The organism is Arthrobacter sp. TMT4-20 (assembly GCF_054510775.1).
In genome coordinates, this window is the sequence record NZ_JBTNDW010000010.1 from 1 (window position 1) to 57,414 (window position 57,414).

The 57,414-nt window shown below is 62.2% G+C and carries 50 protein-coding genes and 1 riboswitch (1 of these 51 only partly in view); of the genes, 21 read left to right on the forward strand and 29 right to left on the reverse strand.

Features of this window, described 5'->3' with window-relative positions; translation table 11 throughout:
• Positions 1–377: 377 nt before the first annotated feature.
• Complete coding sequence (locus ACX80Z_RS10780) at positions 378–1,118, forward strand: GntR family transcriptional regulator (RefSeq protein ID WP_459315883.1); 741 nt, start codon at positions 378–380, stop codon at positions 1,116–1,118.
• A gap of 11 nt (positions 1,119–1,129) precedes the next feature.
• Here ACX80Z_RS10780 and ACX80Z_RS10785 read toward each other — a convergent pair whose 3' ends face one another.
• The 5 genes from ACX80Z_RS10785 to ACX80Z_RS10805 all read right to left on the reverse strand — a co-directional run bounded on the left by ACX80Z_RS10785 (position 1,130) and on the right by ACX80Z_RS10805 (position 5,355).
• Positions 1,130–1,627, reverse strand: coding sequence for a hypothetical protein (locus ACX80Z_RS10785; protein WP_459315884.1), 498 nt, complete (start codon positions 1,625–1,627; stop codon positions 1,130–1,132).
• A complete protein-coding gene (locus tag ACX80Z_RS10790; RefSeq protein ID WP_459315885.1) occupies positions 1,624–2,502 on the reverse strand; it encodes a cytochrome c biogenesis CcdA family protein in 879 nt (292 codons plus the stop codon). Before ACX80Z_RS10790 ends, ACX80Z_RS10785 begins: the two co-directional genes overlap by 4 nt.
• The gene (locus ACX80Z_RS10795) at positions 2,502–3,242 is read right to left on the reverse strand and encodes a DsbA family protein (protein ID WP_459315886.1); all 741 of its coding nucleotides are present in this window, start codon (positions 3,240–3,242) and stop codon (positions 2,502–2,504) included. Before ACX80Z_RS10795 ends, ACX80Z_RS10790 begins: the two co-directional genes overlap by 1 nt.
• 161 nt (positions 3,243–3,403) lie before the next feature.
• On the reverse strand, positions 3,404–4,303 hold the full coding sequence (locus tag ACX80Z_RS10800; protein ID WP_459315887.1) for a LysM peptidoglycan-binding domain-containing protein: 900 nt from the start codon (positions 4,301–4,303) through the stop codon (positions 3,404–3,406).
• 2 nt (positions 4,304–4,305) lie between these two features.
• Positions 4,306–4,484: riboswitch (cyclic di-AMP (ydaO/yuaA leader) on the reverse strand.
• A gap of 142 nt (positions 4,485–4,626) precedes the next feature.
• Complete coding sequence (locus ACX80Z_RS10805) at positions 4,627–5,355, reverse strand: VIT1/CCC1 transporter family protein (RefSeq protein ID WP_024475551.1); 729 nt, start codon at positions 5,353–5,355, stop codon at positions 4,627–4,629.
• A 256-nt stretch (positions 5,356–5,611) separates the two neighbouring features.
• Between ACX80Z_RS10805 and ACX80Z_RS10810 the strand changes: the two genes are divergently transcribed.
• The gene (locus ACX80Z_RS10810) at positions 5,612–6,043 is read left to right on the forward strand and encodes a universal stress protein (protein ID WP_019482230.1); all 432 of its coding nucleotides are present in this window, start codon (positions 5,612–5,614) and stop codon (positions 6,041–6,043) included.
• A gap of 172 nt (positions 6,044–6,215) precedes the next feature.
• Positions 6,216–7,241 (forward strand): isopenicillin N synthase family dioxygenase, encoded by a 1,026-nt coding sequence (locus ACX80Z_RS10815; RefSeq protein WP_116778843.1) that lies wholly within the window; start codon positions 6,216–6,218, stop codon positions 7,239–7,241.
• Positions 7,242–7,299: 58 nt separating this feature from the next.
• Here the strand turns inward: ACX80Z_RS10815 and ACX80Z_RS10820 are convergent, their stop codons facing one another.
• Positions 7,300–7,788 (reverse strand): Lrp/AsnC family transcriptional regulator, encoded by a 489-nt coding sequence (locus tag ACX80Z_RS10820; protein WP_019482228.1) that lies wholly within the window; start codon positions 7,786–7,788, stop codon positions 7,300–7,302.
• 500 nt (positions 7,789–8,288) lie between these two features.
• Here ACX80Z_RS10820 and ACX80Z_RS10825 point away from each other — a divergent pair, with 500 nt between their 5' ends.
• On the forward strand, positions 8,289–9,155 hold the full coding sequence (locus tag ACX80Z_RS10825) for a serine hydrolase (RefSeq protein WP_237742062.1): 867 nt from the start codon (positions 8,289–8,291) through the stop codon (positions 9,153–9,155).
• 94 nt (positions 9,156–9,249) lie between these two features.
• On the opposite strand, the gene ACX80Z_RS10830 is transcribed toward ACX80Z_RS10825, so the two are convergent.
• Positions 9,250–9,507 carry a metal-sensitive transcriptional regulator gene (locus tag ACX80Z_RS10830; protein WP_019482226.1) on the reverse strand — a complete coding sequence of 86 codons (258 nt, stop codon included), beginning with the start codon at positions 9,505–9,507 and terminating at the stop codon, positions 9,250–9,252.
• 121 nt (positions 9,508–9,628) lie between these two features.
• On the opposite strand from ACX80Z_RS10830, the gene ACX80Z_RS10835 reads away from it, so the two are divergent.
• The 7 genes from ACX80Z_RS10835 (at position 9,629) to ACX80Z_RS10865 (ending at position 17,432) form a co-directional block, all read left to right on the forward strand.
• Positions 9,629–10,249, forward strand: a complete 621-nt coding sequence (locus tag ACX80Z_RS10835) for a rhodanese-like domain-containing protein (protein WP_019482225.1) — start codon at positions 9,629–9,631, stop codon at positions 10,247–10,249.
• Positions 10,246–11,148, forward strand: coding sequence for a sulfite exporter TauE/SafE family protein (locus tag ACX80Z_RS10840; protein ID WP_019482224.1), 903 nt, complete (start codon positions 10,246–10,248; stop codon positions 11,146–11,148). The genes ACX80Z_RS10835 and ACX80Z_RS10840 overlap by 4 nt, the downstream gene beginning before the upstream one ends.
• 108 nt (positions 11,149–11,256) lie before the next feature.
• Complete coding sequence (locus ACX80Z_RS10845; RefSeq protein ID WP_024475554.1) at positions 11,257–11,553, forward strand: rhodanese-like domain-containing protein; 297 nt, start codon at positions 11,257–11,259, stop codon at positions 11,551–11,553.
• Between the two features lie 131 nt (positions 11,554–11,684).
• Positions 11,685–13,091, forward strand: coding sequence for an MBL fold metallo-hydrolase (locus tag ACX80Z_RS10850; protein ID WP_459315888.1), 1,407 nt, complete (start codon positions 11,685–11,687; stop codon positions 13,089–13,091).
• 182 nt (positions 13,092–13,273) lie between these two features.
• Positions 13,274–14,479, forward strand: a complete 1,206-nt coding sequence (locus ACX80Z_RS10855) for an MFS transporter (protein WP_035746658.1) — start codon at positions 13,274–13,276, stop codon at positions 14,477–14,479.
• A gap of 270 nt (positions 14,480–14,749) precedes the next feature.
• Positions 14,750–16,720: a heavy metal translocating P-type ATPase gene (locus ACX80Z_RS10860; RefSeq protein WP_024475556.1), complete on the forward strand. Its 1,971-nt coding sequence runs from the start codon at positions 14,750–14,752 to the stop codon at positions 16,718–16,720.
• A gap of 82 nt (positions 16,721–16,802) precedes the next feature.
• Positions 16,803–17,432, forward strand: a complete 630-nt coding sequence (locus tag ACX80Z_RS10865) for a DUF305 domain-containing protein (RefSeq protein ID WP_459315889.1) — start codon at positions 16,803–16,805, stop codon at positions 17,430–17,432.
• A gap of 39 nt (positions 17,433–17,471) precedes the next feature.
• Here ACX80Z_RS10865 and ACX80Z_RS10870 read toward each other — a convergent pair whose 3' ends face one another.
• On the reverse strand, positions 17,472–17,831 hold the full coding sequence (locus ACX80Z_RS10870; RefSeq protein ID WP_459315890.1) for an ArsR/SmtB family transcription factor: 360 nt from the start codon (positions 17,829–17,831) through the stop codon (positions 17,472–17,474).
• A gap of 1 nt (position 17,832) precedes the next feature.
• On the reverse strand, positions 17,833–19,071 hold the full coding sequence (locus tag ACX80Z_RS10875) for an MFS transporter (protein ID WP_459315891.1): 1,239 nt from the start codon (positions 19,069–19,071) through the stop codon (positions 17,833–17,835).
• Positions 19,072–19,255: 184 nt separating this feature from the next.
• On the opposite strand from ACX80Z_RS10875, the gene ACX80Z_RS10880 reads away from it, so the two are divergent.
• Both ACX80Z_RS10880 and ACX80Z_RS10885 read left to right on the forward strand, forming a co-directional pair.
• Positions 19,256–20,446: an AI-2E family transporter gene (locus ACX80Z_RS10880; RefSeq protein ID WP_459315892.1), complete on the forward strand. Its 1,191-nt coding sequence runs from the start codon at positions 19,256–19,258 to the stop codon at positions 20,444–20,446.
• Positions 20,447–20,525: 79 nt separating this feature from the next.
• Positions 20,526–21,083, forward strand: coding sequence for a dihydrofolate reductase family protein (locus ACX80Z_RS10885; RefSeq protein WP_116778850.1), 558 nt, complete (start codon positions 20,526–20,528; stop codon positions 21,081–21,083).
• 22 nt (positions 21,084–21,105) lie between these two features.
• Here the strand turns inward: ACX80Z_RS10885 and ACX80Z_RS10890 are convergent, their stop codons facing one another.
• The 8 genes from ACX80Z_RS10890 to ACX80Z_RS10925 all read right to left on the reverse strand — a co-directional run bounded on the left by ACX80Z_RS10890 (position 21,106) and on the right by ACX80Z_RS10925 (position 29,657).
• Positions 21,106–22,179 (reverse strand): DNA polymerase IV, encoded by a 1,074-nt coding sequence (locus ACX80Z_RS10890; protein WP_459315893.1) that lies wholly within the window; start codon positions 22,177–22,179, stop codon positions 21,106–21,108.
• Positions 22,180–22,225: 46 nt separating this feature from the next.
• Positions 22,226–22,939, reverse strand: coding sequence for a GAF and ANTAR domain-containing protein (locus tag ACX80Z_RS10895; protein ID WP_459315894.1), 714 nt, complete (start codon positions 22,937–22,939; stop codon positions 22,226–22,228).
• Positions 22,940–22,971: 32 nt separating this feature from the next.
• Positions 22,972–23,646, reverse strand: a complete 675-nt coding sequence (locus ACX80Z_RS10900) for a GAF and ANTAR domain-containing protein (RefSeq protein ID WP_243400607.1) — start codon at positions 23,644–23,646, stop codon at positions 22,972–22,974.
• Positions 23,647–24,009: 363 nt separating this feature from the next.
• The gene (locus ACX80Z_RS10905) at positions 24,010–24,165 is read right to left on the reverse strand and encodes a hypothetical protein (RefSeq protein WP_459315895.1); all 156 of its coding nucleotides are present in this window, start codon (positions 24,163–24,165) and stop codon (positions 24,010–24,012) included.
• 113 nt (positions 24,166–24,278) lie between these two features.
• Positions 24,279–25,718 (reverse strand): APC family permease, encoded by a 1,440-nt coding sequence (locus tag ACX80Z_RS10910; protein WP_116778853.1) that lies wholly within the window; start codon positions 25,716–25,718, stop codon positions 24,279–24,281.
• Positions 25,719–26,351: 633 nt separating this feature from the next.
• Complete coding sequence (gene nhaA / locus ACX80Z_RS10915; RefSeq protein ID WP_459315896.1) at positions 26,352–27,782, reverse strand: Na+/H+ antiporter NhaA; 1,431 nt, start codon at positions 27,780–27,782, stop codon at positions 26,352–26,354.
• 133 nt (positions 27,783–27,915) lie between these two features.
• Positions 27,916–28,197: a hypothetical protein gene (locus ACX80Z_RS10920; protein WP_116778855.1), complete on the reverse strand. Its 282-nt coding sequence runs from the start codon at positions 28,195–28,197 to the stop codon at positions 27,916–27,918.
• Positions 28,198–28,253: 56 nt separating this feature from the next.
• Positions 28,254–29,657: a DUF4389 domain-containing protein gene (locus ACX80Z_RS10925; RefSeq protein ID WP_459315897.1), complete on the reverse strand. Its 1,404-nt coding sequence runs from the start codon at positions 29,655–29,657 to the stop codon at positions 28,254–28,256.
• Positions 29,658–29,849: 192 nt separating this feature from the next.
• Here ACX80Z_RS10925 and ACX80Z_RS10930 point away from each other — a divergent pair, with 192 nt between their 5' ends.
• From ACX80Z_RS10930 to ACX80Z_RS10940, 3 genes are all read left to right on the forward strand, one after another.
• A complete protein-coding gene (locus ACX80Z_RS10930) occupies positions 29,850–32,993 on the forward strand; it encodes a beta-phosphoglucomutase family hydrolase (RefSeq protein WP_459315898.1) in 3,144 nt (1,047 codons plus the stop codon).
• A gap of 80 nt (positions 32,994–33,073) precedes the next feature.
• Positions 33,074–33,565 (forward strand): pyridoxamine 5'-phosphate oxidase family protein, encoded by a 492-nt coding sequence (locus tag ACX80Z_RS10935; protein ID WP_459315899.1) that lies wholly within the window; start codon positions 33,074–33,076, stop codon positions 33,563–33,565.
• Positions 33,566–33,650: 85 nt separating this feature from the next.
• Positions 33,651–35,540, forward strand: a complete 1,890-nt coding sequence (locus ACX80Z_RS10940) for a heavy metal translocating P-type ATPase (RefSeq protein WP_459315900.1) — start codon at positions 33,651–33,653, stop codon at positions 35,538–35,540.
• Here ACX80Z_RS10940 and ACX80Z_RS10945 read toward each other — a convergent pair.
• The 3 genes from ACX80Z_RS10945 to ACX80Z_RS10955 form a co-directional block, all read right to left on the reverse strand.
• Entirely contained in the window at positions 35,485–35,907 is a 423-nt protein-coding gene (locus ACX80Z_RS10945; RefSeq protein ID WP_019481418.1) for a pyridoxamine 5'-phosphate oxidase family protein, read from the reverse strand. The genes ACX80Z_RS10940 and ACX80Z_RS10945 overlap by 56 nt on opposite strands.
• Entirely contained in the window at positions 35,897–36,385 is a 489-nt protein-coding gene (locus ACX80Z_RS10950) for a universal stress protein (RefSeq protein ID WP_116778859.1), read from the reverse strand. Before ACX80Z_RS10950 ends, ACX80Z_RS10945 begins: the two co-directional genes overlap by 11 nt.
• Positions 36,386–36,455: 70 nt before the next feature.
• On the reverse strand, positions 36,456–39,053 hold the full coding sequence (locus ACX80Z_RS10955) for a cation-translocating P-type ATPase (protein WP_459315901.1): 2,598 nt from the start codon (positions 39,051–39,053) through the stop codon (positions 36,456–36,458).
• A 195-nt stretch (positions 39,054–39,248) separates the two neighbouring features.
• Between ACX80Z_RS10955 and ACX80Z_RS10960 the strand changes: the two genes are divergently transcribed.
• The gene (locus ACX80Z_RS10960; protein ID WP_459315902.1) at positions 39,249–40,136 is read left to right on the forward strand and encodes a universal stress protein; all 888 of its coding nucleotides are present in this window, start codon (positions 39,249–39,251) and stop codon (positions 40,134–40,136) included.
• Positions 40,137–40,192: 56 nt separating this feature from the next.
• Entirely contained in the window at positions 40,193–40,762 is a 570-nt protein-coding gene (locus ACX80Z_RS10965) for a DUF2231 domain-containing protein (RefSeq protein ID WP_459315903.1), read from the forward strand.
• Here the strand turns inward: ACX80Z_RS10965 and ACX80Z_RS10970 are convergent.
• Both ACX80Z_RS10970 and ACX80Z_RS10975 read right to left on the reverse strand, forming a co-directional pair.
• On the reverse strand, positions 40,710–43,328 hold the full coding sequence (locus ACX80Z_RS10970) for a DUF4153 domain-containing protein (RefSeq protein ID WP_459315904.1): 2,619 nt from the start codon (positions 43,326–43,328) through the stop codon (positions 40,710–40,712). The genes ACX80Z_RS10965 and ACX80Z_RS10970 overlap by 53 nt on opposite strands.
• A gap of 2 nt (positions 43,329–43,330) precedes the next feature.
• Positions 43,331–44,026 (reverse strand): response regulator transcription factor, encoded by a 696-nt coding sequence (locus ACX80Z_RS10975; protein WP_024475574.1) that lies wholly within the window; start codon positions 44,024–44,026, stop codon positions 43,331–43,333.
• 199 nt (positions 44,027–44,225) lie between these two features.
• On the opposite strand from ACX80Z_RS10975, the gene ACX80Z_RS10980 reads away from it, so the two are divergent.
• Genes ACX80Z_RS10980 through cydD form a run of 3 tightly spaced genes read left to right on the forward strand, consistent with a single transcriptional unit; the run spans position 44,226 to position 50,325 of the window.
• Entirely contained in the window at positions 44,226–45,824 is a 1,599-nt protein-coding gene (locus tag ACX80Z_RS10980) for a cytochrome ubiquinol oxidase subunit I (RefSeq protein WP_459315905.1), read from the forward strand.
• A gap of 53 nt (positions 45,825–45,877) precedes the next feature.
• Positions 45,878–46,897, forward strand: a complete 1,020-nt coding sequence (gene cydB, locus ACX80Z_RS10985; RefSeq protein ID WP_019481425.1) for a cytochrome d ubiquinol oxidase subunit II — start codon at positions 45,878–45,880, stop codon at positions 46,895–46,897.
• Complete coding sequence (gene cydD / locus ACX80Z_RS10990) at positions 46,894–50,325, forward strand: thiol reductant ABC exporter subunit CydD (RefSeq protein ID WP_459315906.1); 3,432 nt, start codon at positions 46,894–46,896, stop codon at positions 50,323–50,325. Before cydB ends, cydD begins: the two co-directional genes overlap by 4 nt.
• A gap of 196 nt (positions 50,326–50,521) precedes the next feature.
• Here cydD and ACX80Z_RS10995 read toward each other — a convergent pair whose 3' ends face one another.
• From ACX80Z_RS10995 to ACX80Z_RS11025, 7 genes are all read right to left on the reverse strand, one after another.
• Positions 50,522–51,871, reverse strand: coding sequence for a Y-family DNA polymerase (locus tag ACX80Z_RS10995; RefSeq protein WP_459315907.1), 1,350 nt, complete (start codon positions 51,869–51,871; stop codon positions 50,522–50,524).
• Positions 51,872–51,880: 9 nt separating this feature from the next.
• Entirely contained in the window at positions 51,881–52,312 is a 432-nt protein-coding gene (locus ACX80Z_RS11000) for a LexA family protein (RefSeq protein WP_459315908.1), read from the reverse strand.
• Positions 52,313–52,683: 371 nt separating this feature from the next.
• Positions 52,684–54,204 carry a CYTH and CHAD domain-containing protein gene (locus ACX80Z_RS11005; protein ID WP_459315909.1) on the reverse strand — a complete coding sequence of 507 codons (1,521 nt, stop codon included), beginning with the start codon at positions 54,202–54,204 and terminating at the stop codon, positions 52,684–52,686.
• A gap of 7 nt (positions 54,205–54,211) precedes the next feature.
• Complete coding sequence (locus ACX80Z_RS11010) at positions 54,212–54,451, reverse strand: hypothetical protein (protein ID WP_459315910.1); 240 nt, start codon at positions 54,449–54,451, stop codon at positions 54,212–54,214.
• A gap of 317 nt (positions 54,452–54,768) precedes the next feature.
• Positions 54,769–55,389, reverse strand: coding sequence for an L-threonylcarbamoyladenylate synthase (locus ACX80Z_RS11015; protein ID WP_019481432.1), 621 nt, complete (start codon positions 55,387–55,389; stop codon positions 54,769–54,771).
• A gap of 28 nt (positions 55,390–55,417) precedes the next feature.
• Entirely contained in the window at positions 55,418–57,325 is a 1,908-nt protein-coding gene (locus ACX80Z_RS11020; RefSeq protein ID WP_019481433.1) for a M64 family metallopeptidase, read from the reverse strand.
• On the reverse strand, positions 57,322–57,414 hold the 3' end of the coding sequence (locus tag ACX80Z_RS11025) for a hypothetical protein (protein ID WP_459315911.1). It continues 387 nt past the right edge of the window; 93 of the gene's 480 nt are visible here — the last part of the coding sequence; its start codon lies off the right edge, out of view — the gene reads right to left on this strand; it ends in the stop codon at positions 57,322–57,324. The genes ACX80Z_RS11020 and ACX80Z_RS11025 overlap by 4 nt, the downstream gene beginning before the upstream one ends.

Genomic DNA, 57,414 nt, shown 5'->3' on the forward strand with positions numbered 1-57,414 from the left:
GTACGGTGGAAACCCGCGCTGAATGCCTTTGCCATCACTTTCGCCGGGCGTTGGCCGGCAGCCGAAACCTACTAACTAAAATGCTGAAAACACCGAAAAAGTTACAGACCCCAGTGAGCGTGCCGTGTGTTCCTAGGGCTCGCGAGGCCAGGAACAGGTGGTTGGTCGCTGGCGCCAGGTCGGCGTTACCTCTCACACAGCGCCAGGAGTGTGGCACGGGACCCAGCGAGACAATCCCTCACGGTTCCATTCCCAGGCCGTTCAAGCTGCGTCATTCGGCCAGTTGCTGGGGCGTAGCCTTGGTTCAGCTAGTAGATGGGATGAATGGGGATGCGGGTGTGCGGTTTGAATGAAGGGTTTCGGGAGGAATTACCGGCATGACGACAACTGATGGAACTAGAGCGGCAGGTCCGTTGTGGAAACGGGTGAGCGCCGATTTGTTGAGCGAGCTCCAACGTGGCACTTTCGATGCCCGGTTCCCGGGCGAGCTTGAGTTGGCGCAACGATACGGGGTCAGCCGCGGAACGATCAGGGCAGCGTTGAGGCCCTTGCGGGACGCGGGGCACGTTAACGCGCATCCCGGGCGAATGTCGCGGGTCCAGGCGGGAGGAAATACAGCCTTCGGCCCGTTATACAGCCTGCTGGCGTCCGTGCGAGACTCTGGGATGGAACACCGAAGCGTTGTGCTTCAACAGGAAATCACACAGAGTCCTGCCACGGCGACCCTGCTTTCCTTGAAGCAGGACGCCGAATTCTTCCATCTCACTCGGGTGCGCTTTGCCGACGAGGAGCCAATTGCGCTGGACGAAGTGTGGATGCCTGCAGATATTGCGGGAGGTTTAGTGGATTCAGATTTCACCAGGAACTCCTTGTATGGGGAGCTCGAAAAGCATTGCGGAATGGTCCTCAACGGCGGAACTGAGCAACTCTCGGCTGTCCTGGCCGCTCCGGAGCACTCGAGGCTTCTGCAATGTGCCGCCGGTTCGCCACTTCTACTGATCGAGCGAACTGGGTGTCATCGGGCGCAATACGTCGAGTTCCGACGAACCTATGTTGTGGGTGACCGGGTGGAGATTGCGACCAACTTCGGGTGTAAAGCGGATCCGCCGACGTCCTGAACAAACGGCCGTTATACCGACTTCGCTGGGACTGGGCAACGATCCTCATACGTGGCGCGCCGGTAGAAGGCCCAGGAGAGTAGGCCGATAGCGAGAACCGCGAGGACGGGTTGAATGGGCTCGAAGTACTGCATCGCTCCCGAGGTTCCCAGAGCGAGCAAGACGATCTTGTTGCACACGGGGCAGCCGACGGCAAAGAAAGTCACGATCGCCCCCGCGATGCCCGAACGGGTCCGCGGAGATTCCACAATCCGATCCTGGGCGATATAGGTACCGAGGACCAGGCCGCTTAGCGCCGAGGAGATGATCAGCGCTGGCACCGACCACCAGGTGGGGGGAACTTCACGGCTGAATAATGGCGTGTCGATGAGATCGGTCGGAATGGCTACGAGCAGGAAGGTCGCCACCGCACCGAATAACACGGCGATCCACCGGCGTAAGGGCCACCGAAGAAGAGCGTTGAGCAGAGTGGGTCGCTGGGTCGTGGGGTTCTCGGTGCGGGGAGTCATGGAGCTTCCTTTGACACTTGATCCGAAGACGCTTCTGGTGATGCGGGGTCATTCGGGGGTGCTGATGACCTGTGGCTGCGCCGGCGTAAGTAGATGGCGCCGGTTGCGGTGAGGAGCATGAGAATTAACAGCATGACAGCTACGTCGGGGATTGAGTCCGCGAAGGTACGTACCGCGTTCTCGAGGGCGAACTGGTCGGTAACGGAAAGGATCCCACCCAGACTCGCTGTTCCGTCTGTGGCGATGAGGAAGATTCCGATGCCGATTGAAAGGGAGCCAGAGATCACCATAATCCAGGTGTTGGACCACCGTCCGATGGTTACAGGGCGGGGACGAAGCCACCGACGTCCGGAAACACCGAGGCGGTCCCACAGCGCAGCGAGGAAGAACAGCGGGACTGCCATTCCCAGTGCATAGATGGCGAGCAGAATTCCGCCGTAGACGGCGTTGCTGCCAGCTGCGGCGACGGTAAGAATTGACCCAAGGATGGGTCCGGTGCAGGCTCCTGCGACCCCGTACGCCAATCCGAGGACGAAGACGGAACTGCCGGAACCGACAGTCGCGGACCGGGTGCGGATGAATGCCGGTAGGCGGACACCGAGGATCTGAATGAGACCCAAAACGATCATGAGGGCGGCTGCGAGCCCGATGAGAATGTGTCTGTCAGTGGTGACGAGGGACCCCAGGGTGCCAGCGAAGACCCCCAGGGGTACGAGGGTGCACAACAATCCTGCGTAGAAGAGCATGGTCCGGCCGACCAGTTGCCGTTTTGTGCTGAAGGCATACGCGAAGAATGCTGGCAGCAACAATGCTGAGCACGGACTGAGGAGGGTGAGGAGACCACCGAGGAACGCCCCGCTGTACCCGATTAGCATTACTGGAGACTGGTTTCTGCCAGCACAGTCTCAATGGCTTGTTCAAATACTTCTACCGGTTGGGCGCCCGAGATGGGGATGTCGTTCACCAGAAACAAGGGTGTTCCGGTAGCTCCCAGGGCTGCGGCTTCCTCAGCGTCGGTTTGAACAGCCTGATTGAGCTCCTCCGAGTCCAGATCCGCTGTGAACGCCGTGATGTCGGCTACCCCAACTTCTTCTGCGATGCGGATCAGCTCCTCGCGCGGGAGGCTGATGTGTCCGCGGTCGGGGGCCGCAGCGAAGACGGCTTTATTGAACTCCCAGAACCTATCCTGTTCCCCTGCTGCCCGGCCGGCAACTGCAGCATCAAGAGACTCAGTTCCGAAAACAGGTAAATCTCGCCACTCAATCCTTAGTTCTCCGCTAGCAACATACTGCTCGACCAACGCCGGCAATGTCTCGCGAGAGAAAACCCCGCAGAACGGGCATCTGTAATCGGCGTATTCGACCAGAACAACGGGGGCGTCGACCTCACCCATTGCTAACGGGTCGTCGGCGATGCGCCGGGATAAATCGAACTTCTCTTCCTCCCGGCCGCCGGATTCCTCTGCGACGTCTGTTCCTGATCCATCAGAAGCGGGTGAGGAGGCTCGCTGGGAAGCGATCAAGCCAATAATCAGGATGAGCGCGGCGACAAGCAGGGCAGCAATGAGGGTGGCCGATCGAACACCCGCGGTTCGTTGATCAGATTCTTGTGGCATTCATTACTCCTGGCGTCGTGCGCCCCATGGGAAGGCACAAGGGGACGGAAAAGGGGGATTCACCCGGACACCAGATCCCTGTTTGTCGGATCTGGTGTCCGGGCGCGTCCGAGAAACACCGCTGTCAGCGAGGTCAGAGCCCCACCAGCGGCGTTGGATAACTAGATGTTGACCCGGTAATAGACAGGACCGGAACCCACATTGACGGATTCCTCAACGGTCTGGTTACCGTTCCAGCCGCTGTGGATGGCTCGTCCGTCGCCGAGGTAGACGGCGTTGTGTGAAAAGCCCATCCCGCCGTCGGCGTAGTAGACGAAGTCGCCGGGCTGGGGATCTGATACCGGAGTAGCGAAGGCCATCAAGGACTCAGGGGACTCGTCTCCCACCCCCATCACCCCGGCGGCTCGCAATGCCCCTTCGCCCAGGACGGTGCAGTCCTGAATAGCGCCCAACTGCGTGTTGGCGAAGGCAAGAATACGGCTGTTGGCAGTACCGCTCTGGGGAGCGTCCGAGGAATCCCAGATATTTCCTGACTCGCTGCTCACCCGGTTACTCAGGGGACTGATCGATGCACTTTGTGTACTCACGCTAAAGTCGGAAACCGCTGATGACGAGGCTGCGGAGCCAGAGGCAACCGGTGCAGCAGTCACGGCATTCGACTCCTCGGACAGCACGATGGTGTTTCCCGGGTAGATGATTGACGTGACGGTGAGCTGGTTTAGGCTCAGCAGCTTGTGCAACGCCACACCTGTCTGAACGCTGATAGCGCCCAGCGAATCACCTGACTTCACGGTGTACGCAGTGCCTTGATTGGTGGGGCTCGCCTCCACTTCGACTGTTGAAGCAGCCGATGAGAACGATGAAACGGTGTGATCCTGCGCCGGGTGGGCGATCGCCGAAGCGTGGGCGGGGCTTGCTCCCGCCGCAAGCATTCCGGAAGCAACCACAAGCGCGGCGATCTTGGGTCCCCCCTGAGGCAGGACGGCTTGCCTGCTGAGGAGAAGAATCGAACGGCTTTTCGTATCGGCGCGATGTCGGGCGCGCACAGTATTTGATGACATGAATAATCTCTCCCTATACCTACGAGGTGAGCTGTCGGATTCGGATGGGAGACACCCGGCCGCACGAGGACAAACGCCCCGCCCGGCTTCACCCCAAGGGTTCCTAAAGAACCCACCTATGGTTTCCCCGCCCCAGCCTTCCTATCTAAAGGACCAAGGCCTTTGGCTGGGTTCGGTAAAAGGCCTCGATAAGCCCCACCTTCAGTGGGGCACTGTATTAAACCTACTCGGAAAAACTAAATGTACAAACATTTACACTGACGGCGCCTCCCTGGTTGGCAACCTCAATGAAGAGAGAGCGATTCCCAGGCATCAGTGGAGCGTCAGACCACTCCCGTGGTGCCCAGGAGTGACCCGATAAGGAAAGTGGCTGCCAATGCCAGCGCGCCGCCAAGAACGATCCTTACGGTCGGGCGCGTCGCCGGGTTGCCGCCAATCCGTGCGCTGCCGTAGCCGGTTACGGCGAGGGCAATCAGGACTGCGACGAAGGTCGCGAGGACACGAGTTTCCTCTGGAAACAGAAGAATCGTCAGCAGGGGGAGGATCGCGCCAAGGGTGAAGGCCAGCGCAGATGCGGCCGCAGCAGCTAGCGGGCTCGCCACGGCGTCCTCGCGCAATCCGAGTTCAGCTTCGAGATGGGCCCCCAGGGCATCGTGTTTGGTGAGTTCCACTGCCACCTGATGGGCTGTGTCCCGGCTAAGCCCCTTCGATTCGTAGATTCCGGCCAGCTCCGCAAGTTCCGCTTCAGGCTCGGTTTCAAGCTCAAGGCGTTCCTTGGCGATGAGGGCCTGCTGGCTGTCTTTCTGACTACTCACGGACACATACTCTCCGAGGGCCATGGATATCGCGCCGCCGACAAGACCGGCAATGCCAGCGGCAAGAATCACGGGGGTTGCCGTTGTCGCTCCCGCAACTCCGACGACGAGGGCAGCGACCGAGACAATCCCATCATTGGCTCCAAGCACACCCGCTCGAAGCCAATTGAGCCTGCCATGGATGGTGTTGTCATGGGGTTCGTCACTATGCGTGCCTGGTACGGGAGAACTAGTCATTCCCGTAATCTAGGCCTCCACGAGCCAGTACACCAGTAAGGATCGACTCTCCTGTCGGGATTCCGATTCGGGTGACCTCGACGGAATTCGCTGTGATTCACTGCGGCGCTGAAAGGGGCTTGCAATAGTCACCGCGCCGGCCGTTTTGTTCCGGGCGCCGGCGAAGAGGCATGGGATTCTTTGACCGAGTAAGGTAAGCGAACCAAGTAGGCACCACATACCGCAATTGCGGTTCGAAGTTCGAGGAGGAAACGTCATGACCGGAAGTGTGATTGTTGGTGTGGATGGAAGCGAGACCGCGTACAAGGCAGCCTCGCGCGCCGCGACTCTTGCCGAAGGCCTCGATGCAGAACTTGTGGTGGTCAGCGCGCACATTACGGGTAACACGGAAGTTGTCCATATCGGCAACGACACTTGGATACTGGATGATGCTGAGCAGGCTCTCAAGTTGGCCGAGCAGGTTGCAGTGAAACTGCGAGAACAACACCCTTCCGTGAAGGTGCGCCCCGCTGCGGGGCGGGGCAAGCCGCAGGATGTCCTCATCGAGGAAGCCGAGCGTGTCGGTGCCCAATTGCTGGTGGTAGGTAACGTGGGAATGAAGGGGCTTCGACGGGTTCTGGGAAGCGTTGCGTGGAGTGTCGTACATAACGCACCCTGTGACGTGCTCGTCGTGAAGACCGCCTCCTGATTTCACTGCAGCTCCCAAGCTGCGGCCTGGGCTGAAACGAGGACTGCGCGCGGCGACAAAGTCAGATCGACATACTTCGCAACGGGATCGTTCGTCTCTTCGGCTTGAGTCGTAACATTGAAGCGGATACGGACTTCGGTTTCCGAAACGCGTTGTAAAGGACTATAAGAACTTGTCACTCGAATCACTGCCCGTCCTGGATTACTCTCAGCTGAACGCAGGGCCCGAGGAGGCATCGGACTTCCGGGACGATCTGCGCAATGCGATGCACGAGGTCGGATTCCTGTACCTGGCAGGTCATGGCATCCCGCAGGAGCTCACTAACGCCATGCTCGCTACCTCCAGACGCTTCTTCGACTTGTCGGAGGAGCAAAAACTGGAGCTGGAGAACGTTCATAGCCCCCAGTTTCGTGGCTACACCAGGATGGGCGCCGAATTGACTGATCGGGCGGTGGACTGGCGAGAGCAGATCGACATTGGCGTCGAGCGCAACGCTGTGGAACCGGCGGCAGGGGTCGCTGACTACTGGCGGTTGGAAGGCCCCAATTTGTGGCCGGCTGAATTGCCCGAGATGCGGAAGATCGTCTCTGAGTGGACTCAGCGACTGAGTGCCATTTCCCTCGACCTTTTACGGGCGCTTGCCGTGTCTCTCGGTGCACCGGAGGACAGTTTCGATGAAGCCTTTGGTTCAAGCGCCTTCCCGATGCTGAAAATCGTGCGTTACCCGGGGGAGTCCGGCAACGAGCCGAAACAAGGCGTCGGGTCGCACCGCGACGGCGGAGTGCTCACACTGCTCCTGGTGGAACCGGGAAAGGGCGGACTCCAGGTCGAATACCAAGGAGAGTGGATCGACGTACCTCAGGTCCCTGGAACGTTCGTGGTCAACATCGGTGAAATGCTCGAATTGGCGACAAACGGCTACCTCAAAGCGACACTGCACCGTGTCATCTCACCTGGTACCGGAACCGACAGGATTTCCCTGCCCTTCTTCTACAATCCGGCGCTGGATGCCACCATGCCCGCACTGCGCATGAGCCCGCAGTTTCACGCCAAGGCCCAGGGGCTGTCGGTGGACCCGACCAACAGCCCAATCCTTGAAACCTATGGGGATAATGCTCTGCGCTATCGGTTGCGGGCCCACCCAAACGTTGCCGCGCTTCACCACGCCGACCTCCTGCAGCAGCAAGGGCAGCAATAGGGAACGTAGACAGTCACCAGGCATGAAGCGCAGCGGAACCGCTGTACCGATCCGTTGGTTAGCCACCCAGCGTCGCAAGCAGCGGACTCATCCGGTAGGGGATGGGCTGGCGAAGAAACATGCTGGTTCTGGTTCGCAGGATTCCGGGGCAGAGGCGAATCTCTTCTGACACTCGGTAGAGGTCGTCCGGGTCGCGAGCGACAACCCGGCAGAGAAGGTCCGTTTCTCCTGCGGGTGCAAGACATTCGACAATTTCTGGAATGGCGCGGAGCCCTTCAACGGCAACATCGATCCTGTGCTGGTCAAGCTCTGCGGCTACATGCGCTGATATGAACAGGCCGAGGGCCTCTGGCACGATGCGCACGCTGTTATCCCGCAGGGCACCTTGTGACTCGTAGCGCTCCAGGCGCGCCTGGACCGTGCCGCGGGCCAACCCTGTGCGGTGCGCGATGGCCAGCACGGTCATTCGAGGGTCAGCGTCGAGTGCTTCGAGGACAGCGCGATCAATAGCATCCCTGATCGGACGTTGATCTTTGTTGATGGCCATGGTTCTCCTCAATAGGCGCGGTCAGGATGACCAAGGTTGACATCCGGATAACTAAAAGTCTAGTCAGATTGACTACCAAATACGCCGACTGTTGCACACAGGTATGACGATGTTGCTCAATGGAAGACAGAAAGGTCAGGAATGGAGATCCCCTTCCCAGGCTTTGCAAGCAGCTAGTGAGTACACCCCTCCAAGGTTGCGAAGTGTCGCTCCCATAAGGAGCGCACTCGGTCCGTCGCCCCACCCCTGCTGCGGACTCCATTGAGCTGGATTGCGGCCGACGCCACCGCTGGAAGGGTTCATATCTACGGTTGACCTGCACACTGGTTCTTGTCCCTGCGGTGGTCTGTGGGACGCTCGTAACAGGCGAGACACTGAATGCAAGGTGTTGCCGGAGGTCATAGAGACGCCAAATATCGGTTTGTTGAGATGCCGGCGCGTCGTACCGGCCATGACAAGATCGAACCACCTGGGAGGTCACCACGAAGAAGTTTGCGTTCTTGCCTGCACTTGTATTGTTGGTGGCCGGTGCTGGCTGCGCTCCGGCGACAGGGAAGCCGACGGACATGGCTCCCGAAGAAACCTCGACGGCTATACCCTCTGCCGCCGATATGCTCCCGACGGATGCTGAACGTTCAGCGGAGCGTCCGTCGGCCCCCGTAGCGGAAGCACCCGAGTCACTTGATGAAGACATCACAGCGATCCTTGACGCCGCAGGTGACTACCGCGTCGGGGTCGCGATAGCCGACACTTCCGGCGATAATGCACGACTTTTCGGGGAAGAGTCAGCGTTCTTTGCTGCCAGCACGGCAAAGATCATTACGGCTGCAGCCTTCTACCATTCAGTCGAAGACGGCGAAGCCAGTCTCGATGAAAACCTGGGCAAAGAAGACGCGGGCTTCCAGATCCAGGACATGGTCAACAACAGTGACAACAATGCCTGGTTGCTCCTGATGCAGTCGGTCGGTTATCCGGAACTGACTGACTATGCCGAGTCCCTTGGTGTTGCCTATGATCCCGAGGAAAATCTGCTTACCACCGCGGATATGGCGCGGGTGCTGACAATGCTTCATGAGGGAGAACTGCTGAACCGGGAGAATACAGCTCAGTTGCTGGGCTACATGCAGGAAACGAACAATGAAGAACTAATCCCTGCAGGAGCCAGTCCGGAGGTCACCGTGCATCATAAGTACGGACTGATAGGTTCAGATCTTCACGATGCTGCACTCCTGACCCATGGCGATTCCACTGTAGCCCTGGTGATCTATACCAAGAACACCGGTGACGGTAGTGAAGCCGATCAGATCCAGCTAATTCGTTCCCTGACCCGCGCGGCTGAGGATGCGCTCTTCGCTGCTGACTTATGAGTGCCTGTGATTCCAGAGGCGAAGGCAGCGGGACTCGCAACGCCTGAGGCGAAAGCATGTGCGGAAGCTTTCTCCCAAGGGAAGATCATGCCGGTTAGGCGAGGGAGAGGAAAAGCTTCTCGAGTTCTTTCCTGTCCATCGTGGCGTCCTCGCGAACGATGCACTGCTCGAGACCGCTGGCAATAATAGCGAAGCCCGCCCTATCGAGTGCCTTGGAAACGGCGGCCAGCTGCGTCACGATGTCCTTGCAGTCCTTGCTCTCCTCAAGCATGCGCGTAACAGCAGCGAGCTGACCCTGCGCACGTTTAAGTCTGTTGACGACCGGCGCTAGTTCAGTCGAATCAAGTTGCATGAGATCTCCAAGGGCTTAGATTGTGTACGATCCATCGTATACCCCCTGGGGTGTTTTGCATACCCATGGGGTATCTGCAATACTCGGTCGGGTATCCAATACATCCTTTTGAGAGGCACACATGACTCCTGTTTCCACGTCCACTTCCATCACAGCACTTGATCCGGGGACTCTGCGTGAATGGGCGACAGAGCATCAGGACCTCGTCGTGATCGACGTCCGCTCCGCCGCCGAATTTGAGTCCATGCATATCCGCGGCTCCTACAACGTGCCGCTGCCGTTGCTGTCAGAGCACACCGATGAGCTTGCAGCCCGCCTGGCCTCACGCGTCGTGCTGGTCTGTCATTCCGGCATCCGCGCCGAACAGGCCCGCCAGCGGCTAGCAACCTCAGGTATTGACACTGCCTATGTACTGACCGGTGGTGTTCCAGGATTTGCTGCCGCCGGTGGAGATGTAGTCAAGGGTAAGGACCGCTGGGATCTAGAGCGTCAGGTCCGTCTCGCAGCAGGTTCCCTGGTGATGGTGGGCCTCACTGGAGGTAAATTCGTATCACCGAAAATCCGTTTGTTGGCCGGTGTCATTGGCACTGGTCTCACCTTCTCGGCCGCAACCAACACCTGTGCGATGGGTAAAGCCATCTCGACGATGCCGTGGAACAGGGCCGCTGTTGATCCCACACGCGAAAGTGCCATACTGACTCTTCCCGTTGCTAACGCCGGAGATGAGACCACAGCCTCATGACCACCACCCTGGTCCTGGTTCTGGCCCTCTCTGTGGTGATCGGGCTCTCCCTCGGCGTGCTGGGTGGCGGCGGATCGATCCTCACCGTCCCAATCCTGGTCTACGTCGCCGGGTTTGAGGCCAAGGAGGCTATCGCCGCTTCCCTTTTCGTCGTCGGCGTCACGTCAGCGGTCAGTGTCATCAGTCACGCCCGTGGGGGGAGGGTGATGTGGCGAACCGGCTTGATCTTTGGCGCGGCCGGAATGGTCGGTGCATTTGCCGGCGGTCTCCTGGGTGGCCAAATCCCGGGGCAGATCCTGCTCATTGCCTTTGCGCTCATGATGGTCGCCACCTCCGTGGCGATGCTTCGCGGACGTAAGAAAAAATCGACGGACAGCGGTGAGCCAGTCAAGCACGAACTTCCTATCGGCAGAGTGCTGCTGGATGGGGCTGTTGTGGGGCTTGTGACTGGACTAGTCGGCGCAGGCGGCGGATTCCTCGTCGTTCCAGCGTTGGCATTGCTCGGTGGCTTGCCGATGTCGATTGCCGTCGGTACCTCGCTCGTCGTCATCGCCATGAAGTCCTTCGCCGGACTCGCTGGGTATCTGACGACGGTGCAGATCGACTGGGGTATCACCCTGGCCGTGACCGCGGCGGCCGTCGTGGGCACCCTAATTGGCTCCAGACTGGCCGGGCGAATTCCCGAGGTGGCGCTGCGGAAGGCATTTGGGTGGTTCGTTCTGGCAATGGGCACGTTTGTACTCATTCAGCAGGCACCCGCTGACCTGCGGTGGTTCTTTGTTGCTGGGGTTGCCGCACTCGCGGCAGTCGGCGTTGTGGCCTGCTGGTTCTTCCTCAAATCGTGTCCCCTTCGCAAGCCTGACGGGCCACGACGCGAGAAGGCCCCGTCGCCCGCCTGAATCACAGCCCGCGCCAGGCGAGACCTGTGGGCCCACCCGCAATCCAATCGTTCGGCGGACAAGACCTGACCGCTGCCACACCCTAATGAACTATTGAAGGAGAAAACCATGGCTGAAATCACCATCAATGAGGCCGACCAACGCCGTTCAGAGTCGATCATCCTCGATGTTCGGGAAGATTTTGAGGTAGCCGAGGGCATGATCCCCGGGGCGTTGCATATCCCGATGGGCGAGTTGCAGGCGCGACTGTCCGAACTGAATCCGTCGGTTCATGTGATCGCGGTGTGCCGGAGCGGCAACCGCTCCGCCCGGGTTGCCGACGCGTTGAACGGCGCAGGGTTTACCGCCGACACGATGGCCGGTGGAATGTCTGCCTGGACCAAGGCCGGTCTTCCGACTACCTAACCCATTCCGCCGGTGGCCGCCATGGGGGCGTGCCCCGGAGCGTGAAGCATAGAAGAATGTTGCCTTGCCATATACCCCTAGGGGTATTACAGTAGTAATAGATCAAGACCACGAACGAAGGAGATCAGCAGATGCTTATCGAGCGTATTTACGATGAAGACCTCGCACAGGCCAGCTACCTGATTGGCTGCCAGGCCAACGGCACCGCGGTAGTTGTCGACGGCCGCCGCGACATCGCCGTCTACCAGGATCTGGCCCAAAAGAACGGCATGGAAATCATCGCCGTCACTGAAACCCACATCCATGCCGACTACCTCTCAGGTACCCGCGAACTCGCGGCCGCCACCGGTGCAAAGATTTACGTCTCCGGTGAAGGTGGCCCCGACTGGCAGTACGAATTTGACGGCGAACGGCTCTACGACGGCGACAAAATTGTCATCGGCAACATCACCATCAAGGCCGTTCATACCCCTGGCCACACCCCGGAGCACCTGTCCTTCCTGGTGACCGACGGAGCTTTCAGCTCCGAACCCGGCTTCCTGCTGTCGGGGGACTTTGTATTCTCGGGAGATTTGGGGCGCCCCGATCTGCTGGATGAGGCAGCTGGCGGCGTTGATACCCGATTCGAGGGTGCCAAGCAGTTGTTCACCAGCCTGCGGGATAAGTTTCTGACCCTGCCCGACTATGTCCAGGTCCACCCTGCCCACGGTGCCGGCAGTGCCTGCGGTAAGGCCCTCGGGGCAATCCCGTCCTCCACTGTGGGATACGAGCGCCTGTACGCCTGGTGGGGACCGTATCTCGCGGCCAATGACGAACAGGGCTTCATCGACGAACTGCTTGATGGACAGCCCGATGCTCACGCCTACTTCGGTCGAATGAAGAGGGAGAATCGTGAAGGTCCAGTAGTCATGGGCCAGCGAGCACCCTTGACAGAGCTGAGCATCGCCGACGTCGCCGCAAAGCTAGCCGACGATCAGGTCACCTTCATCGACACCCGGTCACATACCGAGGTGCATGAGGGCACGGTTGCCCGCTCCCTGAACGTTCCTGCCGGCAAGTCAGTGGCAAGCTACGGAGCATGGGTGGTCAACCCGGAAACGGACAAGAATCCGCTGGTGCTTCTGGCCGCCGATCAAGAAATGGCGCAGGACATGTGGGATCACCTGGTCCGGGTAGGCATCGACAAGGTTGGCGGCTACGTCACCAGCATTGACGGGCTTCCCACGAACACCCCGAAGCTGATCCAGCCTGCGGAATTGGACGATTTCGACGCCGCCATGGTGCTGGATGTCCGCAACCGCACCGAACACACTGCCGGGCACATCCCCGGCTCGCACCAGCTCAGCGGTGGCCGTGCTATGTGGCACCTGGATGAACTGCCAGGTGAAGGAACCATTGTCACGTACTGCCAGTCCGGAGTGCGGAACTCCGTGGCGGCCAGCGGCCTTCGTCGCGCAGGGTACGACGTCGTCGAACTCGACGGAAGCTACGCGGGATGGGCCAGCTGGAAGCAGCAGGAAACTGTTTCCGCCAAGTAAACAGAGCCAGCTCAGTCCTTGAGCTGTGGCGGCGGCACGGTCAATCCGGTCGCCGCCACAGCATTTAACCTCGGCCATCGGTCCGTGACAGGAGAATATCCGTGAAACCCGGCAGAAACTCGTCGCCACCTAAACAGGGCGCTGCAATAGAGCTGGGATTGCGGCAGAATTTGGCGCAGTTCATGCTCCTCGTCGCAGTCAATGCCCTGGTGGGTGGCACTCTTGGCCAGGAGCGGACGGTGCTGCCCCTGCTGGCCGAGAAGGTCTTCCACCTCGAGCTCTACACCTCCGCGCTGACCTATATTCTCGCGTTCGGTCTCGCGAAGGCTGCAACCAACTATTTTGCCGGCACTCTCGCAGACCGCTACGGGCGCAAACCAGTCCTCATTTCCGGCTGGCTGATCGCGTTGCCGGTCCCACTCCTGCTGATCTTCGGGCCGTCCTGGGGGTGGATTGTGGCAGCCAACGTCGTCCTCGGCATCAGCCAGGGCCTAACCTGGTCAATCACCGTCATGATGAAAATGGACCTGGTGGGTCCCGAACGCCGAGGACTGGCGATGGGCCTGAACGAAGCGGCTGGCTACCTCGGCGTCGCGGGAGCAGCACTGGCCACCGGCTACATAGCATCGACCTATGGGTTACGTCCCGGACCGTTCCTGCTGGGTGCCGTCTTCATTGCTCTTGGGCTCGGGCTATCCGCCCTGACCATCCGCGAAACCCATCACCACGCCAAAGCCGAAGCGGCTCGGCATGTCAGCGTCCATGCCGGCACCGAAGCAGGGCTGAGCAGCCGTGCCGTCTTCACCCTGACGAGTTTCCGGGACAAATCCCTGTCCTCAGTGAGCCAGGCCGGCATGGTGAATAACCTGAACGATGGTCTCGCCTGGGGGCTGTTTCCCATCCTTTTCGCCACAGCGGGTCTGGGTCTTGAACGTATCGGTATTCTTGCTGCCGTCTATCCAGCTGTCTGGGGTGCCGGGCAATTGATCACTGGCGGTTTGTCAGATCGAATCGGCCGCAAGCCCTTGATTGTCGCGGGGATGCTGGTTCAAGCAGTCGCCTTGGTCATGGTCGCTGCTGGAACTGGCTTCGGAACCTGGCTTGCCGCCGTCATCCTGCTTGGTGCAGGCACCGCGATGGTCTACCCCACATTGCTGGCTGCGATAGGCGATGTCGCGCACCCCGAGTGGAGGGCCCGCTCGGTGGGGGTTTACCGGTTGTGGCGCGACGGTGGCTTCGCCGTCGGGGCCCTTCTCTCCGGCGTCATCGCGGACGCTTACGGTATTCCGGCTGCTGTGGCGGTCGTCGCGCTCGTCACCGCACTCTCGGGACTTGTCGTCGCGCTACGGATGCGAAACGGCGATCACAATGCCGCAGCTCATCCTTGACCAATACCCCTAGGGGGTATAGTGTCTGGGTACCGAGCGGGAAGTCCGAGCCCCAAGAGGGCCGCTTACTCCTTGAAGGTCTTTTGATGCGGCTGTAGCCCGCGGAATGACTGCCGGGCGCTGCACCCGTTGACTTCTAAATGACACCATTGCGTTTGTTAGGGGACCATCATGTCCAGTACTCCAGCTGCAGAATCAACTCCGAAGGTGAAAAAGAGCGAGGACCATGAGGTGCATTCTCATGGGGAGCATGCGGGGCATTCCACCGCAATGTTTAAGAACAAGTTCTGGTTGAGTTTGGTCTTGAGTGTTCCGGTGGTGTTGTTCAGCCATATGTTCGCCATGATCGTCGGCTACACGCCGCCGGATTTCCCCGGCGCGATGTGGATCTCACCGATTCTGGGTACCATCATCTTCTTCTATGGCGGTGCCCCGTTCCTCAAGGGCGGGATCACCGAACTACGGACCCGGCAACCGGGGATGATGTTGCTGATTGCGATGGCCATCAGCGTCGCCTTCATCGCATCCTGGGTGACCACCCTGGGGATTGGAGATTTCAATCTGGACTTCTGGTGGGAGCTGGCCCTGCTGGTGGTCATCATGTTGTTGGGGCACTGGATGGAAATGCGTGCCCTCGGATCCGCAGCGGGGGCTTTGGATGCGTTGGCCGCGCTGCTGCCCGATGAGGCAGATAAAGTCACCGACACGGGAATCGAAACCGTCTCCGTGAGCTCGCTGGCCACCGGCGACGTCGTTTTGGTCCGGTCAGGCGCACGGGTACCCGCCGATGGCGAGATCGTTGACGGTGTGGCCGAGTTCGATGAGGCGATGATCACCGGCGAATCCCGCACCGTGCAACGCACGGTCGGGGAGGTGGTGGTCGCGGGAACTGTGGCAACCGACAACGCGGTCCGGGTGCGGGTGACCGCCGTCGGAGCCGACACCACTCTGGCCGGGATTCAGCGTCTGGTCGCTGAGGCGCAAGCCTCGTCGTCGAAAGCGCAGGCCCTCGCTGACAGGGCCGCTGCCTTGTTGTTTTACTTTGCCCTGGTCGCTGGCATCCTCACTTTCATCGCGTGGATCCTGCTGGGTAGCCCCGATGATGCGGTCATCCGCACGGTCACGGTCCTGGTTATCGCTTGCCCGCATGCGCTTGGTTTGGCGATTCCCCTGGTGATCGCGATTTCGACGGAGCGCGCGGCGAAGGCGGGTGTGTTGATCAAGAACAGGATGGCGTTGGAGCGCATGCGCACTGTCGACATAGTGCTGTTCGATAAGACCGGCACTCTCACCGAGGGCCGGCACGCCGTCACCGCCACCACCACGTCCGGAACGATGTCCGATGCGGAAATGTTGGCGTTGGCCGCGGCGGCAGAGTCCGACAGCGAACACCCGGTGGCACGCGCCATCGTCAACGCAGCTATGGACACGCCAGAAGCGGCGGTGTTCGGTTATCGGGGAAGCGACTTTTCGTCGATGACCGGCCGGGGTGTCCGAGCCACTGTCAACGGGACCGAAGTCATTGTTGGTGGCCCGAACATGCTCAGGGAACTGCAGTTGGAGACCCCGTCGGACATGAGAGATACCGTCCAGGAATGGATCGGCCGTGGCGCTTCTGTGTTGCATGTGGTCCGTGACGGCACCGTGCTTGGTGCCGTGCGACTCGAGGACCGGGTACGGGATGAGTCCCGGGCCGCGGTGAAAGCGTTGCAGGACCGGGGCGTGAAGGTCGCGATGATTACCGGGGACGCACGCCAGGTGGCGGACGCGGTCGGGACTGAACTCGGTATCGACGAAGTCTTCGCCGACGTACTCCCGCAGGATAAGGACTCCAAGGTCGCGGAGCTGCAGTCCCGTGGCCTGAAAGTGGCGATGGTCGGCGACGGCGTGAATGACGCCCCCGCACTGGCCCGGGCAGAGGTGGGAATTGCCATTGGCGCCGGGACCGACGTCGCAATGGAATCCGCCGGCGTGGTGCTGGCAGGCAACGATCCACGATCAGTCCTGGCGATGATCGATTTGTCCCGGGCCAGTTATCGGAAAATGATCCAGAACCTGGTCTGGGCGACGGGATACAACCTGATCGCCGTGCCCCTGGCCGCCGGCGTGTTGGCCTTCGCCGGTTTCGTGCTCTCGCCCGCGGCGGGAGCAGTGCTCATGAGTATTTCCACCATCGTGGTCGCATTGAACGCGCAACTACTGCGCAGGATCGACCTCAGCCCCGAACGCTTCACCACCTAAGGCTCTCACTCAGCGACGCACCTGCCCTTCGAGGGCACCACTACAGACTATTCATCAGATATTTCAAAAGGATCAGATCAGCATGAAGCGTTATCTCTCTTTGCCAGCATTAAGTATTGCCGCCGTTATTAGCGTCGCCGGGTGCAGCAGTGACACCAGCACCCCGGCTGCGGACTCGTCTGCCTCTGCTGAACAGAGCACTCCCACCGAATCCAGTGCTGTGGTGTCTGCCGAGCACAATCCCGCGGATGCCATGTTCGCCCAGATGATGATTCCTCACCACCAGCAGGCGGTGGAGATGAGCGAGATGATGCTTGCCAAAGACGACGTCAGCCCTGAGATTACCGATCTCGCCACCAGGATCAAGGCTGCGCAGGGTCCTGAGATCGATATCATGACCGGCTGGCTCGAAGCGTGGGACCGACCGGTCATGCCCGACGGTGGCATGGCTGGGCACGAGATGGGCGGGATGGGTGGGATGGACGGCATGCTGGATGAAGATCAGATGGCTGATCTGGAAGCGGCTGAGGGTGACGACGCGGTCGGGTTGTTCCTGGAATCCATGATTGAACACCACGACGGGGCGGTGGAGATGGCCCAGGAGGAAATCGATAACGGGGAGTATCCTGCGGCAATTGCTCTCGCCGAGACCATCATGGAAACCCAGCTGGCCGAAATCCAGGAAATGGAACAGCTGCTCGCCGAACTCTAACCCTGGTCGGCCGCGCTAATCGATCCGGGGGAGAGGGCCTCAGCCGTGGGTGGGCTCGCCGGTGACCCGGTGGTCAGCAAGATTGAGACCCTCCTGCACGAGCCGGGCCAGGTGTCCATCGACGATGCTGTACACCACGTTGCGGCTCTCCTTGCGGGTGGTCACCAGACCGGAAAACCGCAGTTTCGCCAGGTGCTGGCTCACAGATGTCCGTGATGCGCCAGTCTGGTCGACGAGTGAACTGACGTCGTTCGGGGCCTGGGCGAGGATCCACAGGAGATGCAGCCGGGTCGGATCGGCAAGCATCCTGAACACCGCTGCGCCAGCCTCGAGGCGGACGTTGTCGGGGACGCCAGGGTGATGCAGGCTCGGCGCGGGGCCGCTTCCATGATTGATCACGTCACCGGGCCTGCTGTCTAACCGAAACCTTGGGCGGACCTGGGTGCTGGTCATCGGGCCACAACCGCAACGCGGCCACCGTCCCCAGCGTAGCGAGAGCAGAAAGGACTACTGCCGCGGCCGGTTGTCCCCACCCCGCACCAACCCAACCGGCGATCGGGTAGGTGACGATGAAGCAGGCGTGTGACAGGGAGAACTGTGCGGTGAAGAGGTAACTACGGGTGCGGTCGGTGGCGGCCCGCCGGAGCAGCCGCGCCGACGGCGTATTGATCATTGAGGTGCCCGCGCCCAGTACCATCCACAGAGCGAGAAGTAACAGCCAGGATTGTTCGGTCCAGGCGATCACCGCGGCCGCGGCGGTCGCGAGCGCCAGAATAAAGCCGCCCCGAACCATCATGGTGCGGTCCGTCACCCGCTCAAGGATCCGTGGAGCGGCTAGCGCAACGACCATTGAGCCAGCGCCATAGCAGGCGAGGGCCACAGCCAGATCAGTAGTGGACCCACCAAATACGTCCAGGGCGTAGACGACGGTATTGACCAGCACCAAAGCCGTCCCGGAGGCCACCACAAGGTTCAAAGCCATCAAGCCCCGGAGGGACGGGTTGCCGAGGAATATTCGCGTACCCAAAGTGGTCCGGTGTAGTAGAGATCCGGTTCGATCCAGTGCCGGTATCCGCGGCAGCGCGGTGGTAAGCACAATTATCGCGGAGAGCAAGAATCCGGCCATCGTCCCGACGAACAGGTTGTGGTAGCTCATGACCGTCAACAACACCGCAGCGATCAGTGGGCTGAGCAGCGACTCCAGATCGTAGGCCAAACGAGAGAGCGACAGGGCTCGGGTGTAATCTTTCTCCTTCGGCAGAATCACCGGTATGAGAGCCTGAAATGCCGGAGTGAACGTGGCGGATGCGGATTGCAGGAGGAATACCAGCACATAAATCTGCCAGACCTGGTCAATGAAGGGTAATGCGAGTGCGATGGCCGCGCGCATTAGATCCGCCGCGACAAGAACCGTTTTGCGGGGTAACCGCTGAACCAGGGCAGCCATTATCGGAGCGACGAAAACGTAGGCCAGCATTTTGATAGTCAACGCGGTACCCAACACCGCACCGGCCTTCCCGCCGGCCAGATCAAAAGCCAACAGGCCTAGTGCCACAGTCAGCAAACCCGTGCCTAAGAGTGCAAGAATCTGTGCTGTGAACAGCCTCCGATAGGCGACAACCCGGAGAACCTCAAGCATGCGAATCCTGTCCATCAAACCTGCACTGAAGACCTGTCCCATCTAGATATAGCATTAAGTGCACACACATGCACTCTTGATTCAGAACAGGCTCACCCCAGGTGCGGGGCCAAAGGTTGACAGAGCTGTTTTCTGGTATCCGTGTGGATACTGCCAACAACATCTAGATCGCCCGCATCGGGTGATGCTCAAGCGATTTGCCCGAGCGATACTGGCCAAACCAACGGAGCCGGAGGGCGGAATGGTGTGGTGGCGTAGAAGAATTCGGCCCGATCCCGGTCTCGCTGTCGCTGAACCGACTGAAATTCGCTCCGAACCACGGGCCGGTGAGGTATCCGCTCGGTCGTACAGGTCGGCGGCCATTCTCGCCGGGCTGGGTGGGGCCACGGTCACGGTGTTCGGCATCTCCGCCATTCAGGGGTTCTTTGCCCCGGTATTTCTGGCGCTGATCCTCACAATTTGTGCGCATCCGCTGCGACTCACGCTTGAACGCCATGGAACACCCCAGGGGGTCGCCACCGGCACCGTCATTGCAGCGGTCTTTGCTCTGCTTGCCGCATTCGTAGCGGCGCTCGTGGTGGCGTTCGCGCAGTTCGCAGCCCTCTTGCCACAGTACGCTTCGCAGATCGAGGAGATCGGTCAAACGATCGCCAACATGCTGGCTGCGACCGGGCTCGATCAACAACAGATCCAGGCGGCCGTTTCAAATCTGGATTCGGGAAGAATCGTCGCCGTTATCGGTGGCATCCTCGGTTCGGTCACGGGCATCACCTTCGCACTTGTCATCATCCTCACCACGCTCATCCTGATGGCTATGGACGCGACATCTATCCCGAAAGTCTTCAGTGAATTGGAGCCGGAACACCCCGCTATGGTTGAGGCTCTGCAGTCCTTTGCGATCGGTGTGCGGAAGTATATGGTCGCCACCACCGGTTTGGGGATCGCCCAGGGGGTTCTCAACTGGTTGGCACTTTTGCTGCTCGGTGTGCCGGGCGCTTTTCTTTGGGGTCTACTGGCGTTCATCTGCAGCTTCATCCCGAACATCGGCTACTTCATCGCAATCATTCCTCCGCTGGTGTTCGGCTTTTTCGTTGGTGGGTGGAGTACCGTCGTCGCGGTCGTCGTCGTCTACGGAGTGATCAACCTCGTTGTGCAATCGATAATCCAACCCAGGATCGTGGGGAATGCGGTCGCCCTCAGCCAGACCGTCACCTTTGTCTCCGTTCTGTTCTGGGCGGTGGTCATCGGCCCAATCGGGGCAATTCTGGCGATCCCGCTCACCCTGCTGGTCCGCACAGTCCTGATCGACTCCAACCCGGCTGCACAGTGGTGGCGGCCCATCATCGGTGGCTTCAGCCAGAAGCGGGACCCATAATTGGCCCACCTGGTGCCCTTTTCTGGGGCACCGGGAGTCCTATGATTGGCGCAGACCTATTCGGATGCGAAGGAGACTGATGGCAAAGCTCATCTACTCAATGATCACATCGCTTGACGGTTACGCAGAGGCAGCGAAGGGCGACATTGGCCGAGGAGCAGAAGATCAGGAAGTGCATACTTTTATCGGGGATATCTTCCGCCCCGTCCGCACCTTCCTCTACGGCCGGCGGATGTACGAGACGATGGTCTTCTGGGAGACAGCACACGCAGAGCCGGATGTGCCGCCGCATATAGTGCAGTACGCCCGCGACTGGCAGGCCGCAGAGAAGGTCGTTTACTCCACAACACTAGAGTCGGTGTCCAGCACAAAGACCCGGATCCAGAGAACCTTCGATCCGGAGATGGTGCGCAGGCTCAAGGCCGAGTCTGATCACGACCTCAGCGTTGATGGTCCAAACCTCGCGGCCCAGGCCATTGCGGCTGGCCTGGTGGATGAGTATCACCTGTTCATCACCACCAGCGTGGTGGGCGGCGGCAAACGGTTCTTTCCCACCGGTGTGCGACTGGACCTGGAGTTGGTTCAGGAACGTGCGTTCTCCACTGGGCTCATCTACGCCCGCTATCGAACGCGCTGAAGCCTCCCCTGGGGGATGCCACTCACCAGCCGCCTCGTGTGGGCGTGTGACCCTTGCGGGCGTCGTCGGGCATTGCCATTTCTGCTCGCAGACCAAGAAGTCGAATGGGACGACCCGCCTCGATCCCGCTTGCGAGATCCGCTGTACGCGCAAGTATCTCGTTTCGATCTGATGTCGCAGAGATCCTCCGTGCGTGGGTCTTGGTGAAGAACGGTGCGTACCTCACCTTGAGGGTGAGGCCAACAACTGGCCGTCCCTCGGCCGATACCTCTGTCATGACCCGCAGCGCGAGCTCCTGCACGGCGTCATTAATGTGAACGGGGTCGGTTAGGTCCTGTTGGAAGGTGGTTTCGCGGCTGTGTCCTCGGGCAACCCAGGGAGTGTCATCCACAACGCTGGTGCCGTCCCCGCGTCCAAGCTCCGCGTACCAGGGCCCCATTTTTGGACCAAACTCCGGGACGAGACCTTCGGGGTCGGACGCACCAAGTTCGGCCACGGTGGTGATACCGAGTTTGGCCAGCCGGCCGGAGACTTTGGTGCCAACGCCCCAAAGGTCCTTCGTCGGTCGAGTTCCCATGACGTCGAGCCAATTTTTCGCGGTGAGACGGAAGACGCCCGCCGGTTTACCGAAACCGGTGGCGACCTTGGCTCGAACCAGTGTGTCCCCGATGCCGACGCTGCAACGGAGCCGAGTTTGATCCAATACAGCGGCTTGCAGCCGACGGGCGTAGGCTTCTGGATCGTCGGTCTCAATACCAACAAAGGCTTCATCCCAGCCCAGCACCTGCACTGTGGCACCCGATTGGCCCCGCAGGGTGGTCATCACCGTTTCAGACGCAGCAAGATAGGCTGCCTGGTCGACGGGCAGAATGACCGCCTGGGGTGCTTTCCTGGCGGCAACGCGGAGGGGCATCCCCGATCCGACGCCGAATGCCCTGGCTTCGTAGGATGCGGTCGACACCACGGCTCGTTCCGCCGGATCGCCCCTACCCCCGACGATGATCGGTTTGCCTGCGAGTTCCGGGCGACGCAACACTTCGACCGCCGCGATGAACTGATCGAGGTCGACGTGCAACACCCAGTACACTCCGCTCACACCTGATGTGTCCGACAGGAACGGCGGGAAATCCTGGAATCCGACACTAGACAGTGAGAGAGCGGTTCAGTACAGCTTGCGCCGTCTCCCGCAGATTCTTATTGTTCGAGCGGGCGTGGTTACGAAGTCGACGGAATGCCTCGTTAGTGCCAATGTCATCGATGTGGGCAATCATGCCCTTGGCCTGCTCAATGACGATCCGACTGTTCAGGGCGTCCTGCAGTTGCTGATTGACGACGGCGGATTCTGACGCCGTCTTTTTCTGCAGGATGCTGATGGTGGACACGTCAGCCAAGGCCTGCCCAATCGCAACGTCTTCGTCGGACAGCTCCCCGGTTTCAGTCCGAAACAGGTTCATCGCGCCAATAGTCCGCCCCTGCAACCTCATTGGGAAGGCATGGACCGAACGGAACCCCTGGGTCGCGGCGGCCCTCCTGAAGTCTGGCCACCGATCTTCAGTCCCGGCGATGTCACGGACGGTCACGGGTACCCCGGTGACATAGCAGTCAACGCACGGCCCTGCTCCAGATTCCTGTTGCAGCGCCTCGACCAGTTGGCTCTCCTCGCTGGTTGACGCGAGCACCTGCAGGACGCCGTCCGGGCCAGCCAGCATTAGCCCGGCGGCGGCGGCGTCGAGCAATTCAACAGACTCTTCAACGAGAGTATGCAGCAGCTCCAACACGTCATAGTCACCCACGAGCGTGTCCGCAATCTTGACGAACGCTGCACTGACCCGAATCGAGCGGGTCTCGATTTCCATGGGCACATGCTAACAAATCTGGCGTTAATTGCTCACCCTATTTGCAAACTGAAATCCAGTTGCCTGCTCAGCACGGAGTCGCAGGTTGCGCGAAGCGTGGATCCGCTGGCAAACGCGTGGGCTCGCAGCATCATCAGCGCATCGGCAGCCGACCCGCCGGTTTGCGCCAACACCATGCCGGTTGCCTGATGTATCTCACGTCGTGAGAGCAACGAGCCGGCCTGGACTGAGTCACCGGCGGACTCAAGCGTCAGTATGCTGCGCAGCAGGGACCACGCCGCCCTGTCGCTGAGCGAGCTTGCCACAGTGAGATCGCTATTGCTGAGAGGTCCGGGGTCAAAACTATAGAGTTCAACCACGCCAATGTTCATGGCACCAACGACCAACGGGAAGACGAAGAGCGCCTGCGCGTCCGTCGCCAGGAGAGCCTTCCCAAACACGGGCCAATTCTCGTGGGATGCGCGACGCACCTGGGGTATCAATATTGGTGTCCGAGACCGGATAGCCGCCCACCGTGGACCTTCCCCCAGGTCGAACTGCAATTCATCCAGTTCCCCTGAAAGGGTGTCAGTAGCGCACAGCGTTGTTTCTTGTAGGGACCCGCCGAGCGCAGATAACGCAGCTCCGGTCACCGGCAGCGCGTCCAGATAGGACGCACAGACGTTGGAACCTAACTGTTCCAGCTCGGCCACGTTTCCGTTAGCCATCGCCCGCACATTCTTCACCCCAAAGAGCCCCAAAGGACATCTTCTCCACCCTTCCCCGGGTCGTTCTCCTAGCCAAAGGAACGACGAACGGATTGAACTGGCGCCAGCCCCTATTCTAGTCTCGACGGACCCACCCGGGACAGTCTTATCCTCCCCATAATTGGGGCGGGCCGTCCAGTGGGGAAGCGGACTTTGGACCTCTTGTGCGGTACCGAAGCGTCGCATCGTCGTCAACAGTATCGTCGTCAACAGTGAGGTTCAGTGTAGACCGTGGAGATGTGGGTGACCCAGTCCAGGGCTGAGTCGCTCTAGGTCGACTCAAAGCTCAGGTTCCGACGCTCCAGGAGGCAGGGTATCGAGTCATCACCTACGACGGTAACTCAATACCTCATGCAGACCGTCGAGAATCCCGATGGGCCGTTGACCAAGGACGTCGCGGCCGGGATGACCCAAGACTTGACGAAAGATGAGGAAAGTTTCTGCGACAAGGGTGCGCCGGATGGCTGCAACGTCAGCCATCCGGACGAGTGGAACAGCGCCCTGATTTCGTTCGTGCAGAAGTCAGTAGCCGGAAGCAACACAATGCGGGGTGATCCGCCTACCCGTTCGTCGGCAGGCGGATCACCGCTGGGCTACCGGCCCTTCCGGCCGAGCTTTGCCAGGAGGTCCTCTTCGGCGTCGGCTCCGGGCTTGACGCCGGTCGGGATCCGGAACAGGAAGAACAGGCCAAGGACCCACCAGAACCCAAACAGGATCCACGGTGGGGGAGTGAGGGCCGCGGGCATACCCGGGAGGTACAGGCTCAGCAGGCCTACGCAGAGCACCACCGCGGAGAAGCCGATAATGACTCCACCATTGCCTGCACCACCGATCCGCAGGGGCCGGTCCATGGCTGGTTCCTTGCGGCGCAGAATGATGAACACGATTGCCACCAGAAGGTAGGCGATCACAATGCTGGGGGCGCCAGAGTCCACGAGCCAGACCAGCATCGCCTCACCGAAGAACGGCGCGATGAACGACAAGCCGCCGATGAAAAGCAAAGCGTTGACAGGCGTGCGGTATTTCGGGTGCAGTACGCCAAACCATCGTGGGAGCATGCCGGACCGGGCCATCGAATACATCAGTCGTGACGCGCCCAACAGCAGCGAGTTCCAGGATGTCAGGATCCCGGCGATACCGCCGGCAATCAGGATCTTCGCCATCACATCTGTACCAAATAGTGCACCCATCGCATCCGCCGTCGCGATATCAGCCTGAGCGATCTCGTTGGCAGGCATTGCCGAGGACGTGGTGAGAACCGTCATCACGTACCAAATGGTTGCGAGAACCACTGCGATAACCACCAGACGGCCGATCTGTCGCGGTGGAATGTTCACTTCCTCCGCAGACTGCGGGATGACGTCGAAGCCCACAAACAGGAACGGCACCACTACCAGTACGGCGAAGTATCCGCCCATCCCTCCGGTGAAGAAGGGCTCCATGTTGTCGGTTGATCCACCGGTAAAGGAGCCGAATATCAGCATCAAGCCGATGATCAGCAGCAGCAGCACGACGAAGGTCTGGGCCACACCTGCCAGCTTCACTCCCCGGATATTGACACCGGTAATGACGACGGCGGCGATGGCGCCGACCAGGGCCCAGGTGAGATGCACCTGGCTACCGGCGATTTCCCACAGCGGCACCTGATTCAGATCAGGGAAGAGGTAGAGAGCGGTGCGGGGGAGCGCCACCGCTTCAAACGCCACAATGGTGACGTAGCCGCCGGTGATGGCCCAGGACCCGATGAAGGACCAGCGCGGACCCATGCCTCGCAGGAGGAAGTTGTGCTCACCGCCTGCTTTGGGCATCGCCGCGGTGAGTTCGGCGTAGGTCAACCCGACGACGGCCATGATTACACCACCCGTGATCATGGCGAGGGTGGCGCCCATGGTGCCGGCGTCGGCAATCCAGCCCCCGGTCAGCACTACCCAGCCGAACCCGATCATGGCACCGAAGCCCAGTGCCAAAGCGTCCCAGTTGCCGAGAACTTTCAGGAGCGAAGTCTCCGTCGGTGTAGATGGTGCTTTGCCCATGGGTGCCTCTTTCGTGGTGGATCAGTGACGATTAGGAACACAGTAATACCGATTGGTCCATGAGTCTGCAGCGAGTCGATACATTACTTGTGGCGAACCACCACCCGGGTCAGTGTTAGTGGCGTTCTGGAGGTTGCACCGTGTCACCGTCGTCGCTGTCTTGGGCGCAACGCGTCGCGAGCTGGTCGATTCTGGAAGGTTTTCCGCGGGCCATCCGCTGAAATGTCCGAGGCGAATGGCATACTTTTTGTACTGCGACGGTATCCTCCGTCGACGTTCACCATGGGGGAAACATGGATCACAGTCCTAGCTCCGCTACGCACGGCAACACCGACGAGCCAACAGACCTTACCGGGTCGACGAAGACGGGGCGCTCAAACGATGACCGGGCGCTGGAAGTACCGCCCTATGCGCTGGATTTCCACCCCGCGCACTGGCCATGAAGCTCCCACAGTGGGCGGGCAGCAGCGGGGAGTGAACTCAAACCAATGGACAGAGCTGGCGGGTAAGACAGGGTCCAACTCGCCACAGGCGCGCAAGGCTGGCGGCTGCGGCACCCCGGGTCCTGCCGATTAAAGCGATAAGGCGATTTCCGTGCCACGGAAATCGCCTTATCGCATGGTTCGCCCCGGGTTATGCGTCCCGGTTCTTGCTGGGTGGTTGCTCGCTCCGGTCGGTGCCGGGTGCAGCATCTTCCGCTGCAGGTGCTGTCACTGTTTCATTTGCTGGGTTGTCCTGGTAAACATCGGGGATTCCGTCGCCGTCGTCGTCGACGTTTTCCTCAGCCTCAATCGCCTTGTACCGCTTGTTACGTGCTCGCAGGATGACTGACGCAATTAGCGCCGCAACAATGGACGCCGTGAGGATGCCGACCTTGGCGTGATCATTGGTAGAGCCGTCTGGGGTGAAACTCAGATCGGCAATCAGGAGGGAGACCGTGAAGCCAATTCCCGCCAGCAGCGCCACACCGATCAGGTCCACCCAACGCAGGGCAGGGTCGAGGTTGACCCTGGTGAGTTTGGTGAGCAGCCAGGTGGTCCCGACAATGCCGATGGGCTTGCCGATCACCAGGCCAAGAATGATCCCGAGCGCCACCGGATCGGTCACCGCTGAAACAAACCCACTCCAGCCGCCGATGGTGACACCTGCAGAGAAGAAAGCGAAGACGGGGACGGCGAACCCTGCGGATAGTGGCCGGATCCGGTGTTCGAACAGCTCCGCCAGGCCCGGCCCCGCATCAGGTCCCGCGGTGGCCTTTCGATGCAGCACGGGGACGGTAAACCCGAGGAGAACCCCAGCGACTGTCGCGTGGATACCACCGGCGTGCACCAGGGCCCAGACGACAAAGCCGATGGGCAGCAGGATGAACCAGGCAGCGGACGGTTTCAGGTGAAAAAACTCCCGATACTTCTGCGCCAGCACCGCGTAAAGCACCAGCGGGATGAGGGCCAGAAGCAGGGGGGTGACCTGGATATCGTCCGAATAGAAGATGGCAATAATGGAAATGGCGATCAGATCGTCAACTACAGCGAGCGTCAACAGGAAAATCCTGAGCGCGCTGGGCAGATGTGATCCCACAATGGCCAGCACTGCGACGGCGAAGGCGATGTCGGTGGCGGTGGGAATGGCCCACCCGCGGAGGGTGTCTGGGCTGAAGATGTTGATGCCGACATACACCAGGGCCGGGACGACGACGCCTCCGACTGCTGCAGCAACCGGGACTATAGCCTTGCGTGGGTTACGCAGATCCCCTGCTACAAATTCCCGTTTCAGTTCGAGACCAACAAGAAAGAAGAAGACAGCCAGCAGGCCGTCAGCCGCCCAGGCACCGAGGCTCAGTTCCAGATGCCACGGCTCGTACCCGAAGGTGAAGTCCCGCAACGCGAAGTAGCTATCGGCCGCGGGGGAGTTGGCCCAGATGATTGCTGCGGTGGCAGTGATCACGAGCAGGATGCCGCCAACGGTTTCCTTACGGAGGATCTCGCCGACTCTGAGTGATTCTGAGTATGTGCCGCGGCCGAGCAATCCTGATTTTGGTTTGGGCTCGGTGGTGGGGTCTGCCATAAGTAAAGCTCCTGGATTGGGGTCAACAAAGATAATGCCGACCAGACTTCCCGGCTCACCTTCGTTTTAGTCTACCGGTCCCGCAGCCTATGAGGTCCAGCGGGTTCTGATTGAGCCGCCGCCGTGCAGTGACTTAACGGGGCTGCCTTTTCCTCCGGATAGCGATCCGGCGGGTGAGATCGGAGGCTGCAAGGACGGCAACGGTGATGGAGATCGCGATCAGGGCGAGCATGAAATAGAGCCCAATCAGGGTAGCCATGGGGGACTGTGCCTCGCGCAGCATCGCCAGTCCTCCCACCAGCCCGACAGCCCAGAAAGCCACCACGCAGGCGAGGACTCCCACTGCGGGCAACCAGTCACGGTTGGCCTGCAGCCACCGCCACGCGCCAGCCGTCACCTTGTTCAATTTCTCCATGCCTCATAGTGCGCCCTGTGGCGGCCGGATCACCGCTGGGACACGTGTCGGCTCGGTCACGTTTCGATGTCCTGATCCAGGCGGAATGGCGGGTACTCATCACGCATCAGGGAACCGTAGGCCAGAACCCGGTAGAGCCACCGGTTCAAGCCGATGATGAAAGCGAACAAAGGCCGCGGGTAGTTGCCGGTGAAGAGCATGGCCACCACCCCGACCAACACCAGCAGCCCTAGCAAAGACAGGCCGCCGGTGGCGTCATACTCTCCACTTTGCACCTGCCAGCCCCAGGTGGCTGAGCCGGTAATCGCAGCCACGATGAGCAAGTGTGGGATCAGAAGGAGCCAGGACTTGATGAGCACCAGACCACGGGATAGCCGCTCCGGATACTCCACCACGATGTCGGCTGGGTAATCGGTGCGTCCCAGAGTGAACGGGGGGTACCTATCGGTGCCGGCAGCTGCATAGGCGTAGAAGGCCACCCGCCAATTCCATCGCAGCACCCCGACGTTGAATTTGAAGAGCGAGCGGGGGTAGCGGCCGGTGAAGAGGATCGCGAACCAGGCCACCAGGGTGGTCACGGCGAAGGCGAACCAGAGGAAAAACAGTACGAAGAAATGTGGAATGGCCAGGAACCATTTCACCAGCCACATCCAACGGGACAGTGCGGGGTCGAGTTGCGCAACGAGGTGCACCGGGTACGACGGCGGTCCGGCAACAACTCCGGCAGTCGGTCCGGTCACCGGGGCAGCCCGACGCGGCGTGGTTTCGGGGCCGGCGGTGCCGGATTCGGGTTGGTTGCGTCCCAGCCCGATGGCGCCGATAACCAGGAGAGGCAGACCGATGGCCAGGGTTACAAGGCCGATGATGAGTACGATCGCGCCGGCAGGGCGAATCAGTTCGGACCGGAAGCCAGCCTGAAGATCGACCGAGAAGCCAGGCGAAGCATCGGCATTCATCACGACGACGGCCCAGTTGCCCGGCTCGATGTCCCAGATGAGTTCCTGCTCTCCAGGCCCTGATGCTGAGGCAGCCCAAAAATCCTGGGATCCTGGTTCCGCTGGTGCTGCTGACCCCGAAATGTTGCGGTAGACCGGACGGAATGGATCGAAGTCGACGTCCCGCAGTTCGGTGCGGTTAACCCCAGCGAGGTACTCGTCGACCTCATCCTGTGGTGCCAGGCCAATAAAAATTTCAGCGTCCGGTTCGGCGGCGCGCAACCTGAGCGTCCCGACGTCGAACGGGAGGCGTTCCGGTGTGCCCTCGCCGAACGCCTCAAGACTCGGCGAGACAAGCGCATGGGACGCGACAGCGTAGCGTTCGGTCGGGGAGGTGAAATAACCGTCGTCCCGCTGATCGGAGGCAACCCACGCGACGGCGATTCCTCCGGCCGCCATCGACGCGCCGATGATCGACAGGATGATCCCGATGATGAGCATTGCGATTGAACCTGCTCTGTTCATGGAAAGACTCCCCTCCCGCCGAACGGCGTCCTGCCGTCCTGTGCTCTCGCCTAAGAGTGTTGGCGCACCGATATCGCTCGATAGGGTCGAAAGTCCCAAGAATTGTGGGTGTCCACGCAGCCCTGGTCGCCGCAGCTCTATTCGGGCACAAAGGCACTTCCTGCGGTTCCCGGGCGCCGGTACATCTAGCTGATGACCAGATCACCGACACTTGCGGCAGCGCAGCCACCCTTCGACGCCGTCATCTTTGATTTGGATGGCGTGGTCACCAACACGGCGGTCATTCATCAGCGGGCCTGGAAGGATGTCTTCGAAGCAATCATCAGTGATCCAAGATGCCCGTCCGACGCCGACCGTTCCTCCTTTACCCAGGACGACTACTTCACGACCGTTGACGGTAAACCGCGGGAGACGGGACTGATCGATCTGCTGGCGTCGCGTGGGATTCCCCTCAAACTGGGTCAGGTCACGGACGCCGTGGGGGACTGGACCGCATATGGGTTGGGGGCGCTCAAGAACAGGGCCTACCTGGAACGGCTCGCTTCAGACGGTGTGCAGGCCTACCCGGGAACCAGTCGGCTGCTCAAGACGATGCAGGATGAGGGCGTGCCCGCTGCGATCGTGACTTCCAGCCGGAATGCGATGCCGGTGTTGTCCGCTGCAGGGTTGGCAGACTCTTTCCAGGTGGTAGTGGATGGGACGCTTGCCCTGCAGCTGGGCCTGCCCGGCAAGCCAGCACCGGACGTCTTCCTCGAAGCCGCCCACCGGTTGGGGGTATCACCCGAACGTGCCGTAGTCATTGAGGATTCGGTGGCCGGTGTGTTGGCAGCCCGCCGCGGCGGCTTTGGTCGTGTTGTAGGCATCGACCGGCTCAAGGCACGCCGGACGCTTGAAGAGGCTGGAGCGCACGTGGTGCTCAACGACGTGAGCCAGCTGGATCTTGGCGTGGTCCTCGGGGACCCCTGGCAGCTGGTGTATCGGGGCATGAATTCCGATCATGAGGGCCACCGTGAAGCGCTGACAACCCTCGGCAACGGCTATCTGGGTGTGAGAGGGGCAGCGCCGGAGGGCGGAGAATTTTCGTACCCAGGGATGTATCTGGCTGGGGTCTTCAACCGATTGGAGAAGCAGGTTGGCGGGAGCCGTGTGCTCGAGGAACACCTGGTCAATGCCCCGGATTGTCTCTCGCTGGACATTCGAGTCGATAGTGGCGACTGGTGGTCGGCGGGAGGTCTGCAGGTCATCAGCGAGCTACGAACCCTGGATCTGGCGAGAGCGGTCCTGGAAAGGCAGGTTGTCCTCGAGACCGCTGCCGGCCGGCACCTGCGGGTCGAGCAGCAAAGGTTCGTCTCAATGGCCGAATGCCACCTGCTCGCCACCGAAACCCGGGTCACCCCCTTGGGCTGGGATGGCACCATCACGTTCCGCACGGGGGTCAATACCGGGACCCGAAACATAAACCTCCCGGACCCCAATGCTGGTGCACGGGTGCACCTCCTTGACTGCACCGACGACGACGACGGGCAAGCCGGCGCCGACACCATTGCCGAAGCTGAAACCACGCAAAGCCGGATCCGCATCGCCGTCGCCTTCAGGGCCGCAGTCGCCGGGGAGACAACGCGGGGAACCACCGGGCGCACCGGCCAGCATCATTATCGACTGTACGAATCGACCTTGATGGACGGTGAACCGACAGTCCTGACAAAGGTGGTTGCCGTGGTGACATCCCGTGACCGGGCCATTTCCTCGCCGCGAACCGAAGCTCAGTCAATTCTCGCCCGTTCGGGCAGGAACTTCGAGGCGCTCCTTGCGTCGCACGGGGCCGCCTGGCAGCGCCTCCTCCGTCCTTTCCGGGTGGATCTCGACGCGCCGACGCAAGTGCGCCTTGTCCTGAACCTGCACCTGTTCCATTTGCTCCAGACCTTGACACCGCACACCATGGAACTCGACGCCGGGGTCCCCGCCAGGGGCCTGCACGGGGAAGGCTACCGTGGGCAGATTTTCTGGGACGAGCTCTTCGTGCTCCCGGTTCTCACACTCAGAACTCCCGACGTCGCACGCGCCCTCCTCAACTACCGCTGGCGACGGCTTCCCGCCGCCCGCCAAGCCGCAGCAGACCAGGGCCGAACCGGAGCAATGTTCCCCTGGCAAAGTGGAAGCGACGGCACCGAAGAGACACCCCGCTGGTTGTACAACCACCGGTCCGGCAGGTGGATGGCCGACAATTCCCACCTGCAGCGGCACGTGGGGCTAGCGGTCGCTTTCAACGCCTGGCAGTACTACGAGGCCACAGTCGATCGTGCATGGCTCTTCAGCAAGGGTGCAGACCTGATCGTGGGGGTGTGTCGTTACTTCGCGTCCCTGGTGGAGTACGAGGCGGCCACCGACCGCCACCATCTCCGGGGACTGGCCGGACCCGATGAGTATCACACCCGACGGCCGGGTAGCGACCATCCTGGCGTGGACGACAACGCCTACACCAATGTGATGGCGTCCTGGGTCTTCGTCCGGGCCGCAACACTCCACCGGACCTTCGTTGGGCATGAGCTCGACGAACTGGAGGCGCGACTGGGAATCAACGCGGATGAGGTGGCGCGCTGGGAACGCATGGGACGGTCGATGTACGTGCCTTTTGAGGCGGACGGCACCATCAGCCAGTTCGATGGGTACAGCGCCCTGGCGGAGCTGGACTGGGCGCGATACCGCGAGACCTACGGCAACATCGAACGCCTTGATCTCATCCTTGAGGCCGAGGATGACACCGTTGACCGCTACAAGCTAGCGAAACAGGCCGACGTACTCATGCTGCCCTATCTTCTCGGTCACGGGGGGCTGATCACGCAGCTGGCCCACCTCGGCTACACCCTGACTCGGGAACAGCTGGCTCGGACCATCGACTATTACCTGGCCCGAACCGCCCACGGATCGACCCTGAGCAGGGTGGTGCACGCCTCGGTGCTCGCGTCGACCGATCCCAACCGGGCCTGGGACAGCTTCCGCGAGGCGTTGGATGCCGACCTGGACGACACCCAAGACGGGACCACCAAATCAGGCATCCATTTGGGCGCCATGGCCGGAACGATCGATGTCGTGCAGCGCAGCTTCGCCGGACTTCGACTGAACGGTGACCATCTGGTGTTTGAGCCGAGCATGCCCGCCGGGCTGGGTGCAGTAGCCTTCAGCATCTCGTATCGGGGGCATCAGCTCCAGATCAATTTGAGTCCAGGCCGTCTCGACATCTCCTCCGCACCGGGGGACGCTACCCCGATCTGGATTCAGGTGAACGCTCAAACGAAGCCCCTAGCCGCCGGGGACCTGAAAAGTTTCAGTCTGTGACCAGCCGTTAGCGAGCCGTTTCTCGGGGTGGGGCCTTTATGCCCTGTTGATCCCACCGCCGCGACCCTATCGTCACTGTCATGACTAACCAGCGATCCCTGCCGTCGGTCGAGACTCTGCAATCGCAGGCTTGTTGGGACCTGTTGCGGAGTACTTCAGTGGGGCGGCTTGCGGTCTGGGTCGAGGATCACCCCGACATTTTCCCCGTCAACTACAAGGTGGACCACGGCAGTCTGGTGTTCCGCACCGGGAAAGGCACCAAACTCCAGGCAGCAGCAGGCGACACTCCCGTGGCTCTCGAGGCCGACGGCGTTCTGGTGGATGCGAATGTCGCCTGGAGCGTGGTGGTGAAAGGCCGGGCAGAAGTCATCGAGCTCACACCAGACACCCTCGACTCAGTAGGGCTACTGCTTTTCCCCTGGCAGGCAGGCCAGAAGGACCATTTCATCCGCATCGTCCCGACATCCCTGACCGGACGCCGCTTCGCCGTGACCCCGCCCCTGATGTGGTGGAGCCCTCTCAGCGACGACCTGCGCGCAAAACTCGAACGATTGAAGGAAGAAACCGATTGAAAGCCCTCGTTTTCAGCCCCACCGGGAGCAGACCCTGAGCCGCGAACCCACCGGGCCGATCAACTTGATCACCAGGTTCCCGTTGGTGTCCGCGACCCTCCTTGTCGGAGTCGGTGTGGCAGTGCTCCTCATCAGCTCGCAGCCTGCTGCCGCACAACTGGCTGCGAGCTGCTACGCCCTCGCCGTTGCAGTGTTCCGCTCTGTGACGATGGTCCGCGGACTGTTCCACGGTCGATTGGGCATCGATTTGCTCGCTGTCGCAGCGATCGGCTCAACAGTGGCGGTCGGCGAGTACATTGCTTCCCTGATCGTCGTCCTCATGCTGACCGGGGGCGAGGCGTTGGAAGACTTCGCGCACGGACGGGCAACGAAAGAGTTACGCGCGCTACTCGATCGCTCCCCCCGCACAGCGCACCGCGAATCACCGGGGCTTCCCCTGCAGGACATCCCGGTGGCGGACGTCGTACCAGGGGACTTCCTGCTCGTCCGGCCCGCCGAGACGGTACCAGTCGACGGCACCCTGGCGTCCGATGCCGGTACCTTCGACGAGGCTGCCCTGACAGGGGAAAGTCTTCCCGTGGAACGGGTACACGGTGACCGATTGCTCAGTGGCACCGTGAATGGCGCCGATGCAGTCCGCATGTTGGCGACCGCCACCGCATCCAATTCCCAGTACAGCCAGATCGTTGCCCTCGTCCAGGAGGCGGCAGCAAGCCGGGCACCGATGGTCCGACTGGCCGATCGATACGCCGTCCCGTTCACCGTGTTCGCGTTTATCCTGGCTGGGGTGGCCTGGTTCCTCAGTCAGGACCCAGCACGTTTTGCCCAGGTGCTGGTGGTCGCAACCCCTTGCCCGCTGCTGATCGCAGCCCCTGTTGCGTTCCTTGCCGGCACCAGCCGGGCCGCCCATGCTGGGATTATCATCAAGAACGCGGGGACACTGGAGCAGCTCAGCCGGGTACGGACCGCCGTGTTCGATAAGACCGGGACGCTCACGTCCGGGCATCCCACCCTCCTGCAGGTCCAGATCGCGGTGGGAACCGGGGACGCCCTCGCTGAGGATCGGTTGTTGCAGCTTGCCGCTTCGGCGGAGCAGTATTCGTCCCACGTCCTCGCGGGGTCCGTCATCGAAGCCGCATCGGCGCGCGGACTGACCCTTCTGCCAGCGGAGAACGCGAGCGAACACGCCACCGATGGAGTGAGCGCCGATTGCGGCGGATACACGGTGATTGTGGGGAAGCCAGCCTTCGTCCGCGCCCGGACCTCCGGATTTGAAAGCGTCGACCTGGTCAGTGGTCAGTTGGGAATCTACATCGGCGTCGACGGGATCTACGCCGGGGCTCTGATCATGAGCGACCCCTTGCGTGCCAACGCCGTCGATACCCTGGCCGCGCTCAGACGGTTGGGCGTTTCAGAGACTGTTCTGCTGACGGGTGACGCCTCCTCCACGGCCGAACACATTGCCGCGGAAGCGGGAATCACCCGCTTCATCGCCGATTGTCTCCCGGTCGACAAGGTGAACGAGGTCGCCTCCCTGTCGTTGCGGCCGGTGATGATGGTCGGGGACGGGGTCAACGATGCTCCGGTGCTGGCTGCGGCCGACGTCGGCATCGCGATGGGTGCCAAAGGTTCCACTGCCGCCAGCGAATCCGCCGACGTCGTGCTGATGCTCGACGACCTGTCACGAGTCGCTACGGCCGTCGACATTGGTCAGCACACCATCCGGGTGGCGAAAGCCAGTATCTGGACGGGGATTGTTCTCAGTGTCGTCCTGATGATCGCTGCATCCCTGGGGATGGTTCCCGCGGTGGCTGGCGCCCTGCTGCAGGAGTTGGTGGATCTCGCAACCATCCTTAACGCGCTCCGGGCGCTCGGCGGGCGGCGGGCCGCCAGCACCAGCCGGCCCGCCGTCACTGCCGCTAGTAGCGGTCCGGTTCCTCCCCAAATTCGAAGTAGCGACCGTGGACACTCGTAGGAATCACCTCAACGTAGGTGTACTTCCGGGTCGGAATCCAGGGTTTGAGCGGGAGCTGATCCACCTTGTCGACCTCTGACTGGGCGTCGATCACGCGGGCCACTCCTTTAACGACAACGCTTCGCGCCTCGCCTGCGTCAATCTCGTCCACCTCAAAAGCCACCCGGTTGTTCACTGTCAACTCGGCCAGCTTGGTCCCGGGATTGGTCCTGAAGAGAAGCCTTCTCTCGTGGGCAAGAAAATTGATCGGATAGATGTCTGGATCGCCCATGACGCTGACCGCCAGGCGACCATGCTGGTTTCTTTGCAGGACGGTCCACGACTCCTCTGCAGAGAGGGTGGATCCAGGGCGCTCGTCACTTTCCATCGTCGTGCTCCTTGATAGGTCGAGTGGGTTCGTCCTGAGGCACAACCAGGACTGGGCAATGGGCGTGTGCGGCGCAGGCCTTGCTGACGGATCCCATCGGGTGGTTGAGGAAGCCCCCGGATCCCCTGCGCCCCACCACCAGCAGTTGCGCCGTTTGGCTTGCCTCGATCAGGGCTTCGGCTGCCCCGTCGAATTTGACAGACACCGAGAGGTTGTCCGGCCGGGAGGCACCGAAGGCCCTGTCCAAGGCTTCCTCGACCAGCGATTCAACACTTTCGCTCAATTGTGAGGTGAACCGATTGGGTTCGGTTTCAAAGCGTGACGCCGCACGCTGGTCGGACTTCTTGATGCAGGAAATAACCTCGATGGGTTCATTCATCAGCTTCGCCATTCGCCCAGCTACTAGCAGAGCGCTGGACGAGTATTCCGATCCGTCCACTCCAACAACGATTCCACCCGAGTTCGATAGTGAGTTCATGGGGCCAGCCTGCCCTTCGGGTGGGAAACGCACTAGGGCCGAAGGGCATGGATATCGTAGACCAACTCCCTTACCCAAGTGGTTTATCGGGTTGCCGCACCCGTTTGTAGATCCAGTCTGCAATCAGCATGCCGGGGATGGCCAGGACGGCAACGATCAGTCCCGACGGCGGTGGCGGTGCCTGTCCGAGGACTGCTGCAACAGGGGGTAGATAAAGAAACAGGGCAAGTGCTGCAAGTTCGGCCGCGCCAGCCCACAGCAGCAAGCGGTTACTGAACCACCCCTGTTTCCATGGCGGCACTGTTGCGCTGCGGCAAGCAAAGGAGGTTGCCAGCTGCCCGAAGACGACGGCGGCAAACGCAGCCCCCGATGCGGCAAGCACCAGTTTTTCGTCCCATGGTTCGCCACGGACCCAACCTCCGCCGAAGAGCACGAGGGAGAAGGCTGTCATGCTGATGATCGCTTCGACAGGGCCGAGGATGACGAAGGCTCTGAACATCAAGTTCCGGTCCATGAGGTGGCGCCGCTCCGGGGGCCTGGTCAGGACCCGCCGGCCCGGGGGCTCGGCTCCGAGCGCCAGAGCGGGAAACAGGTCAGTTCCAATGTCCAAGGCGAGAATCTGTAGGACACCCAGGGCGAGCGGGAACTGGCCACCGGAAAGTGCCCAAACGACAAACGGTGTGAGCTCGGCGACGTTGTCTGTCAGGTGGTAGGTGAGGAAACGGCGGATATTCGAGTACGTGGCGCGGCCTTGTTCAATCGCTGCGACAATGGTGCCGAAATGATCGTCGAGCAAAACCAGATCGGCCGCCTCTCGAGCTACGTCGGTACCACCCCGGCCCATGGCAACCCCAATATCAGCTTGCTGCAAAGCGGGTCCGTCGTTCACTCCGTCGCCAGTCATGGCCACAACATGACCCCTGGATTGGAGGGCGCGGGCTACACGAAGCTTCTGCTCGGGTGAAACCCGGCTGACCACCATGCCGTCCCGATCCAGGAGTGCACCAAGGATCTGCTCGTCCTCGGGTAGGTCCGCACCCTGAACCACCAGACTGGGGTCATCCGTCAGCCCGATTTCCTTCGCAATTGCCGAGGCTGTGGCTGGATGGTCGCCAGTGATCATCGCTACCTTGATTCCGGCTCTCCGGGCGGCCCTGATTACCTCGGCGACATCCGGGCGAGGGGGATCATGAAGACCGATGAGGCCAAGGACGATTAGATCCCGTTCGATGTTCTCAGTGGACTGATCCAGCCAGAAGGATCGCGGGCCGGGCAAGTCTCTTCGTGCCACTGCTATCACCCGTAGGCCTCGGGAAGCCATCGCCTCGACCTGCTCCTCGAGCCGCGTGGCGCGATCTGCACAGAGCGGGAGGACAGATTCCGGGGCGCCTTTGACGTAGAGGGTGGGGCCGATTAGGACAGACTCCCGCCGTCGGTGCGCGTCGAAAGCGAGACGTCGGTCTGGCGCCAGGTTGTCAGGTTCATGCTGGAGGAGACGCCGTGCAAGAACATCGATGGCCGCCTCCATCGGATCGCCGTTTGCTACCCACTCCCTTCCCTCCTTGACGACGCGACCCTGGGAGGCGGCGCGTGCCGCCACAGCGACCTCAAGGGCCATGGCTCTCCCCGGGCCATCGACGACGGCATCGGGCTCGTACCCGTCGCCGAGGACACGTACCGGGCCCGACAGGGTGAACACCTCAACGGCATTCATCCGATTTTGGGTTAGTGTTCCGGTCTTGTCCGTGCAAATGAAGGTGGTGGATCCAAGCGTCTCGACTGCTTCCAGGTTGCGAACGAGGGCGTTCCGCGAGGCCATCCGTTGAGCCCCCATCGCCAGTGAGAGCGTGACCGTCGGGAGGAGCCCTTCCGGGATCAGTGCGACGGCGACACCGATTGCAAAAAGGAAGGAGTGCCGCCACTCGATTCCAACCAAAACTGAGACTGCAAAGAAGACGCTTGCGACGGTCAGGGCGATTATCGCAATGACACGGACTATTCGATGCAGCTCCAGGGTCAACGGGGTAGGTGGGGGTTCGGTGGTGTTCGTGAGCGAGGCGATCTCTGCGATTCTTGAGTTCCCTCCGGTAGCAGTGACCACCCCCTCTGCCTGACCATTGACCAGGAAGGTGCCGCCCCATGCTGCCTCTCCAACAACTTTAGGCAGCGCATCGCTCTCGCCAGTCAGCATCGATTCGTCAACCGTGCAGGCCGACGCAGAAGTAAAACGAATGTCTGCGGGAAGACGGTCCCCAGCCATCAGAATGACGACGTCACCAGGAACCAGTTCACTGGCGCCGACACTCCGTTGGCGTCCATCACGCCGGACGCTGACTTGCGACGGAAGTAAACCTTGCAGCCGTTCAGCCGCATGTTCGGCCCGCTCCTGCTGGATATGGGCAAACACTCCGTTGACAATGACCACCACAACAATTGCAATGCTGAGCTGGGGCAGGCCAGCTAACCACGCCAGACCTGCAGCCCCCCACAGCATCAGGGCGAAGAAATGAGTCAGCTCACTCAAGAATTTCCGCCACGGGGATGCCTTGCGGGCCGCGGGCAACACATTTGGCCCTACCTCAGCCAGTAGCCTTGAGGCATCCGCGCTGCTAAGACCAGGCTGTGGAAGTTCCGGGAGCACTCCCTGGGCGTCATTCATGGCGGACATGGCCTCTCCATGGCTTATTTCTTACCGCATACTGTCGATCCTTCCGAGCGTGCTGGCCAGTGACTTTTGGCCCGATGTGGTCAGATTTGGCTAGGGAACACCTCCCATGTTCCCGAAGGGACTTAGTGCCCTAGAGGCGTCGCTGGCATGTCACCACAATGGAGCCAAGGCAGTTCAAGTGGAGGTGTTCATGCCATGGGTTCAGCATCGGGCTCCCGGTCAATCGTTCTGGGCGTGCCGTCCAGCGGACCGACGCCTGAAGCCTTCTTCTGGGCAGTTACCCGGGCGGCGCGTCTGCGAAGGCCACTGATCCTGGTACACACGCTGGATGACTATTGGGTCGGTCCGGAGGTCTCCTACTTCGAGGACCTCATGCGTCACGGCCGGGAAGTCCTTGAAGAGGCGGCCACGAAAGCCAACGAACTGGCACCCTCGGTCAAGGTGTCTACCAGACTCCTACTGGGGGATACCGCCAGGGTGTTGTCGGATCTGTCGGAAAATTCCAGTCTGGTGGTTGTGGGTACCCATAAACTCGGACGCGTCGAGAGTGTAATTTTTGGTGCTCTGAGCCTGAATGTGGCAGTGGCAGCCGTATCGCCGGTTGCGGTCATCCCCGAGGTTTCCCTGGTAGGACGGTCGGGCGTCGTCGTGGGCGTTGACGGGTCCGCCCATTCCCTTGGCTCGGTTGCCTACGCGGCGCGGGAGGCCGATCGTCTGGGTGAGGACCTGTACGCGGTCTACTCCAGTGAATCACCGAACCTGCGGTTGCGTGGGTCCATTCCACACGATGTGGTGACACGGCGGATCGAGGAGGAACGGGTCAACCTTGCCGAGTCGGTGGCGGGCCTCACCGAACAGTATCCGGATCTGGTGGTGCATCAACATCTGGAGTTGGACGCGTCGCCTGCCAAAGCGCTTGTGACGGCTGCATCGCGGGCGAAGCTCCTGGTAGTGGGTCGGCGTGGCCGCGGAAAGCTCACCCGGCTTCTGCTCGGATCGGTGAGCCGAAGTGTCCTGTGGCATATCGAATGCCCCACGATCGTTACCCCCAACAGGGCGGTGACCGAGGGCCCGTACCGCTAGTCACGGGTGCCCCGATGTGGGTGACAGCCAGGGGCTGGGGGAGTATCTTGAGCCGTATGGAGCCAAATCCCTATCTTCGATTGGTCCATGGGCTCGAGCAGAACGTGGCGCTGGACCGCGCCGTGGACCTGGTGGAACCCTTCGCATCGCAACTGGTGGCCTACGCGCCGATCCGCCGCATGTTTCACGGCGACGCCACAGGCCTGCCGTTGCATCCGGTTCTGACCGATGTTCCGTTCGGCGCCTGGTTCATGGCCGATTTTCTCGACTTCTTCCCGGATGAGGGATCGCGGCGGGCGGCTACCCGGTTGGTTGGGTTGGGTGTTGTATCTGCTGCGCCGACGGCCCTTACCGGGTGGGCCGAGTGGGCCCTTTCCGACCCCGGAACTCGCCGGGTGGGGGTGGTTCATGCGTCCGCCAACGCCGTCGCTGTCCTGATCTTCGCCGGTTCCTGGCTGGCCCGACGGCGAAACCGACACAGCATGGGCATCGGTCTCGCTCGGCTAGGCAGCGTGTTTCTCGTGGTGGGCGGCTTTCTGGGCGGTCACATGAGTACCCGAACCCGTGCCGTCATCACTGACCGAGCTGGGGTGAACAGTTCCCGGGCAGGGAGCCCCGATCAATAACGGTGACTGACTCGGCAGCGCGGGCCCGACCCAGATTCCAGCCCAACCAATCGTCAGTGGTCTCAGGTGCGGGCTGGAACGCCAGAACGCAGCGGGCAATCTCCCGCGGTAAACCCTCGATGACGGCGGGCGTCGCATCGGCGCCCAGAGTGGCCAGATAGGCGACATCCAACTTGCCGCTTTCCACGTAACGGGCGATGTTCTGCTCGGCCACCCAGGCTTCCGGGTTGGCGACGCCGATAATCAGCAAGAGCGCAGCCCCAGAGGCCAGTGCAGCCCGAGGCAGCCACCAGCCGGATAGCTTTACCCCGGCCACCATCACCAGCACCACCAGCAGACCTAGCCACACCTCAAAAGCGTCCACCAGCACGCGCAGCACCGTGAATCCGTAGGCCTGCTGATAGACGGACATCCGGTTCAGGGCCGACGCGACCACCACGAGCGTCAGAACAGACAGCGAGCCGAGCGTGAGACGCAGCAGCAGCCGGTCCTGAGCTGTCGCTCGAGGGGCTTTCCGGACCGTCAGGCCAATGGTCGCCAGGGTCAACGCCGTCGCAATGGTCAACTGGGCGAAGCCCTGATGCACGTAGTCCGCGTAGCTCAGCCCGGTGGTGTTCCGCACAAACTCATGGCCACCCCACATAGCCGACGCCTGGGCAGTCACGAAGGCAAGAAATACTGCGACGACGACGCCCACCGGGACCAGCCATTCCCAGGCCCGACGCACTGGCTGCCCAGCAGTCAGCGACACCTTCTCCACGAGAGGCGGGTTGATCGCCAGATAACAGGCGGCGAGGACCACGCCGCCGACCACGAACCAGACGAAGACGCGCAGGACGAGGCTGTCTGCCAGCCGCACATCGGGGAGCACCGTTGACACCCACGAACCGAACACTGCGTCGCCAGAGGCGAAAAGGCCACCAAACACGATCAGCGCGACCAGGGAAATGGCTGCGGTGCGCAACATGGGCCACAGCATCCGGTGGCTGGAAGTCGCGGCCACCGTCCTCCCCAGCAGAGGAAGCCCCCGAATGCCGCTCAGCACCCAGGCCACCCCACCGGCGCAGATGGGCAGCAGGCGCTTCGCATCAGTCACTGATGTAGTGACCAGGAGCCCGGCAGCCAGCACCGCCAGAACTGCCAGCCATTCGGCGTCGCGCAGGATGACCAGGGACCCCAGCCCGAGGCATAAGGTGGCGGCGATACCGGTCCACGGCCGACGGCGGTGCAGGGAAAGCGCCAGAACGAGGACCCCCGAGACCAGCAACACCAGTAGGGTGCCCAGCCCAAGATTGCGCTCCGGGAGGACGACGGCGGCGAGCGCCCCGATGGCCAGCGAGGCGTAGACAGGCAAGGGTGCGGTGGGCAGTCCCTGCTCCGGCCACCACCGGTCAACGCTCGATTGTGACGGCCGGGCGGCTGGTTGGTCGGCTGTCCCCTCGGGATGGGCGGCGGGGTACGGGTAGCCTGCAGCTGTCACGGCGATCTCCTTCGGGTTGGTACTGGCAGGGGGCGATCCGTCGGATGGGGCGGATGCCGGCGGGGGATGGGGCGTGCGGGGGAGTAGGACGAGCATCCGTGCGCCGGTTGACCCTGGGTCGGGTGGCAGAGCCGCAATTGACCCACCATGCAGTTGGGCAATCCAACTGGCGATGGCAAGGCCCAACCCGGTACCGCCGCTGCTGTCGTCCCCCATGCCGAACCGGGTGAAAACCCGCTGCGCCTGTTCGATGGGTATTCCGGGCCCTTCGTCAGTGACCTCGAGCGACCAGAGGTCCCCCTCCGTGGTGGCGACGCCCAGATGAACCGTCCCATCGGATGGGCTGTGCCGCACCGCATTGTCGAGAAGGTTCGTCACCACCTGGGCCAGTCGGGCCGCGTCGGCCGTCACCACCAGATCGGGTGGTTCGACCGACGTCGTCAGCTGAATTGGCCGTCCGCCGAGTGTCGCTTCCCGGCAGGCCTGATCAAGCAGGTCAGCGACCCGTACCGGCGCCAGTTGAAGTTCGGCTGCGCCGCCGTCAACGCGGCTAACGTCGAGAAGATCGGTGACCAGGGCGCTGAGACGTTCGGATTGGGTGAGGGCCGACTGAAGGATGGCGTCGTTGGGTTTGACGACGCCGTCGACCAGGTTCTCGAGAAGAGCCCGTTGCGCGGCAAGAGGTGTCCGTAGTTCGTGGGACACCGTAGCGATTAGTTGCCTACGCTGCTGCTCGGCGGACGCCAGATCCGCGGCCATCGTGGTGAAGGCCCGGGCCAGGGCGCCGACCTCGTCGGCCGAGGTGGCCACCACCCGCGTCGAGTAGTCACCGGTCGCCATTCGTCCCGCAGCGTCGGTCATTTCCCTCAACGGCGAGGTCATTCCGCGGGCCAGCCATTGTGTCACGCCGAGGGCCGCTGCGAGGGTCGCGGGGAGGGTCAGCCAGCCCGGCACGCCAGCCCGGATGCCGACCTGCAGGACCACCACCGCGGCGATAATGCTCAGGGCCACGAGAAGACCGATTTTGATCTTGATGGAGGCTACGCCGTCCAGTGGGCGGCGGGGACGCAGCGGGTCGGGTGTCATGGTCACTGTTCCAGGGCGTAACCGACGCCGTGCACTGTCCGCACGCGGGCTGCGCCGACCTTGGCCCGGAGAGACTTCACGTGACTGTCGAGTGTGCGGGTGCCGCGGGCATCGGCCCACCCCCAGACCTCGGTCATCAGGGTTTCCCGGGTCCGGACGGTCCCCGGCTGCTCGGCGAGCATGGCGAGCAGGTCAAACTCCAGCGGGGTGAGGTGAACCTCAACCTGGGCGATTTGGACGCGCCGGGTATCCCGGTGGAGCACCAGTTCGCCGACGGCGAGTTCGGGGACCCGGACCGTCGAGAGCTGAGCGGCCCGGTCGACGCGCCGGAGCAGTGCCCGGACGCGGGCCACTACCTCCCGCATCCGGAACGGTTTGGCCACGTAGTCGTCGGCCCCCACTCCCAGGCCGACCAGCATGTCCGTCTCCTGCACTTTGGCGGTCAGCATCAGCACCGGAATGGGTTTCAGGGCCTGGATGCGACGGCAGACTTCGAGCCCGTCGAACCCGGGCAGCATGACGTCGAGAATGACCAGGTCCGGCTTGTGAGTGGTGTAGGCGTTGATGGCGCCGGGCCCGTCAAACGCACTGACCGCGGCGAAGCCTTCGGCGATCAGCCGGTCGGCGAGCGCCTGATTGATGGTCGGGTCGTCCTCGACGACCAGTACTGTGTGGGTGGTTCCGCGGCCCTGTGTCATGCCTCCGAGCCTACAAGCGGGAATCTGGTCGGGGTGCGGCCGACATGTGGAGAACCTGTGAAGGTCCTGGAAGCCGGGCTGGAGGGCAATTTCCTGACCCCTTACGAGTTGTTCTACACTGTGTAGAAATCAGCTTTTCTACGGATCGTAGAACAACTGGATCGGTGGGCTCACGCCCTAGTTGGTTTAAGGAAGTTGCATGGAAGCCCTGGAGCTTGCCCGTTGGCAATTCGGCATCACTACCGTCTATCACTTTCTGATGGTGCCACTCACCATCGGCCTGGGCTTGCTGGTCGCCACCATGCAAACCATGTGGGTGCGGACCGGGAAAGCGCAGTACCTGCGGATGACCAAGTTCTGGGGAAAGCTGTTTCTGATCAACTTCATCATGGGAGTCGCCACCGGTTTGGTGCAGGAATTCCAGTTCGGTATGGCCTGGAGCGAGTACTCCCGTTTTGTCGGGGACGTGTTTGGTGCGCCGCTGGCGATGGAAGCACTCCTCGCGTTCTTCGTTGAATCGGTCTTCCTCGGGCTATGGATCTTTGGGTGGGACCGGCTCCCCAAGAAGATTCACCTGGCCACCATCTGGGGCGCGAGTATCGCCTCGATCATGTCGGCGTATTTCATCCTCGCCGCCAACTCCTGGATGCAGCACCCAGTCGGAGTGGAAATGGTCGAGGGCCGCCCGGTCCTGGTGGACATCTGGGCTGTCCTGACCAACAACACCCTGTTGGTTGCCTTCCCCCACACCATCCTCGGAGCCTTCTCCGTGGCTGGCGGGTTCCTGCTGGGGATCAGCTGGTATCACCTGTGGAAGCGACGCCGTGACGGAATCGACACCGTCGGCCCAGACGGGAAAGTTCTGGTCGGCAGCGTCGAAAGCACGGGACGGGATGCCGCCGACCACCAGGTCTGGCTCCGTTCCCTCCGGATTGGCGCCGTCGTCGCCGTCGTGTCGTTCGCTGGTGTTGCCGTCACCGGGGACCTGCAAGCCAAACTGATGTTTGAGCAGCAACCAATGAAGATGGCCGCGGCGGAAGCGGCCTGCCACGACGGGACCGGTTTCTCGGTGCTGTCGGTAGGAAACCTCGGCTCACAGGACTGCGATGACATTGTGGCAGTGATCGAGGTTCCGGGCATGCTCTCCTTCATGGCCAACGGCGATCTCACCACGGAGGTCCAGGGGGTCAATTCCCTCGTGCCGCAGTACCAGGACCAGTACGGAACGAACCTGCCGGACGATCCGATGTACGGGGAACGCGCCGGAATGGAAATCGACTACGTCCCGGTGATGGAGGTGACGTACTGGGGCTTCAGAATGATGATCACGTTCGGGGCCGTCGCCGCGCTCGCAGCAGCAGGGGCACTCGTCATAACCCGTCGGGGGACAGTCCCGGAATCAAGACGACTGATGCAGCTCGCCGTTTTCGGGATCCTCGCGCCCTTCGGGGCCAACGCGGCTGGCTGGATCTTCACGGAGATGGGCCGGCAGCCGTTCGTCGTTGCCCCTAACCCCGACCCCAACGGCATTGACAACGTGTTCATGTTTACCGCCGCGGCCGTGTCGCCCGGGGTCTCGGCCGCCGAACTCGCGACGTCGCTCATCGCCTTCACCGTCGTTTACAGCGTATTGCTGGTGGTTGAGGTGAAGTTGCTGGTCCGGTATGTGCGTGGCGGGGTTCCCTCGGCCATGCCTGACCTCATTCCCCAGCACGGCCCCGACGACGACGACTCCACCGGCGGGGACATTCCCCCCTCGAAGAAGGGCGACGGCGATGTGCTGGCCTTCGCCTACTAGACCCGTGTGCCCCGCCGCGAACGCGGCCCTGATCGAACGCCTGGAGATTTGAGATGGAATTCCTTCCCACCCTGTGGTTCGTCATCATCGCGTACCTCTGGACCGGATACCTGCTGCTGGAAGGATTCGATCTCGGCGTCGGCATGCTGATGAAACTGTTCGCCCGCACCGACCGCGACCGCCGGGTTCTCCTTAACACCGTTGGACCGGTCTGGGACGGCAACGAGGTGTGGTTGATTACGGCTGGCGCGGCGACGTTCGCTGCCTTTCCACTCTGGTATGCGTCGCTCTTCTCCACCCTGTATCTGCCGCTGCTGCTGGTCCTGATGGGGCTGATTTTCCGCGCTGTCGGCTTCGAATACCGGGGGAAAGGCGACACGGAGGCGTGGCGCAACCGGTGGGACTGGGCCATTGCGCTCGGGTCGCTGGTGTCAGCATTCGGGATAGGCGCGGCCCTGGCGCTGACGACGACAGGACTTCCCATCAATGCCAATGGCGACCGGGAAGGGGGAGCCTTCGCCTGGTTCAATGGCTATGCGGTCCTCGGCGGATCGGCCGTCGTCTTGTTCAGCCTGGTCCATGCCCTGGGGTTCCTGGTGCTGAAGACCGACGGCGACATCCGCGACCGGGCCCGGCGGCAGTTCCTCAGGTGGCTGCCACTGGGGCTGCTGCCGATGGCTGGCTGGGCGATCGTGGTGCACGCCGCCGGCGGGAAAACCGTCACCTTGCTCACGCTGGTGATCGCAGTGGTTGGCGCTGTCTATGCCTGGTCCATGGCGCGCCGGCGCCGGGACGGATGGAGTTTCGTCGGGATGGCTGTCTTCCTCGCCGCTGGCACCACCACGATCTTTACGGCCGCGTTCCCCGTGGTCCTCCCGTCGACCCTGGACGCCGCGTTTGACCTCACGGTGTCCAACGCTTCATCCTCGGGCTACACGCTCGGCGTGATGAGCGTCGTCGCCCTCGTGGGGTTGCCCGCCGTGCTCGTCTACCAGGGCTGGACCTACTGGGTGTTCCGCAAACGGGTCAGCCGGAGCCAGATCCCCACCGCCCACGCCGTGAGAGCACAGTGAAACCAGCGCTAACCCTGGGTGTAGCCGGTAAACGCGCCCTCTACCTCCTTGGCCTGCTCGCTGCGCTGAAGGCCGCTGGCCTGGTCCTCATCGCCCAGGCCGTGGCTTCCGGTATCGCTTCCCTTGCCGTTTCGTCTACCGCGGTATCCGCTACCGCCGTTTCCCCCACTGCAGACTGGTCGTCCGTCCTCGTCCTGGGTATCTCCGGGGCGCTCCTCCGGGCGTTGGCCACCTGGTGGCAGGAAGCCGTTGCGCAGCGTGCCGCGACCGGTGCCAAGGAGGAGCTGCGAACCGCGATCACCACCCGCGTGATGAACGACGGCGGGACGTCGGCCGATGCCGGGACCGGCGCGCTGAGCATCCTGGTCACCCGGGGGCTCGACGGTCTGGACAACTACTACACCAAGTACCTGCCCGCGCTCGTCACCTGTGCTGTGGTTCCACTGCTGGTCGGTGCACGTATCCTCGCCGCCGACTGGCTCAGCGCCGTCGTGATCGTGGTGACAGTGCCGTTGATCCCCGTCTTCATGATCCTGATTGGCCTGCACACCCAGGACAAGGTCCAGGAGGCGTCGGCGTCGCTGAACCGGCTCTCCGACCACCTCCTCGAACTGTCCCGCGGACTGCCGGTTCTCGTCGGCCTGGGCCGGGCGGGCAGCCAGACCAGGGCACTCCGGGACGTCGCCGGGCAATACCGGACCAAAACCATTGAAACGCTGAAGGTTGCGTTTCTGTCCTCCCTTGCCCTCGAACTGATCGCCACCATCTCAGTGGCACTGGTCGCGGTGGTCATCGGGGTCCGGCTCATCGGCGGCGATCTCAGTCTCGAAATTGGCCTGCTGGCGCTGATCCTTGCCCCCGAGTGCTACCAACCGCTCCGCGACCTCGGCGCAGCACACCACGCGAGCGAGGAAGGCCTCGACGCGCTTGAGCGGTCCCGCCGGATCACCGACGCCCCACGGAGCCGCGTCCTGCTACCCGGCGCCGTCGCCGTCGCGGACAGCCCAGCGATCACCGTCAGCGGCCTCACGATTGGGTACGGCGGGCGGGACGGAACCGTGGTTGACGGCCTGACCTTCACGCTGCCCCGTGGAACGATTAGCGTGCTCACCGGCCCCAGCGGCGCTGGAAAGACCTCGGTGCTTCAGGTTCTGGCAGGGCTCCGCGGAGACGGGGCGGGGACCCGCGTTGCCGGCACCATCACGGGGGTACACCGGCACCAGATTGCCTGGATCCCGCAGCATCCGGTCCTGGTGGCAGAAACGGTCGCTGACGAAATCGGTCTCTACTCCGGTCTGGACAGCGCCGCTGAGCGGAGGGAAGCAGCGGCGCGGGCACTGAACCAGGTGGATGCCACGGGATTACTTGACGCTCGCACCGGCGACCTGAGCCCAGGCGAGCTGCGTCGGGTCGCGGTGGCACGAGCACTGGCACGAATCGCTCACTCCGACATCGCCCTGCTCCTGGCCGATGAGCCAACAGCCCACCTGGACGCGCAGGGCGCCCGATCCGTGGAGGCGGCACTGGCACGTCTGCGGGGGCGCACGACGATCCTGCTCGTAGCGCATAACCCCGAGACGGCGTCCCTGGCCGACCAGACGATTGGCGTGTCCGGTGGTTCCGCTGCCGGGCACGACGGCGGTGTCAGGTTAGCCGCGAGCGCTGGGAACACTGGGAGCGCTGGGAACACTGGGAACGCTGACTCCGCGCTGCAGCCTGACGGAGTGAGCGTGCCTTCCGGTGTGGGCAAGGATGTGCCGGTGTCGGCGGGACGGGTTTCCCTGACGCGCAGCGTAGCGATGGTGCAACCGTGGCGACGCCGGTTTGTGTCCGCGTTGCTCTTCGGTGCGGGCGCAACCCTGTTCGCCGTCGCGCTGACGGCGGTCTCCGGCTGGATGATCGTGAGAGCTTCTGAACAGATCCCCATCCTGTATTTGCTGACGGCGATTGTCGGAGTGCGCTTCTTCGGGATCGGCCGATCCGTATTGCGGTACTGCGAGCGCCTTCGCCTCCACGATGCGGTCTTCGAGAGCACCGACAGGTTGCGGTTGCGGTTGTGGAACGGGTTGCTGGAGCGCCCGGCAGCGTGGCGGAAACTGGCCCGCGGGGGCAAAGTCCTTGAACAGTTGGTCGGTGACGTCGATGAGCTACGCGACCTCACGCCGCGAGCCGTGTTTGCCCCGCTGGTCGGCGTCCTCACGGGAGTTGCCGCGTCCGTCACCACCGCTGTGGTGCTTCCTGCCGGCCTGCCGTCGCAACTGGTGCTGGTGACGATGTGTCTGGTGGTGTCCCCGTTGCTCGTCCTCGCCGCGGACCGCTCAGCGCGTCGGGCGGCGGTTGGTCTCAAAGCCGAAATTCTCGACACCACGGCCCGGATGCTGGCAGCCGCGCCGGATCTCAGCGCCAACTCGGCGGCCGGGGTGCTGCGGTCGGATCTTCGTGCTCTGGAGGCCGAGCTGTCCGCAAAGTTGGACCGTAGCGCCTGGGCGCAGGGATTAGCCAACGCCCTCACCGTCTTGACCTGTTCGCTGGGTTCCCTGGCCATGTTGAGCTCAGCTGACGGTGTGAACCCGGCCGCCGCCGCCGTCGTCATCCTGATGCAGCTCGCCCTGATTGAACCCTTCATCGCCGTCAACACTGCCATTCACCACCTCGGAGCGTGGCGGGCGGTGGGGGACCGGGTAGTCCCGGATCTCGGGTCCACAACCATCCGCGCCGAACGGCCGCCGGGGGACAGCGTCTCTTCGCTCGAGCTGCGGGGTGCTTCCTACACCTACCCGGATCAGACGGCTCCCGCGTTCTCGGACGTGTCCCTGGATCTCCGCCGGGGGGAGTGGCTTGCGGTGACCGGCCCTTCCGGGAGCGGGAAATCGACCCTGCTCGGTGCGCTGCTCGGATTCCTGCCGATGCGGGAGGGAAGCTATCTGATCAACGGGGAACCCGTCGGTCTGGCGCGGGCCGGAACGGCGGGCGCCACCGGCGCGCCGCGCATCGCGTGGTGCCCCCAGGAAGCCCACCTGTTCCAATCCAGTATCCGGGCCAACCTCGCCCTGGCCCGCACCCCGGCCGACCCACCATCCGAGGCTGAACTTGCTGCCGCCTTGGCCCGGGCCGGGTTGGGCGATTTTGTGCATAACCTGCCCGCAGGACTGGATACCCAGGTTGGGCCGGGCGGCACCTGGCTTTCCGGCGGGCAGCAACAACGCCTCGCCGTTGGCCGGGCCCTGCTGACGAGGGCCGACGTCGTGCTCCTCGACGAACCGACCGCCCACCTCGACCCGGTGGCGGCCCGGGACCTGCTGGCCGATCTGCGTGCTGGACTGGCCGACAGGTTCGTGGTGATGGTCACCCACAATCAGGAAGAGGCCGCGCTGTGCGAGCGGGCTCTCGAGCTCTCGGGTAGGGCCAGACAGGACGCAATCGTCTAGCACCCGGTCCCGGGAAGTACTGTGACCAGGCAGCGCCAGTATCGGGACAATACCGCGCGCGTCACCGGCGGGGCATATCGTGCCGGCGAATTCAGAACCGGCCGCAGAGTCATTTGCTTGAAGGGGACCAAGGCCCACCCGTGGTCAGTGGTCGGCAGTACTTTCATCCAGTCGGCTTTTACTCAGTTGGCCTTACTCAGTCGGCTTTCACAATGGCGAGTTCATCCCACTCGGTGGTGTACCGGGGGGAGGAATACCGGCGGCTCATGGTCCAATCGGCCGGGGCGCACATACCGGCCCGACCCAGTCCGATACTTCCCGTACCGTACTTCTGGGTCACCTCACCGAGGAGCGCTCCGATGTTGCGCCGCTCGTGCACCGAAACGAAGACGTCCAGTTGCGGTTGAAACCCGGCGGGGGACAGATCGGTGAGCATCACCCCGGCCCGAGCGTAGGGGACCCCCTCCCCAAGGTGTCCCTCAAGGGCCCCGACAGCCGCCCGCGTCAGGACCACCGGATCAGCGGTCGGGGCGGGCAGTCTCACGGTCACGGACGGGAAGGAGGAAGCAGTCCGGTGGAAATGTGATGTGCCAGCAAAGACGGTCATGCTCTTGGCGAGTTGCTTCGCCCGGGACAGGCGCACCGCCGCGGCCTGCGCGTAGAGACTCATCACCTGATGCATTCCAGCGAGCGTAGTGACCGGCGTCGAAAATGAGCGGGAAAAGATCATCTGCTTTTTGTCCGCGCGCTCCGTTTCCAGTTCGATGCACGGCACACCGCGCAGCTCCAGGATGGTGCGCTGCATGAGGACCGAGAATTTCCGTCGCATCAGCAACGGGTCAGCGGCGCGAAGGTCAGCGATGGTAAACACGCCGATGGCATTGAGCCGTTTTCCGAGCGGGCCAGCAATACCCCAGACCCCGGTGACCGGGACCCGCGACATGATGTGGTCGATGTGGGCCCCGGGCATGGTGTCGAGATTGCAGACCCCACCCATCGCAGGGTTTTGTTTGGCCACCCGGTTGGCGAACTTGGCAAGAGTCTTGGTCGGGGCGATTCCGACGCAGACCGGCAACCCCGTGTGCAGCGCCATGGCGGCCCGGATGGCCCAGCCTTGATCCTGTAAGGACTGCGGCGAACCCGCGAGACCAAGAAAGGACTCATCGATCGAGTACACCTCCTGCCAGGCGGCGAAGCGTCCCATCAGCTCCATGGCCCGTGAACTCAGGTCTCCGTAGAGCTCATAGTTGCTGGAGCGCTGAATGAGCCCCCAGCCGGGGGCCTGGGCGGAGATTTTGAACCACGGCTCGCCGAGTGGAATGCCGAGGGCTTTCGCCTCATTGGACCGGGCCACCACGCAGCCGTCGTTGTTTGACAAGACCACCACCGGGACGCCCGCCAGGCTGGGATCGAAGACACGTTCGCAGCTGACGTAGAAGCTGTTGACGTCGACGAGGGCTATCCGGGACGGTTTGGTACGGTCGGCTGCTGCCGCGGACGGGTAATGGCCCGGGCCATCGGGCACCCGGGAATGGTAATCGGTCATCGCAGCGGCTTACACGTAGTGCAGGCAGCGGGTGACTACCCCCCACACCGACAAGTCGGACAGTTCAGCGACAGTGATGTCCGGATAGTCGCGATTTTCCGCTTTGAGGAGGACCCCGGTGGCGCCGAGGTGTAGCCGTTTGATCGTCAACTCGCCGTCCAGGATCGCCACCACCACCGATCCGTGGTGGGGCGCCAACGACCGGTCCACGATCAGCTCATCCCCGTCGTTGATACCGGCGCCGGACATGCTGTCGCCGGAGACCCTCACGATGAAAGTACAGGTGGTGTCTTTGATCAGGTGTTTGTTGAGGTCAATCCCGCCGTCGTAATAGTCCTGTGCGGGCGAGGGGAAACCTGCGGGAACGGAGACCGGCGCGACGTCGGTGAAGTGGCCTGGCGGGGTTCCGTGTAACTGAGCAATATGGGCTACAACGGTCACGGCATCCCTCGATTAGTACATATATTCGAACGAAATAAGCGTAGCATCCGACCCGGACCTTTCAGCGGGGCGGCGTCAAAAGCGTGGTCGGCTCAGTGCTAGATTTCACGGGACACGGCAACACCTCGGGCGGCCTATTGCCCGCCGGGTGACCGACTGAAACGGAGTGGGGCACGAGGGGTGGACTGGATCCGGTTCCCTGTGGTGGCACTTGTTCGGGGGAGGCCACGTTCAGCGGCTATCTGCGGGGAAAAAAGCCGACCGTGCTTATCTCGTGGGCCATGGAAGACAGCTCCGGCAGCTCGGCGGAAGCATCCCACCGTGAGCGGTTCCAAGGCTGGGTGGGGTGGGTCATGGTGTGCGCTTTCCGGTCAGCTGAGCTTCCTGATGCTCTTCCGGAATTTTCTTTCAGCATCGGCCTGGATCGAATTCTCGGCCTCATGAAGCACTCCGTAGGCGAAAGTGTTCTCTCCGGCCCGTCGCGCCGCACGGGATGCTTTGAGGAGATACTCCTGAAAGAGGACGCTGTCGCGGTGGGTTCCCAGAATGTCCTGGATCTTCTCCGACGACTTCATCGACTTTCCCACCTGCCCGCCGAAAGCGAATCCTGAGGCCCCCTCAACCGACCTGATCGCGTAGCGCAGGCGCTTGGACCTCTTGCGCACCTCATGCAGCAACTCCAGCTGTGAGTCCAGATCTGATGCGCGGCTGGCACGTTGAGCGGATTTCACCACGATCTCCTGCTGGCGGTTGACCGCTGGCGGAAGGTTCGTGGCAGCCTTCCCGCCGTTGTTCTTCTCGCCCTTCAGCGGGACCCGGGCGGTGAACTCGTCAAGGGCATCAAGGGTAGCGAAGTATTCAGCGGAATTGAGGTCCCGGAGGACTGCCGAGTAGGCCTTCTGGTACCGGGCGGCCGATGACCTGTCCAACCGCCTCATCACGTGCCGGGGGATTGACCCCGGTGGCCGGTTGGCAATGCGGGTCACGATCAGCGCCTGCATCACTTCCGCGTCACGGGCGGCGCTGAGATTCCGGCCGAGTGACTTCAGCTGACCTTCGAGCTCGCCCGCCGGGCCGCCCTCCAGCAGCGGCCGATAGGTCTTCAGCATGCTACGCAGAGTGCGAGCCTTCACCCGCAACTGGTGCAGCGAACCTGCCTGGTGGCGGCGCACCCGCGGATCCCACGCCACCAGTTCGGCGGCCACCTGGCGGAACGAAGCGGTCAGCACATTCCGGACAGAGCCGGGCTTACCATCGACCGGAGCGAGCTGGGGTTGGCCACCCATGGCCCGGGCCAGTTTCGACGTGCTGCCGGCTGGGGCGGCGCCAGCGTTCAACAAGGAGTGCTCGACGGCGTCCACCAGGGCCTGCCTGGCATCATCGGGAGCGGGTTCTCCGCCCTGCACTTCTGCTTCCCATTCCCGCCAGGACCGTTCGACGCCGGTGGTCAGGTCCTCTGCGTCGACCACATCGTCGCTGATTTCGATCAGCGGGGTGCCAGCCGCATCCACCAGAGTGGTGATGGTGCGGGTGGTCGTGATTCGTGCAACTGGTTCGAGGGCACTATTCCTGACATGGACCCGAACCAGATCGAGTACCTCCGACGGCGGTGTATCGCCCGTGCCGGACAGCGGCACCTGGACCTCGAGCCGGTCCGCGTCCGCCGGGAACTTGGTATGCCAGCCCTCGTCTTTGCCCCCGCGCCGCCGTCGCAGGGTTATTCCGTGGCGCAGCAGCGACCGGTCCGGCAGATCGAAGTACAGAGCTTCCAGAACCACGGTACCGCCGTCGTCCGCCCTGGCCACGCCGGTGATGCCGGTGAGGTCGGGGACCACCTCATGGGTGCCGACGTCGTACTTGCGTTCGATCTCAAGAGATTCGGTGCGTGTCATGGTCTTATTATTGCGTCTGGTGTCCAGCGCCCGGGTGTCCCGAGGGGACGGGCTGGACAGCTGCGCCGACCGCGGCAGCCGACAAATCGTCAAAAAGTTGCTGGGTTTCCCTCACATCCTGTGAGGTCCCGCCCGACCGGAGAATCACGTCGATCTCCGCATCGACCTGCTCCAACCGATGGAGGAGATCGTTGTCGGCGCCACTATCACGCAGCCGTTTGATGGTTAGTTCGTTTGAATAGCTCATGTCTGGCCTCCAGCCGGTCGACGGTGTTCATCCCCGGGCAAGGTTTGCCCTGGGCGACGGGTTTACTGCCGGTGCTGGGAAACCTCTAACGGTGCGAGTCGAGAGTGAGGCGCGCAGTTCGTACCGCGTAGCTGATTCGTGGGGCGCCTCGCAGGACGAAACAGGAAGGATCTTGCCTGTCTGAGAGCGGTGCTGTCTGTTCACGGGATACCTTAACGTGCTGGCTCGCCGTGCGGTCAGACGGTGATGAATGCCCAAAACGACGGTAACCGAGGCCGTCTAGGGCTGAGAATACCCCACGTAGCTGGCAACACCACTCACTCGAACCGGGACGGGTCGCCCATGCCGTGACGCACCACTTCGGCGGAGCCGCTGGAAAAGTCGATCACGGTGGTCGGTTCGGCGCCGCAGTCGCCCGAATCGATGACCGCATCCACCTGGTGGTCGAGCTCTTCCTTGATTTCCCAGCCTTGGGTCAGCGGCGTTTCCTGATCGGGCAGCAGAAGGGTGCTGGACAGCAACGGTTCGCCAAGCTCGGCGAGCAGGGCCTGCACCATCCGGTGATCCGGAATCCTGACACCCACGGTCTTCTTCTTGGGGTGCAGCAACCGGCGCGGCACCTCCTTGGTGGCCGGCAGGATGAACGTGTAGCTGCCTGGCGTCACGGCCTTGATGCTGCGGAAAACATCGTTATTGATGTGGACGAACTGGCCAAGCTGCGCGAAATCCTTGCAGACCAGCGTGAAGTGGTGCTTGTTGTCGAGCTTCCGGATGGAGCGGATGCGGTCCAGCGCGTCCTTGTTGCCCAGCTGCGCGCCGAGCGCGTAGCAAGAGTCCGTCGGGTAGGCGATGAGCCCGCCGGACCTGACGACGTCGACGATCTGCCCGATTGCGCGCGGCTGTGGATCGTCGGGGTGCACATCGAAGAATTTGGCCATGCGAAGAGCATACGTCGCTGGTGGCAGGTCAGGTGATACCCAGTTGAAACCACCCAGCCCACCCCGTCGATGCGTTCCACCACGTGCTGTAGACGACGCTGTCCGATCCGATGACGAATACATCCAAATGTTCGGTCACCCGAGACACGGCGGCGACCTGGCTGCCCGGTTTCGCGACGCCGCCCGAAATGTTGAACCATCCTGCCCACCCGGTGGTGTCGTGCCACCAGGTGCTGTAGATCCGGTTGTCCGTGCCGACGGTGAAGAGGTCCAGGTGGTTGGAATACCGCGCAACTGCAGTGACCGGTGATCCGGCGGACGCCACGCCTCCGGAGACCTGGAACCAGCTGCCCCAACCAGTGCGGGCGCTCCACCAGGTGGACATGATCTTGCCGTCAGGGGCAGTGGTGAACAGGTCCAAATGATCTGGGTGGCGGGCCACCACAGTGACTGTCGCATCAGGCCGGGCGAGCTGCGCGCCGACCTGGAACCAACGGGACCAGCCGCTGCGATCATCCCACCAACAACTCCAGACCCGGTTGTCGGTGCCGATCGTGAATAGATCCAGATGGAACGGGTACCGTGCAATGGCCGTGACGGTCGCACCGGCTGCCGCGACACCCCCTGAGACCTGGAACCACCCGGACCAGCCGGTCCGCACGTCCCACCAGATGGACATGATCCTGCCGTCCGCGGCGGTGGTGAACACATCGAGGTGGTCGGCGTACCGTGCGAGGACGTTCACGGTCGCCCCGGCCCGGGCAACCAGGGTGCCGAGTTGGAACCAGTTGGACCAGCCACCCGATGAGCTCCACCACGCGCTGTACACCCGGTTATCGGTCCCGACGGTGAACAGATCCAGGTGTCCGGAGTACCGGGCGACGGCGGTCACCGGTGATCCCGCACCTCCCGGTGAGGCGATGCCCCCCATGAGCTGGAACCATCCCGCCCAGCCGCTGCTCTGGTCCCACCAGTTGGACATGGTGCGCCCGTCGGATGCGACAGCGAACACATCGAGGTGTTCGGGGTACCTGTCGATTACCGTGAGGGGCGTCTTCGCCCGCGCGGTCAACGCCGCCAGCGGTCCGATTCGGTTCCAGATCACCTGCCGGCAGATCCGGCAGAACGGCACCCCGAGGTCGCGCATCTTGCAGGCAAACTCCGGCCGGAAGGCGCCGCAGTGGTAATAGTGGGCCCCTTCAAAAGCCCCGACCGTCCCGTCGGCCACCGGGCTGGGACGTGAATCCACTGTGCTGCAGTCCGGGTTGGTCATGGTGGGGATGGCGGTTGCCGCGTTGACGGCCCACCGCCACTTCAGGGACGCCCGGTTCCGGTTGATCGTGACGTTCGGTGCCCCCGGCTCCGGACCGGGATGGTGGTCCTGGCCGGTTTCGTCGCCGCCAGCATAGTACGGGTACTCATCGGCGAGCCCGAACGCGGTGTGTCCCATCTCGTGGATCCCGATTTCGGTGGCGCTCGCCGCCAGCGAATACGTCCCGATGGATCCGCCGCTGCCACCGTAAATAGTCGAATTGACGATCAGCAGCACTGTGGTGAATTCCGGTACCTGGGCAGCAGCGACAGTCAGGGCTGTCGCGGCGTTGCACAGCAGCAGACGTCTGATGCCGTTGCCGCCGAACGTGGAATCGAAGTAGGTTCGGACGGTTGCGCCCGTGCCGCCCGCAGCCGCCGGATCGTCTGCACCGGAATCGGTTGACGAGACATTGACCCGGAAGATGTTGATGGCTGGAGCCAGTTCGTTGAATGGCGGTGTACCAAGGAACGCATTCGCCAGTGCGGTGCAGGCGGTATCGAAGGAGGCCTGCTCTGCCGCCCGGAACCCATCCCCCAGGAGCACCACATTGAAGGCCCGGTTTCGCGGCGCCGAGCCCCGGATCTGGGTGGTGCCAATCACTGTCCCATCGGCGGTGGTCATTTCGTGTCACCTCGTCCCTCGATGGCAAAGCTGGTGATGTCGGTGACGCGGAAACCATCGAGTCGTCGGCCGTCCCCGCCGTCGCCGGG

Excerpts from the sequence above, each read along its gene's own strand:
- ACX80Z_RS10780 (WP_459315883.1), top strand. The coding sequence starts at position 378 with ATGACGACAACTGATGGAACTAGAGCGGCAGGTCCGTTGTGGAAACGG.
- ACX80Z_RS10785 (WP_459315884.1), bottom strand. The coding sequence starts at position 1,627 with ATGACTCCCCGCACCGAGAACCCCACGACCCAGCGACCCACTCTGCTC.
- ACX80Z_RS10790 (WP_459315885.1), bottom strand. The coding sequence starts at position 2,502 with ATGCTAATCGGGTACAGCGGGGCGTTCCTCGGTGGTCTCCTCACCCTC.
- ACX80Z_RS10795 (WP_459315886.1), bottom strand. The coding sequence starts at position 3,242 with ATGCCACAAGAATCTGATCAACGAACCGCGGGTGTTCGATCGGCCACC.
- ACX80Z_RS10800 (WP_459315887.1), bottom strand. The coding sequence starts at position 4,303 with ATGTCATCAAATACTGTGCGCGCCCGACATCGCGCCGATACGAAAAGC.
- ACX80Z_RS10805 (WP_024475551.1), bottom strand. The coding sequence starts at position 5,355 with ATGACTAGTTCTCCCGTACCAGGCACGCATAGTGACGAACCCCATGAC.
- ACX80Z_RS10810 (WP_019482230.1), top strand. The coding sequence starts at position 5,612 with ATGACCGGAAGTGTGATTGTTGGTGTGGATGGAAGCGAGACCGCGTAC.
- ACX80Z_RS10820 (WP_019482228.1), bottom strand. The coding sequence starts at position 7,788 with ATGGCCATCAACAAAGATCAACGTCCGATCAGGGATGCTATTGATCGC.
- ACX80Z_RS10830 (WP_019482226.1), bottom strand. The coding sequence starts at position 9,507 with ATGCAACTTGATTCGACTGAACTAGCGCCGGTCGTCAACAGACTTAAA.
- ACX80Z_RS10835 (WP_019482225.1), top strand. The coding sequence starts at position 9,629 with ATGACTCCTGTTTCCACGTCCACTTCCATCACAGCACTTGATCCGGGG.
- ACX80Z_RS10840 (WP_019482224.1), top strand. The coding sequence starts at position 10,246 with ATGACCACCACCCTGGTCCTGGTTCTGGCCCTCTCTGTGGTGATCGGG.
- ACX80Z_RS10845 (WP_024475554.1), top strand. The coding sequence starts at position 11,257 with ATGGCTGAAATCACCATCAATGAGGCCGACCAACGCCGTTCAGAGTCG.
- ACX80Z_RS10850 (WP_459315888.1), top strand. The coding sequence starts at position 11,685 with ATGCTTATCGAGCGTATTTACGATGAAGACCTCGCACAGGCCAGCTAC.
- ACX80Z_RS10855 (WP_035746658.1), top strand. The coding sequence starts at position 13,274 with ATGCTCCTCGTCGCAGTCAATGCCCTGGTGGGTGGCACTCTTGGCCAG.
- ACX80Z_RS10860 (WP_024475556.1), top strand. The coding sequence starts at position 14,750 with ATGTTTAAGAACAAGTTCTGGTTGAGTTTGGTCTTGAGTGTTCCGGTG.
- ACX80Z_RS10865 (WP_459315889.1), top strand. The coding sequence starts at position 16,803 with ATGAAGCGTTATCTCTCTTTGCCAGCATTAAGTATTGCCGCCGTTATT.
- ACX80Z_RS10875 (WP_459315891.1), bottom strand. The coding sequence starts at position 19,071 with ATGCTTGAGGTTCTCCGGGTTGTCGCCTATCGGAGGCTGTTCACAGCA.
- ACX80Z_RS10880 (WP_459315892.1), top strand. The coding sequence starts at position 19,256 with ATGCTCAAGCGATTTGCCCGAGCGATACTGGCCAAACCAACGGAGCCG.
- ACX80Z_RS10885 (WP_116778850.1), top strand. The coding sequence starts at position 20,526 with ATGGCAAAGCTCATCTACTCAATGATCACATCGCTTGACGGTTACGCA.
- ACX80Z_RS10895 (WP_459315894.1), bottom strand. The coding sequence starts at position 22,939 with ATGGAAATCGAGACCCGCTCGATTCGGGTCAGTGCAGCGTTCGTCAAG.
- ACX80Z_RS10900 (WP_243400607.1), bottom strand. The coding sequence starts at position 23,646 with ATGGCTAACGGAAACGTGGCCGAGCTGGAACAGTTAGGTTCCAACGTC.
- ACX80Z_RS10905 (WP_459315895.1), bottom strand. The coding sequence starts at position 24,165 with ATGGCTGACGTTGCAGCCATCCGGCGCACCCTTGTCGCAGAAACTTTC.
- ACX80Z_RS10910 (WP_116778853.1), bottom strand. The coding sequence starts at position 25,718 with ATGGGCAAAGCACCATCTACACCGACGGAGACTTCGCTCCTGAAAGTT.
- nhaA (WP_459315896.1), bottom strand. The coding sequence starts at position 27,782 with ATGGCAGACCCCACCACCGAGCCCAAACCAAAATCAGGATTGCTCGGC.
- ACX80Z_RS10920 (WP_116778855.1), bottom strand. The coding sequence starts at position 28,197 with ATGGAGAAATTGAACAAGGTGACGGCTGGCGCGTGGCGGTGGCTGCAG.
- ACX80Z_RS10925 (WP_459315897.1), bottom strand. The coding sequence starts at position 29,657 with ATGAACAGAGCAGGTTCAATCGCAATGCTCATCATCGGGATCATCCTG.
- ACX80Z_RS10930 (WP_459315898.1), top strand. The coding sequence starts at position 29,850 with ATGACCAGATCACCGACACTTGCGGCAGCGCAGCCACCCTTCGACGCC.
- ACX80Z_RS10935 (WP_459315899.1), top strand. The coding sequence starts at position 33,074 with ATGACTAACCAGCGATCCCTGCCGTCGGTCGAGACTCTGCAATCGCAG.
- ACX80Z_RS10945 (WP_019481418.1), bottom strand. The coding sequence starts at position 35,907 with ATGGAAAGTGACGAGCGCCCTGGATCCACCCTCTCTGCAGAGGAGTCG.
- ACX80Z_RS10950 (WP_116778859.1), bottom strand. The coding sequence starts at position 36,385 with ATGAACTCACTATCGAACTCGGGTGGAATCGTTGTTGGAGTGGACGGA.
- ACX80Z_RS10955 (WP_459315901.1), bottom strand. The coding sequence starts at position 39,053 with ATGTCCGCCATGAATGACGCCCAGGGAGTGCTCCCGGAACTTCCACAG.
- ACX80Z_RS10960 (WP_459315902.1), top strand. The coding sequence starts at position 39,249 with ATGGGTTCAGCATCGGGCTCCCGGTCAATCGTTCTGGGCGTGCCGTCC.
- ACX80Z_RS10965 (WP_459315903.1), top strand. The coding sequence starts at position 40,193 with ATGGAGCCAAATCCCTATCTTCGATTGGTCCATGGGCTCGAGCAGAAC.
- ACX80Z_RS10970 (WP_459315904.1), bottom strand. The coding sequence starts at position 43,328 with ATGACACCCGACCCGCTGCGTCCCCGCCGCCCACTGGACGGCGTAGCC.
- ACX80Z_RS10975 (WP_024475574.1), bottom strand. The coding sequence starts at position 44,026 with ATGACACAGGGCCGCGGAACCACCCACACAGTACTGGTCGTCGAGGAC.
- ACX80Z_RS10980 (WP_459315905.1), top strand. The coding sequence starts at position 44,226 with ATGGAAGCCCTGGAGCTTGCCCGTTGGCAATTCGGCATCACTACCGTC.
- cydB (WP_019481425.1), top strand. The coding sequence starts at position 45,878 with ATGGAATTCCTTCCCACCCTGTGGTTCGTCATCATCGCGTACCTCTGG.
- ACX80Z_RS10995 (WP_459315907.1), bottom strand. The coding sequence starts at position 51,871 with ATGACCGATTACCATTCCCGGGTGCCCGATGGCCCGGGCCATTACCCG.
- ACX80Z_RS11005 (WP_459315909.1), bottom strand. The coding sequence starts at position 54,204 with ATGACACGCACCGAATCTCTTGAGATCGAACGCAAGTACGACGTCGGC.
- ACX80Z_RS11010 (WP_459315910.1), bottom strand. The coding sequence starts at position 54,451 with ATGAGCTATTCAAACGAACTAACCATCAAACGGCTGCGTGATAGTGGC.
- ACX80Z_RS11015 (WP_019481432.1), bottom strand. The coding sequence starts at position 55,389 with ATGGCCAAATTCTTCGATGTGCACCCCGACGATCCACAGCCGCGCGCA.
- ACX80Z_RS11020 (WP_019481433.1), bottom strand. The coding sequence starts at position 57,325 with ATGACCACCGCCGATGGGACAGTGATTGGCACCACCCAGATCCGGGGC.